The organism is Alkalibacterium subtropicum, assembly GCF_900112455.1.
Taxonomy (GTDB): Bacteria; Bacillota; Bacilli; order Lactobacillales; family Carnobacteriaceae_A; genus Alkalibacterium; species Alkalibacterium subtropicum.
Window position 1 is genome coordinate 288,358 of record NZ_FOLT01000003.1, and the last position, 57,671, is coordinate 346,028.

The following is a 57,671-nucleotide window of genomic DNA, read 5'->3' on the forward strand; positions in this document are numbered from 1 at the left end:
AGGCTTTGCGCTCTTTGGGTGACCACTCCGGATTTTCATACACTTTATGCTGGAAGTGATCCACCAGCACCCCATAAGGCAGAAAACGGAGCGCGCCACTCAAATGATCGAATTTGTATTTCTCGGTCTGATCTTTAAAGAAGAGGTCCATCCACGGATAAGTAAAGAACTCCATGCTCATTGAATGGATCTCACAGGTTTCAAACGTCGGGAATACGATTTCCGGCTGCTTGATCCAGCGTGACTGATAGACCTGGAAAGCGTGACCGGCTTCATGTGTCAGGACATCGATATCGCCTGACGTCCCATTGAAATTTGCAAAAATAAACGGCGATTTATAGTCAGGAATGTAGGTACAGTAGCCGCCACTCGCTTTTCCTTCTTTAGAAAGCAGATCAACAAGATCACGGTCAAACAGAAAATCGATGAATTCTGCGGTTTCATCACTTAATTCATGATACATCTTCCGTCCGTTTTCAATAATGTAATCCGGGTCGCCCTGTGGTGTCGGATTCCCGTCTAAGAACTGCAGGGCTTCATCATAGTGTTTCAAATCTTTGATCCCGATACGGTCCGCCTGACGCTCAGCCAGTTTTTTCGTGACAGGCACCACATAGTCCAGGACCTGCTTTCGGTAAACTTCGACCATATCGCGGTCATAGTCAAAGCGTTTCATTCGGACATAACCCAGTTCCACGAAATCTTTGTAGCCCAGTTTTTTAGCGATCTGATCTCTGACGCTGACCAGTTCATCGTAAATCGTATCCAGTTTTTCTTCGTTTTCTTCAAAGTAACTCAGCTGGGCTTGGCTCGCCTCTTTTCTGACTGTCCGGTCCGTCGACTGAAGATAGGGGCCAAACTGAGACAAGGTCAGTGTTTTTCCGTCGAATTCGATTTCTGCAGCGGCGATCAGTTTCTGGTAATCACTGCTCAGCTGGTTCTCTTTCTGAAGCAGCTCGATCACACTGGCATCAAAGGAATCCAGTTCGAACTGCATATTCTGAATAAAGGTCCGTGGGTAAGCCGCTTTCAGCTCATCCAGATACGGTGAATCCATAATAGCCTTGTAATAGCGCGTGTTTAACTCCTGATACAGCGGACCATATTCATTCCAGTAGTTGTCTTCCTGTTCATAAAAATCGTCTTTTGTGTCGATCGAATAGCGAATGGAAGCCAGTGTTGCCATGGTATCCAGTGAAGAGGTCAGTGCAGATACATTGTCGATCACGTCTTTGACTTCTTCCGCGGATCCGGCGCTTTTCAGCTGATCGATCAGATGTACGAAATCTTTTTTAAATAAATCAAAATCCGGTCGTTCATAAGTGTAGTCATTAAATTTCATGGTCTTCCCCCTATATATATAAGTTAGTAACAGTATAGCACAGGGATTATAATTTCAGTATAATTAAATGAAGAAACGCTCAGTTTCAAACCCGCTTAGCCCCATAAACTGTCCCTATAGTCAGTGAACGATACACATACGCGTGCCACATTGGCATCGCTCAAGCTGGTTTTCTTCTGAGTACGTCCAATTGAGGCCTCATTGGCACTACTCAGCCTGTTTCTCTGCTGAGTACGTCCAATGTGAGGTGCATTGGCACTACTCAGCCTGTTTTTCTGCTGAGCACGTCCAATTGAGGGCACATTGGCATTGCTCAAGCTGGTTTTCTGTCGAGTACGTCCAATTGAGGGCACATTGGCATTGCTCAAGCTGGTTTTCTGTCGAGTACGTCCAATTGAGGCCTCATTGGCATTGCTCAAGCTGGTTTTCTGTCGAGTACGTCCAATTGAGGCCTCATTGACATCGCTCAAGCTGGTTTCCTTCGTGAGCACGTCCATTGTGAGGCTCATTGGCATCACTCAAATTGTTTCCTTTGTGAGTACGTTCAATAGAGGGTGCATTGGCATTACTCAGCCTGGTTTTCTTCTGAGCACGTCCAATTGAGGGCACATTGGCATCGCTCAAGCTGGTTTCCTTCTGAGTACGTCCAATGTGAGGTGCATTAGCACTACTCAGCCTGTTTTTCTGCTGAGCATGTCCAATGTGAGGTGCATTAGCACTACTCAAACTGTTTTTCTACTGAGTAAGTCCAATTGAGGGCACATTGGCATCGCTCAAGCTGGTTTTCTTCTGAGCACGTTCAATTGAGGGCACATTGGCATTGCTCAAGCTGGTTTTCTGTCGAGTACGTCCAATTGAGGCCTCATTGACATCGCTCAAGCTGGTTTTCTTCTGAGCACGTTCAATTGAGGGCACATTGGCATCGCTCACACTGGTTTCCTGCTGATTACGTCCAATGTGAGGCTCATTGGCATCACTCAAATTGTTTCCTTCGTGAGTACGTCTAATAGAGGGTGCATTGGCATCACTCACACTGGTTTCCTTGTGAGTACGTCCCATAGAGGGTGCATTGGCATCGCTCAAACTGTTTTCTTTGTGAGCACGTCCAATAAAGAAATGATCAGACTCCTCAACGTTTATATTAGTGACTGTACCTAAAAATCACTTCATAAGATTATAATAATAACGGAGCTGTTTATGTTAAACTAGACTGGAAAGGAAGGTTTATATGGAATTCAGACATCAACCACAGCAGCTGCAGAAACAGAAGCAGTCCTATATCCCGAATCTCGTGCAGGGTGTCCACCTTCTTCAGCTGAATCGGATAGAGCTTTCCACTTATTTAAGTAATCAGATCCTGGACAATCCTTTTGTGGATATGCCAGAACAGGAAAGTCGCCTGATTCAATCGGCTTTGAACGAAACCGCATCAACCATTGACCAGACGTCAGCCAGTCAGCCTTCACTCTACGACTTTTTAAAAGAACAGATCGAATTATTTTACCGAAAAACCTACTTGCGCGAACTCATCTTCTGGTGGGTCAATCAGCTTGATCATCGCGGGTATGTGACCAAAACGATCGAGGAAGCGAGGAATGAAACAGGTGCTGATCCTATTGAGCTCCTGGATGCCCTGACCCTGCTTCAGCAGCTCGATCCCTCCGGTGTCGGGGCCCGTGATCTTAAAGAATGCCTGCTTCTTCAGACGGAACGGCTGGACTTTGCACCGTCTATAGCCTATATCGTCATTGAAGAAAATCTGGAATCCCTGACACACAAGAACTGGTCTTCACTTGCTCAAACTTATGATGTAACTGAAGCAGAAATCAAACAGGTTTATCAGTTTATCAAGAAACTGAACCCTTCGCCGGGTGAAACTTATCAGTCCTCCTATACCCCCTTTGTTCTTCCTGAACTCAGTGTCAGCGTTGACAAAGACGAGCTCATTATCCGGGAGACAAAATATCAAACACCGCTGGTCAGTTTCAATCGATCTTACTTTGAAGAATTGAGCGGTTCTGAGGATCCGCAGCTAAAATCCTACATCAAAGAGAAGAAAAAGGAATACGATATCCTTCAGGTGAGTCTTGAAAAACGTAAAGAAACGATCCTGCGCGTGGGAACCGCCATCGCCCTGCACCAGCAGGCCTATTTCAAGAATACAGGTGCACCGCTCAAGTCTCTCCAGCTGAATGACTTGGCTGCAGAACTGCGTCTGGATCAGTCTACGATCAGCCGGGCCGTGCGGGAGACCTATATCGAAACGCCATACGGGGCCAGAGAGTTAAAGACCTTCCTGTCCCGGCGCTCGAGCCAGTCTGAGCTGTCTAAAGATCAGATCATTCAGGCTCTTCAGCATCTGATCCAGTCAGAAGATAAAGCCAAGCCTTTGTCGGATCAGGCTCTTTCAGACGCGCTTAAGGCACAGGCCATTACTCTGTCCCGAAGAGGCGTGACAAAATACCGCAAGCAGCTGAACATCCCTTCGTCCAAACAGCGAAAAGAGTAAAAAAACACTTCCTGATAAACGAGGCGTCAACTGACGCCCCGCTCTCAGAAAGTGTTTTTTTGTTTTTAACGTGTATATTATCCTAAGATACCTAAAACGTAACCGATAACGCCGACTACGAAGATACCGCCGATAATTGTAATTGGGCTGACTTTCTTACGTAATAACCACACACAGAAGAGTGTCAGCAGTAAGGGTGCCACACCAGGCAGCAGCTGATCTAATGTGTTCTGTAAAGTCGTCACTTCTTCAGGCTGGATAGCCATGCCTGCTTGAATATCCGCAACAACGGTTCTCAGCATATCACCAGATAAGACACCTTCATTGGCCGCTTCTGAAATCGCCGCAAAGTCGATCATGTCTGCTTCGGCATTTTCAACTCGACTGATGACCATCGGGAAATTCATGGCTGTCCAACGCGGTACCAGGACACCCATGATGAACATACCTAAAACGGAAGCTCCCTGAGTCAGTTTCTGCATCAGGCCACCGGCCAGGTTCTGAGTGATGTTACCCCCTTGAACGTAACCGAGTTCCTGTGAATACCATAGGAAGGCCATACGGATAATGTTCCAGGCCAGGAAGAAGATGATTGGGCCTAACCAGCTTTCACTCAAGGCAAGTGAAGCAGCGAAAGCACCCAGAACAGGACGCAGTGTTCCCCAGAAGATCGGGTCGCCCACACCGGCAAGAGGTCCCATCATACCGATCTTGACCCCTTGGACCGCAGCATTGTCGATATCTTCACCGGCAGCTTTCTCTTCTTCAAGAGTCAATGTCACACCAAGGACAGGTGCAGCAAGGTATGGGTGTGTGTTAAAGAATTCCAGGTGACGTTTCAATGCCAGTGCACGGTCTTCTTTTGATGCGTATAATTTTTTAAGCGCTGGAATCATGGAATACGCCCATCCAACGTTCTGCATGCGTTCAAAGTTCCATGAAGCTTGCAGGAATTGACTTCTCCAAAAAACTTTTAAACGGTCGCTTTTTGTTAATCTTACTTTATTTTGTTCATCCATAGTTTTTCAACGCTCCTTTTTAATAATCATTTAAGATATCATCGAGTGGGTCTCCGCCATTGGAGTTTCCTCCACCGCCGCCACCTTGATTGAATTCAGGTGCAAACTGCAGGTATAACAGAGCTAAGACCACGCCGATAATACCCATCGCGATAAGGTTCAGTTCACCAACAGCTGATAACGCGAAACCTAGAGCGAAGAACACCCATAACTTAGGTGTAGCCATCATATTGATAACCATCGCATAACCAACGGCAACGATCATACCACCGGCAACGGCAAGTCCGCCAGTCAGCCAGGCAGGAATCGCATTCAATCCGTCTGTTACGAGTTCAGCTGGAACAGATAAAATGATTGCAGCCGGGATCGCAATACGCAGACCTTGGAGCATCAATGCTCCGATATGCAGCCATTCAACAGCTCTGAATGAGCCTTCTTTTGCTTTTCCGTCGGCAGCGTGTGCAATACCAACAGTCAATGTACGAACGAAGATCGTCAGTACCTGACCCGCAATAGCTAGTGGGATCGCCAAAGCGATACCTTCTGATACGCCGGCACCACGTAAAGTTACTAAAATAGCTGAAGCGACAGATGCAAGCGCGGCATCAGGTGCTACGGCAGCCCCGATATTCATCCACCCTAAGGCGATCAACTGTAATGTCCCACCTAAAAGTAAACCGTCGACCGGATTACCTGTGACAAGTCCGATCAAGGTACACGCAATAATAGGCTGATGGAACTGGAACTGGTCTAAAATCCCTTCCATCCCTGCCAGAAAGGCAACGAGTAAGACTAAAATAATTGTAATGATATTCATAATTTTATATTCCCTCCTTAAAATCTTTCTTAATCAACGTACTTCGTTTTCTTGAGCATTGGCCAGATGTCTTTACTTTGATCTGAAGGCACTTTACGTACATCAAAGGACACACCGTGGTCTCTCATTTTCTTAAATGATTCAACGTCTTTTTCATCGACGGAAAGCACATTATTGATCATGACTTTTCCTTCTGAGTGGGCCATGGATCCAACATTGACTTCCTCGATCTCTACGCCGCCTTCAATGACACGCAAGGCATCCTGCGGGTTTTCAAACAGAAGCAGCGCACTTGTTTTACCAAAACGCGGGTCTTTTGCGACTTCGATCATTTTGTCAACGGGAACGACGTTTGCTTTGATTCCTGGTGGTGAAGCTTGTGTGATCAAGCTCTTACGCAGATCGTCTTGAGCTACGTCGTCAGACACAACGATGATACGTGTTGGCTGAACATCTTTTGACCAGGCAGTTGCCACCTGACCATGTAGCAGACGTGAATCGATTCGAGCGAGACGGATATCGATTTTCCCGGTACCCACCACTGTTCCTTCAGGTAATGGCTGGTTCGGTTCTTCGCTCTTCGTTTCAACAGCTGCAGCTGCAGGCTGGAGACTTTCCGGTCTTACTTTTACACTGTCTTTTCCGGGTTCGATGATCGCTTTAGCGATATCTTGTGCTTTATCCATTCCAAAACGTCCTGTAAATGCTTCAATAAGCATTCCCAAGTTCAGCCCTGCCACGATCGCCCATTTATCTTTGTGATCCTCGAACAATGTGTTGGCCTGGTTAAATGGCGTACCTCCCCATAAATCAACGAGGAACAGCACTTCATCTGAATCAAAAGAAGCAATTGCTTCTTCCATCTTGCGTCTGATATCGTCTGGCCCTTCACTTGGCATCAACGTAACAGCTTTGACATTTTCCTGTTCTCCTACAATCATTTGTCCTGACTGCAGTATTCCTTCGGCAAACTCACCATGGCTTGCCAATATAATTCCTACCATTTATTTCCCTCCTACTACTAGCATATTCTGCTGGTTATTTTTTCTATAATACCTACAGAAAATCCCCTTTTCTCAGCACATCCATCATCTTCTGACTGCGGTCCCCGGGAACTTTTCTGATTTCCAGATCGATACCTCTATCATCTAAATACTTAAAGGCTTCGATATCTTCCTGGTCAACGGATACAAAATGTGTCACCATCTGTTTACCTTCAGTGTATTTCATACCGCCGATATTAACGCTGTCAAAATCCAAGCCGTTCTGGTATACGCGCATGACGTCTTTAGGATCGGTAAATAAGAGCATGACTTTGACACCATCCATCAATGGATGCTGCGCGATATCATTAAGTTTGGCAATGGAGACAACGTGGGACTTCACTTCAGGTGGTGCAGCCTGAGTCAGTAACACCTTCTGAAGAGGATTACGTGCGACTTCATCACTCACTACGATGATCCGACTGATCCCTGTAGATTTTGACCATGTCGTGGCGACCTGTCCGTGAATAAGCCGATCATCTATACGAATCAAACGAATATCCATCGTTCCATAACCCCTCCTGCTATAAACAACACTCCTTCCAATTATTCTCGGGAATCTTACACTAGCACCTATTTATTCCCCTCACTTATATATAAGCAAGAAGTGTGCCAACACACTAAAATGATATAAAGCGCTGTGTCGGACTTTTTAAAAAAACACAATAACCGACACACTATTTTAGTGTGTCGGTTATTGTGTTTGAGTGTGTTATTCAGTGAGCAGTGTGTCGATATCTTCCATTTTCCCTTCTTCTTTCGTAATGAAGTAAAGAAGGTAGCGATATTCAGCTAACGGAACCGTCAACTGAATGCTTTTTTCAAAGCGTCTGATTACTTTCTGGAATTCAGGATACAGCGGATGTTCCACAGTTTTCTGTTTCTCTTCCGGTTCCTGCGGCAAGTCATCTTTTTGAAGCAGACGCTCAATAAGTCCTGCTACATGAAACGCTAAATTGATATGAAAAGCGTACTGGTCCGTTGCTTCCGTCCGAAGCTCTTCGCACTGACTGACGAATGACCAGATGATCGGTACGACTTTTCTTGGATTGATAAAGGCAAAGTTTTCTTCGACGTAAGAATAAATGATTGCTTTTGCCTGACTCTCATCGGCTATCGGCTCTTCGGGTTCAGCGGATGCCAGCCCGACGAATTTGCTGAGTAGATGTTCAGGCTTCTCTTCGATGAACCGTTCAAGCGGAATGAAGGGCGCCGGTATTTTAGGATTGACGATGCCAGTCGATGCAATGATCGTATATTTTTCCTGCCATTCGCTTATTCTTGCATCCAGTTCTGCCACGGAGCATGTCATTACCTGTATCCCGGCATCGTTTGATTTTACAAGGGTTTTTTCAATGATTTCCTTCAGCTTCCGGGCTGTTCCCTCCCCACTGGCACACACGGCCAGGACGATAGGCGGTTTACGTTTTGAAGGCTGACGCTGGTCATCATGTCTAGGCAATTCTTTTGTGTAGCCACTGAACTTTGTCAGTGATTCATACAACAGTTCAATATCCGCATCTACTAATGACGCTTTTCTGACAGCTTCCAGAACGATGGCCGTCGACACCATATCGATCGAACGGATATGGATGCCTGTTTCTTTCTGCAGAGACGTTTCAAACGTGGCGAGGGAACCCATATCCACAAGCAGCAGGACACCACTGCCTTCATTTACATCCAGGACCGCTTTTTTGATGCGTTCATAAACAACGGTCGGAGACATGTCGAGCGGCATATCGATGGCCACCACCCCTGATGTATCCAGCAGTTCCTCGGCGACTCTCGCCATACTGCTCGCTGTCGAATTCCCATGTGTCGCAATGACGATACCGACCCGTCCAGAAGCCAGTTCTTCTTTAAGAGAAACCAGCAGGACTGTCAAGTAGTAGATTTCATTGTCGGGTATCTCCACCTCGAAATAATCGGCGATCTTATCTTTTAGCTGTTCTGCTACAGCGTATTCTTTCGCATAAGTCATCGCCATTTCACGTATGCGGTTGTTCATCTTTCTTTCCTGACCAGTGCTGATCTTGCTTAACAGAGAACTGATGTGCAGACTGATCGCATAGATAAAGTTCTGTTTAAATGAACCACCAAGTGCCCGTTCAACTTCCTCGGAGATCTGGTGGGCAAACTGGATCACTTCTTTGCTGACCACTTCCGCAAGTTTAGACTCTGTCTGGAAAGAGAAACCGTGATTTCGGTAGAAAGATTTTAAATGCACGTTGATGTCGGTTGAGATATACTGATTGATCGAATCCCGATCGAGCCCTTCCGCTTCCAGCAGTGCCGCTTTATCACCAATGATATCGTATATGTTATAAGGCAGCTCATAAGAATCCATCGCCATTTTATAAAACGGTTCATTCGGATTGATCGTCATTTTAGCTTCCACGTGCTTTGACAGATCGGCCTGTTCAAGCCGATTAGATGACAGACCGACTAGATGATCCTTAATGGTCTCCGGCAGATCTTTCACCGTGAGGGATATCTCATCTTTATTCAACTGATTCATGAACCCTCTGGCGCAGACCAGCTGGATGGAAGATTTCAATTGACCGACATTTCCATATCCTACGCTCGCAATCAGACCTTTGACTACGTCTTCGTTCAAAGTGATTTTACGCTGAATGCGATTGGCTTCGAGTCCTGTCAGCAATTTGACCAGATCGAGCTGTTCACTGACCGGTCTTTCTTTAAATGAAGGCAGGTGGATATTGATCGGGATGCGACGCATGAAGGTATCTAAAAAGGTGGACTTTGGATCTTCCGTCGTCGCACACACGATACGGACGCTGGCACGTCGATTCTTCCCTGTCTCACCCAATCGGCTGTATGTGCCGGTATCCATGAAGTAAAAGACCATTTCCTGTCCTTCCGGCGGTAGCCGATGCACTTCATCAAGAAAGAGCATACCGCCATCTGCCTGCTGGATCAGTCCTTCTTTAGAACTCGCTGCCCCTGTAAAGGCTCCCTGGGCGTACCCGAATAAGTAACTCATCAGAAGCTGAGGATTCGTTGCGTAGTCGGCACAGTTAAAGACGATCAGTTCTTGGTCCTTATCGATCAGTTCCTGTGACTGAGCAAAGCGGAACATCGCATGGGCAAAGAATGATTTCCCGGAACCTGTCGGACCGGTGATCAGGGTGTTCAGTCCTTTCGGCGGGTAAAGAACGGCTGCTTTGGCCTGTTCAACTGCATTCTTAATACTCCCATTTGCACCGATGATCGACTTAAAGATGTCACGAGTCTGCTTGTATGAATAATCTAATACCTCTTGAGTCACCCCGGCAGACGGCGGATTTATTTCTTTATAACTGGATACATGTCTGGTCAATGGCTTGTGGCGTGCTTTTTCGATCGGTATAAACCGGACAGGTCGGCCGTCGATTTTTTTCAGCTTGCCTTCCCGTGCAAGCTGGTTCAGGTCTTTGGAAATATTGCTGCGCATACTGCCCAGCGCATCAGCCACTTCTTTAGTGGTGATCCCCATACCTTTTTCTATATCCTGGCGCGTAAAGGACGTGCAGGCATCATTGACATAATTCAAAACGCGTTGTTTACGGTTCACGCTGATCCCCCTCAAGTGTATCGTTCTGTGAACTTCTTTGTCATTATCAGTATACACTTTTTTCGATCGAAAAACACACTAACACAGAAAAAAACACACTAGACTTTTCGCTTTCTATCGAGCAGTTCCTTGACACCTCTTCTTTTCAGACAGAAAAGCAGTTCCCCAGATAACCCTATCTGAAGAACTGCTCCTGATTTTTTTAAAAATATCTGCTGATGATTCTGCTCTCCTGAGTCCGTTAGGTTGAATACCAGCATACTGGATGATTAATGGAACTGACAGGTGAATAAAAGAAAAGCGGAGGAAACTACTCTTCTACGCTTACTTCGCCTTCAACAGTACCTTCGTCCATCATAGCAGCGTCCATCATTTCTTGAGATGAGAATGTGACGTCGCCTGTAACAGTAGAGTTAGCTAATTCGAAACCTTCAGCGTCAACATAAACATCGCCGTCTAAAGTTCCTTCCTGAATACGGAAGTTTGGTGATTCAACTGTCATCATTGGTACAGTCAAAGTAAATGTGTCAGTGACGTTACGCTCGTCATCTTGAGTATATAAAGCTAACTTACGGTATTCATCTCCTGATTCTTCTCCGCCGTCGTAGAATGTTCCAGCAACCGTCATATCTTCTTCAACAGTTACGTCAGCAGTAAGAGCAGTAAGCCAGTTACCGTCTTCACTCAATGAAGCAACGACTTGATCTGCCTGATCAGTAATTGAAGCGGCTGTTACAGCATCGCCATTTTCATCTGAAACTTCATCTGTTACTTCTTCAGTAGTGTCTTCGACAGTTTCTTCTGCATCATCACATGCACCTAAAAATCCGCCTAAAGCCACTACAGCAGCGCCTGCTGCAAATTTCTTTTTCAATAAACTCATAATTATCCCTTACCTTTCCTGATGGAAGTAAATTTGTAACACGTAGAATGAACTGAAACAGAAGGAGAGAGCACGAGCATTCGGACATTCTGATTCGTTCATTACTAAAACCTACTATATAATACATATGTGAAGGCGTCAACAATTGCGAATTATTATAAATATAAAAATCCACTCATTTTTTTCTCATTCACATACTATTTTCGATAGTCATAAGCTTGGAGTCATCATTCTCACAAGCCAGTCAAAAGCCACTGCTTTTACTCTCCCTCTTGTGTTCTGAGTATCCAGACCGACATATTAGATTGAGATTAAAAACAGACTGCAGCCAGGCTGCAGTCTGTTTCATTTTTATAGGGGGAGTTTACTTGTCTTATTCTTCGACGCGTACTTCGCCTGTTACTTCGCCTTCTTCTAGGTCAGCTGATTCCTGATATTCTTCGCTTCCAAAGATCAGGTCACCGTCGATCGTTCCTTCAGGCAGTGAGAAGCCGTTTGCGTTGACATATACGTCACCGGCAACTGTACCACCTTGGATACGGCTGTTTTCACTTTCGATCGTTACGCTTGGGATCGTCAAAGTATATCTATCAGTAATGTTACGGTCAGCATCTTGAGTGTAAAGAGCTAATTTACGGGCGATTTCACCATCATTCGTTGGACCTTCTGCTAAAGTCAATTCCTGATCGGCTTCAACATCGCCTTCAAATATAACGATCCAGCCTCCATTTGCTGAGAAAGCTTCTTCCAGATCATCTGAGCCAGCGATAACAGATTGTGTTGCACCCGTTGTTGCATCAGCTTCTTCTTCTCCGCCTTCAACTCGTACTTCACCTGTTACTTCGCCTTCTTCTAAATCAGCTGATTCCTGATATTCTTCGCTTCCGAAAATCAGGTCGCCGTCGATCGTTCCTTCAGGCATTGAGAAGCCGTTTGCGTTGACATATACGTCACCGGCAACTGTACCACCTTGGATACGGCTGTTTTCACTTTCGATCGTCACGCTTGGGACTGTCAAAGTGAATCTTTCCTGGATGTTACGGTCTTCATCTTGTGTATAAAGAGCAAGTTTGCGGGCGATTTCGCCGTCATTTGTAGGACCTTCTGCCAATGTCAGTTCCTGATCAGCTTCTACATCGCCTTCAAATATAACGATCCAGCCGCCGTCAGCAGAGAATGCTTCTTCAAGGTCATCTGCACTACCGATAACAGATTGTGTTGCGCCTGTTGTTGCATCAGATTCTTCGGTTGTATCTTCCGTATCATCAGCAACCTCTTCTGTATCATCCGTTACTTCCTCATCTGTTCCTTCGTCGGCACATGCAGCAAGTAACCCCATGCTCGCCGTAATAAGTAATAATTTGTTCCACTTCATCTTTGTTCCTCCTACCTTTTATTTGTTGTGATTAACTGCACATTTATAATAACATGTTTCTGTTTTATGTCAAAGTATTTTTGAAAAAAAAGTTCATATTTTAAATGAAAAATATAAAAAAAGCCTTGAAACAAGCTTTTAATTATTAAAATATATTGTGAAAAAAATCACTTCTCTAATTAATTTAACAATTATTACAAAAAATAAGGATTGAGCATGTGCCTTTTGAAGCTTAGGCAAATTGAAAAAACTCCTTCAATCAGATTGAAGGAGCGCCTGAAGCATTCATTATGCTGTAATTAGAGTAACACGGATGCCATTCGGATCGACTACTGTCACAAAGTTCTCTCCTGAATCTTTGATCGAGATCTCCTCAGCATTAAAATGCTCTTTCGTTTTCTCTAATTCAACTGCACTGCTGAGTGCTAAAGTGAATCGAGTAAGTCCGATATCATACTGTTCTCTCTCAGGGATATTTACGCCCAGCCAGGTATTCAGTCCTAAGTGGTGATGATAGTCTGCAGCAGCAATAAATCGGGCCTGGCTGCCGAATTCATATTTCAGCTGCATGCCTAAACCGTCAATATAGAAGGCCTGAGATTTTTTCAAATCACTTACAGATAAATGAACATGTCCGATTTTCGTTCCTTCAGGCATTTTATCGACCAATTCTTCAGTCCGGCTGGCAAGGACCCCCTCTGCATCCATCTGTTCTGTCACACCTCTGATCGTCCCGTCTTCTTCTATGTCCCAGGCAGTCTGCGGCTTGTCCCTGTAAATCTCGATGCCGTTTCCTTCAGGATCAGTCAGATATATCGCTTCACTATAACCGTGATCCGAAGCCCCTTCGACAGGGACTTCCTTTTTCAGGAGGCCGAACAGGACATTACCGAGATCTCTGCGTGTCGGAACGAGAAAGGCTGTGTGAAACAGTCCCGCTTTTCTCATCGGTGACGCCTTTGTGTCTGTTTTGATCAAATTGATCAAAACTTGCTTCCCGTTTTCCGTTCCAAGCGCAGTTTGGTTCGCTGACTGTTCGAGGATAGATAATCCAATTTTATCTTTATAGTACGTCGTCATCTTTTCAAGGTCTTCGACATTCAAGTCAACAGAATGTATACTTAAGTTTTTGTCTATAGCAAAGTTCGTCATTCAATCGTCTCCTTTTATTTATTACAAAACTAGTATATCACTTTGCTTACTTTTTGTCAGTATAAGTCTGTCTTTTCTTTTCTATACGGGTCAGTCTGATCCGGTTATAACGCTGGATCATGATAAAGGGGACATTGACGAGTAGAGCGTACACGATCATTACCCAACCGGCCCATACTGGATTCCACAAAAAGAAAAAAGGGGCCGGAACTATCAGCAGCCAGTGTGTCAGCTCCGCCCGCTTTGTTTCCTTAATAAATACCCTGATCGTATATATATCATTATTCTGCAATTCTTTTTTCTTATACCCTGCATGGAACAACGAGGCACCATCCGGTAACTTGTCTTTCCATTTATGGACCTTAACTTTATCCTTCCAGAACTTTCCATTTTTCTCAAAAGAACGCTCTTTAAACAGTTCATACAGCAAGTGACTACCCGATAAGAACCGGTCGGGTAATTTTATCAGTCCGAGCGAGATAGTTAAATGTAAAAACAGCCACACACCTAAATCCAATAAGAATAACCTCATCAGTTATGCTCCTTCACGACTTGTATTCGCGTCCTCGCCATTTTACTTTCTTTAAAAGGTAAACTTGAATAACTGCCCATAGGTAGAGCAGCAGGAAGGCACTTATGTAAATAAACGAGAACAGCATCGTCCACCAGGGGAATCGGCCAACTTTCTTCATCAGCCACCTGAACTGCACGGCATGCAAAAGATAACCGACCAGGATAATGAATACATAACTCACATCCGAACGCAAAAGTCCATCAATGAAACCCGTAAGAAGCAGATACGTACTCGTGACCCATAACATGATCGAGAGCATCACCATGGGATGAGTCACTTTAGCGCCGTAGGTAAAACTTTTGGTCCATCCCTGGATCAGCTGCTGAAGGCCTTCCGGATACATCCTGAAATGGATGCTGTTTTTCCCTCCATAAACAGTAACGGGGTAATCTTCTTTCTGGTATAGATCAGCCATTGCAAGGCCGTCCATATGTGTATATAGCGTGGCCTCATGACCACCTAATTTAAAGTACTCGTCTGCCTTAACAAAGAGGAAGGGGCCGAATGCTCCTCTTTCAGGGATCCGTTTGTTAAAAAAAGTATAGCGATTCAAACCTGCCAGTACGATGATATTGGGCACGATGGACAAGGTTTCATAAAATGACTGGATCACATGGTAGGGCTGAATGGATAAAAGGCCCGTATCTCCATTTCTTTTAAACTGCGCTAGGATATCCTTGAACGCATGCTTGTGTGCACATTGCGTGTCCGAATCCATAAATGCCAAATAGTCGCCCTTGGCGTGCTGCGCTCCCAGCCAGCATGCTGACGACTTGCCCGCCACGGAATATTCTGACTCTCTGGTCGACAGTACAACTGCATCATATTCTTCAGCTATTTCAACAGTCCTGTCTTCTGATTCATCATCTACCACGATGATTTCTTTGATGTCAAGAGACTGACCATTTAAAGAAGCGAGCAGTTTGGGCAAGGATGTTTCTTCATCTCTTGCAGGAATAATGACCGATACGGAAGCTGGAAGGCCTCCACCTTTAGCCTGCTTGATCAGCGGCAGTTTCCACAAAAAGAAAAAGCCGCTCAAAAAAGCAATAAGAAATAGAAGTAACTGTATCATTTGTGCCATCTGATATCCTTCCTCTCACTTTATTGAACGTGCTTTTTTATCTTTTACTGTCTCTATCTTCTTTTTCGATGATATCACTCACCTGCTGACCGCTGAGAGTCACCATTGGCATGCCGCCGCCCGGGTTGACTGAACCACCAGCAAAATACAAATTATTGAATAACTGACTCTTTTTGGGAAATTTGAATCCTTTATTCTTTTTGCGATCTGAAACGACACCGTAAATAGCCCCGCGATTGGAATAATAGTGCTGCTCGATATCGTGAGGGGTCCATTGATCCTCAAATACGATATGCTTTCTGAGATCCGTCAACCCCATATGTTCCAGTTTGATCAGGACACGCTCTCTCAACCGGGCATAGTCTTCCTCGGTGAACGGAACGTCTTGAATATAAGGGATATGAGGAAGTATCTTTATATTTTCATGACCGGGCAATGACTGGTCTGGATCTGTTTTGTTGCTGTTCACAAGGTAGATGGTCGGGTCTTTCGGTAAGCCGTGTTTGTCAAAGACCGTTTCATAGTTCTTTTCTGAGTCAGCTGAAAAGAAAAAGTTGTGATGTGCAAGCTGCGGATACTCTCTGTCTACACCCAGATGCAGGACGATTCCTGAGGCAGCGGGCTCAAATTTTTCCTCAAGCTTAGTGATCTTGGCTTTATCCACGTGAAGGAGCCGGTCGTAGGCAGGAATCACTTCCATATTTGAAACCACACGGTCTGCCTGTACCGTTTCGCCTGTCGCCAGCTGAATGCCATAGACATTCTTATCGGCATCCACTAAGATTTCGCTTACTTCTGTTTCTGTATGGAGCGCGACACCGATTTCTTCAGCCAGTCTCACCAGACCTTCTCCCAGCTTATGCATGCCGCCGTCCACATACCATAGCCCAAAGTCATATTGCACATATGGCAGGACGTTCAGGATCGCAGGTGCATTGTCTGCAGAAGACCCGACATATTTGATAAAGTATTTTAGCATGTCGCTTAAGTACGGATTAGAAATGCGTTTTTCGATGCCCTGAGACATAGTATGGAAATAATCAAAATCTTTCAGTGCGCTGAGGTAGCCGTGATGATCGAGTACTTCTTTCATCGTATCCAGGCCTTTACCGAAGTAGCCAGCTTCAGTCTTTTCATATAATCCTTTCGTGTAATCAAGGTAATCTTTGAATTCATCGATATCCTTTTCAGACAGTTCCTCATTCTTTTGAAGCATGGCTTCTGTTGAATTGTAAAGATCCAGAACAGTCCCGTCCATAAAAAAGGATCGCCATTCGTGATCCAGCTGCCTGATCGATACGTAATCTTCCATGAGCTTGCTGCTCTGTTCAAACAGTTTCCTGAAGATATGCGGCATAGTCAGTATGGACGGTCCCAGATCAAAGCCGAATCCCTCAGCCTCCAGACGATTCAGTTTCCCTCCGAGATGCTTGTTTTTCTCATACAAGGCCACGCGATATCCTTTTTGAGCTAAAGAAATGGCGGCGGATAAACCTCCTAACCCGCCACCGACCACTACAACATCTACTGATTTTGTCATCACTAACCACTCCACTTCATTTCGGATAACGATTTATCCTCATATTTTATTATGTTTCACTTCGTTAGTCTCGTTCACAGACTGTTTTTCACTTCATTGTAAAAGACGACTTTTTTTGCAGCAGACGTTTTGTTTCTCACTGAGAAACAGTCATAATCATTCTCTCTCACAGCATCAAGGATGCCGCCGTATACTTTTGCTGACAAGGCCACTTGAAGCTGACTGTCTTTGTCAAAATACTTCAGAGACTGTTCAAATTTTTCGTAAAGTTGTTCTGCACGATGCGCAATGGTCTCCCAAACGGCAATAAACGAGGAGTTAATGATCTGAGCGGCGAGTTCGGCTTCGCTGTAATTTTCTTCATCCATCAATTCTTTCGGCAGATATATCCGATTGCTTTTCTGATAATCTTCCCCGATATCTCTCAGTATATTAGTCAACTGCATCGCCACACCCAGAGCGATCGCATCTTCCTCCAGATCTTTGTGATTTTCGGAAGCGATAACCGGCAAAAGCATGAGTCCAACGGATCCGGCAACATAATAACTGTATTCCTCCAGATCGTCCATCGTCAGCGGCTGTTTGAAATGATAATCCATGGCTTGTCCATTAAGCTGATCATAAAAAGGCTCAATAGACATGTCATAACGTTCAAAAACATCTCTCAATGCCTGCCACACCGGATGATCCGGTTCATGTCCCTCTTCAAAACGATTCAGTTCGTTAGTCAAGAAAGTCAAGGCATCACCCTGGGCTTCCTTAGTCTCCGCTTCATCGATGCTGTCATCTGCCAGTCGACAAAAAGCATAGATCGCATACACAGCATTGGCCTTTTCTTTTGGAAGTTTGGAAAAGGCAAAATAAAAACTTTTAGAATGTTTCTTTATAATCTCCTCGCAATACGCATAGGCGACCGTTCTGTCAGAGGCTGTTCTACTTTTTTTATTCATGATTTTCCTCCTCTATTTTTTGAGGGGGTTATGAGATATTATTTCTTATTCTACATAACAGTTTTCCTTGAATCTTTATAATAGCTTACCATATAAATACTATTAATTAGAAATAATAAAGTCGTCCTTCACAGTATTTTCAAACTTTGAGCAATCGGTTGCCATCCCACTCCTCAGTGAGGCTATGCTCTTTCATTGGACGTACTCAGTGGCTGTTTGATTTCACTCCGGCCAATACACCTTTATAAGAACGGAACGACTCTGGCAGGCCCAAATACAGACCTTTTGTACCTGTGCATGAAAGAAACCATCTAAATTGCTGCACTCACTCCTGATCTGCCCAATGGAGTAAACGCAGCGGCTTAGATGAACTCTATTAAAAGAAATCAAATCAGTATCGTTGGGGCTGCAAAAATCGACGCACAATATAAAGGAAAAAGCTACTCTGGAAGGAGAGTAGCTTCTAGCTTAGTCCTTATAAAAGTGTCGCGTCAAGATAACCCAGTTTTCGTGCTTCTATAATACGTTTCTGATCTTCTTCTGAAATATCGAGTAAGGATGGATCGTCTAAAACCTTCTGATACCCGTGTTCATTGACACCTTCCATGATGACCTTTTTATCAATACCGGTTACGATCGCCAGTATCTCTGCCGGATGCTTATCTTTTGCATGTTCATCTGATACTTCTGTGAATAACATGACGCATTCTCCTTTCTCCTGCTTCCACCTATTTCCATTTTCAGTATAGCATAAATGAAAGCGCTTGAACAGAATAACCCGTCCCATCTGCTTGCATGTTTAAAACAAAAAAAGACTGGATATCCAGTCTTTTTTTGCTGACATACATAATTATTAATAAAGGATTTATATTCTTAATAGGCTGTTTTCGGTGGTCTGACGAACAGCGTCAGCAGCAGCCCTCCCACAGAAAGGATACTGGCGATCAGAAAAGCGTGCGTATCCTGATCCGTAAGTCCCAGTAAAAAGGGGCCTGCCAGAGATGCCACGCCGTACGCCTGATAAATCAGGCCGTAATTCGAACCAAAATAATATGATCCAAAGTAATCACTAGTAATTGCCGGAAAGGTTGCAAGAAAGCCTCCGAAACTGCTGACGATCAGGACCAGGACGAAGAAATACAGGAAAGCCTGATTTGTCCACAGACTTAAAATCAGCATGGATAAGGCTGTAATGATAAACAGCAGGCTGAATACCCGGAGACGTCCGAAAATATCCGATAATGCCCCCCACCCGATTCGGCCGACCGCATTGGCGACTGCCGCCACGGCAATCGAATACCCGGCGATCTGTGGAGACAGTCCAACAACTTCGCGGGCGATATCCTGTGCCAAACCAATCACTACCAGACCACTCAAACTACCGATAAAGTAAATGATCCACAAGAGATAAAAGGACCTGGTCTTCAGCATCTGTCTAGGCTGAAAATCGTTTTCGTTGACCAGAACGTGCTGGCTGCTGTCTGTTTTTTTGGGTACCTTCAGCATTTGGGCACCAGTCAGACCGACGACCGCATAAACCAGCCCTTGAACCAGAAACGTTTGAGAAACGCCGATTTCCTGGATCAAAAAACTGAGCACAAAGTTAAAAACAAAGCCGCCAAGTCCAAAGGCTCCAACGATGATCCCGGTAACCATCCCCTTTTTCTTTGGGTACCATTTCAATGATGTCGACAGAGGGCAGACATACACCATTCCGACACCGATACCGCCGAGAACACTGTACCCTAAATATAAAACGGGAAGGGTTCGGGCCAGTGAAGCAACGATCAAGCCGACACTAAAAAATATGATGCCTATCGTTCCAACTTTGCGGGGACCGATCTTGTCCTGCAGTCGCCCTGAGTAAATAGTCACTAAAGCAAAGATAAAGACGATCAGCGAGTAGGCTGTGAAGACTTCTGTCCGGGCCCAGCCGTATGTATCAACGAGAGGCTGGTTGAATAAGCTCCATGTGTAAATACCGCCTATACAGAGCTGCATCAAAACGCCTCCCAAAAGTACCTGCCACCTTTTCGTTTCTTTCGTTTCCTTTGATTCTTCTTTCATCTTCATCTCCCCTTTTTTAAAATAGATTGAAGCAGTTCTGATAAGTAAATAGAAAGTCCTCACTCATAAGAAAGTTTAAACATAATCGTTTGATATAAATAAATAAATTCTCTGAATTTATGTTTATTGCATCATAAATGATACTATAATATACTTTGATTATCAAACAATTATTTTGTATCGATTTGAAACATGTTATACTATACTGTGTTTAGAGAGGTGTGAAAAATGTGCTGATCGTCCTGCTTCAATCCCTGCAGTTTCTGCTTGTCATTATGGTCGCTTACCTGTTCAAAAAAATCAGGATTTTTAAAGCCACTGATGGTATCGTACTGCAGAAAATCATTTTAAACTTGACCTTGCCGGCAACGATCGTCGTCGGCTTTAACGCGGTAACTGTTGAGCCTATTTTATTTATAATGATATCTTTAGGTCTGGTTTCCAACCTCGGACTCGTTCTGATCGGCGGGTACGTGTGGCGAAAAAAAGATGCCCCCAACCAGTCACTGATGATGTTCAGTCAAGCCGGTTACAATATTGGAAACTTTACCATTCCTTTTGTGCAGGGCTTCTTCCCCGCCGCAATTCCTTATATCGGCAGCTTCGATATGGGTAACGCTTTAATGATTTTTGGCGGCACTCCCATGGTCGTAGATAAAATGACCCAACAGCGTCGATCTAATAATCATTTATTCAGGACCTTCCTGAACTTGTTCCGTTCTCCATCCTTTACTACTTACATAATCATGTTTTCACTGGCACTCGTCGGCATCGTGCTCCCGGAAAATGTACTTTCCATCTTCAGGCTCTTTTCCAGTGGCAATGCCTTTCTCGCCATGTTTATGGTAGGGTTATATTTGGATATACGCATCGATGCGAACGCGCTGAAGAAGGTCCTGGTTTTACTTTTCACTCGCTATGCTTTAGGTATCGGCTTAGCCCTTGTTTTCTACTTCTTCCTGCCTTTACCAGATATCGTACGCATGTCCCTTGTTCTTTTGGCTCTGGCGCCGATCGGAACAGTTGCAACGATCAATATCATCGCATATGAATCCGAACGTTCATTAGCCAGTTTCCTTGCTTCCGCAAGCATCATGGTCTCTCTTGTTCTCATGACACTGGCACTTGTATTTATTCTGTAATTTCCCGATAAGAATAAGGAGCTTTGGAAAGGTTCCTTATGGTCACATAGTTATTTTGCCAGTACGGTAGGCAAGGTGTCTAAAGATGACTTCATGCAATTAGTCAATGATGAACTGACAAAGTCCAACAGCGGGCGTTCGACTGGATGAAACCGGGGTTTCCTTACTAACGTTCCAAATAATTCCCGTTTCATGTTAATAAAACATGCGCTCTTCAGCTGGATCGAACCAGGCTTAGAGCGCATGTTTATTTTAATTATTAAACTACCGCAGAATACACGGCCCTTCCCCAGACGATTGACCTGTCAATCCAGACTGATCAAATCAAGGATCTCGTCTTTTGTCTTTAAATAATTCTTATCCATCTCTATGCGGTGAGTATCTGACCGAAACGCCGAATACGTATAATCCATCTCGATTTCCTGCAGGATTCGTCCCGGCTGCTTTGACATGACGATGACTCGCGTCCCCAAAGCCATGGCTTCATCCACATCATGTGTGATCATCAGCACCGTATTGCCGTTTTCTTTCCATACATTTCGGATCAGCCCCTGCATGTTCAAACGAGTCAGGGCATCAAGGGCGCCTAGAGGTTCGTCCATGAGGATCAGTTCCGGTTCATTGGCGAGCACTCTGGCTAAAGCGACACGCTGCTTCATCCCGCCAGAGAGCTCAAAAATGTTTTTTCCGGCATCTTGAGACAAGCCGATCTGCTCTAATATGTGTTCTGTTTTTTCCTGTATCACTTCTCGTTCCACCCCTCTGATCCTGGGACCAAAGGTTATATTTTGTTCAACCGTCAACCAGGGATAAAGCGTCGGGGACTGGAACACGACAGCTTTGTGCCAGTCCGGTCCCTCGATCGGCCGGTCCTGAAAGACCGCTTCTCCTTTTGTCGGAAACTGATAGCCGGCGATGATTTTGAGCAGCGTACTTTTTCCGCAGCCTGAGGGGCCGAGAACACAGATGAACTCCCCCTTATTCACTTTTAAATCGATATTTTCCAGTGCCGTCGTCTGCTGTGAACCTTCACCAAAAATCATGGATACATTCTTCAGATTTATAAGCTGCTGTTTTTCATCCATATGTTTACCTTCCCAGAACTCTTTCGATAAATTGTGGATCGATAAATCCATCATAAACTGACTGCTCAGGAGACGTTTGAATCGAACCCTGCTCTTCAAGAAAATCGCCTGTCTCTTTCATCACTTTAGAAAAATCTCCAGGTTTTTCAGTGGTACCCAGATAATCCTGGGTGATCTGGTCCTCAGGAGAAAGCCATAGGGAACCCTCCATCTGTTTCAAAGCATCCTCTGGATCTATTTCCAGGGATTCTGAGACGATTTCTGCCGCTTCATTAGAATCCTGACGGTAAATATCTCCCCCGGCAATGGTCGCTTCGATGAAATCAGCAACGATCTCCGGGTTCTGTTCTGAAAATGCCTGACGTGTCAGCAGTACATTCGCGGTTTTGTGTCCCATCTCTGCCACTTCAGCTGAGGATAGTATCGTTTTTCCGTCCTCCAGCAGTTTTCCGAGTGAAGGCTGCCAGGTGTAGGCGGCATCGATATCGCCTCTTTCCCAGGCGGCCACAATATCCATTGTCTGCATGTCCAGAAGCTCCACCTCATCTGAAATACCTTCCTCTTTAAGTGACTGAAGCAAACTATAGTGGGAGGTCGATGCAAACGTTGTGGCTATCTTTCGGCCTTCGAGGTCTTTGATTTCTTCGATCCCCGCTCCTTCCCTCACTGCAAGAGCTTCGATTTCTCCTAAAACTTCATGGATCCAGATCATTTCTGCTCCAATGTCTGTGGCCAGCGCGATGATGCCATTCGTATTACCCATTGAAGCAAAATCGATGCTTCCAGATGCCAGGGCCTTGTTCGCGTCCACCCCGGAGTCGAACGCGATAAAGTTCGTCTTGATCCCTTTTTCTGCAAAATGTTCCTCGTATAGGCCAGAAGATAGAGAAACCATCTCATCATTCGGTACGCGCAGATAGCCGATGTTTATTTCATCCACCTGATTCGGCTCCGCGGTGGTCCCGCTGGAGCAACCGGCTAAACTTAAAGCCCCGAGACTCGAAACAGCAAACACCAGGTTGGTTATATTTTTCATTTTCATCATTCTTATTCGTTTCCTTTCCAAAAAATAAATTTTCGTTCAAGTAAGATAAACAGTCCATCCATCAAGAGTCCCGTGATACCCATCAGAATGATCCCGACAAACATCACATCTGATTTCAGGTATCTTGATGCATCGATGACCATCCAGCCGATCCCAGATGTCGCCGCAGTCATTTCTGCCGCGACGAGCGTCGTGTAGGCAAACCCGCTCGCCGTACGTACGCCAGTGAAAATATCCGGCATGGCAGCGGGCAGGATGATTTTCATGAAAACATCTTTCTGAGATGCCCCCAGCGACTGTGCACTTAACACATAGTCACGATTAATACTGCTTACTGCAGCTACACAGGCGATGTATACAGGTGCAAAGGCAGCTAAATATAATAAAGTGATTTTCGATCCATCTTCAATGCCCATCCATAAAATCAGTAAAGCATAATAGGCCAATGGTGGAATTGGCCGGTAAAACTGAACGAGCGAATCGATGATGGCTCTGAATTTAGGAAAAAAGCCACTCAACAGGCCCAGCGGGATCGCCGTTATTATCGCTAAAAACAGTGAACCGAAAAGCCGTATGAAACTGTCACCCAGATGCTGCCACAAGCTGATCTGGTTATAGCCCTCCTGCATAATCTGGACTAACGCTCGCCACACCTGCTGCGGTGAAGGCAAGATGTGTGAGGACAGTCCTTCCGATCGTGTCGCCGCCACCCAAACCAGCAGTATCACCACCCATGTTCCTAATGTGAGAGCCCGTTCAAGGTGCGTATCCATTTTCTGTCGCTTCATTGTTCCCTCCGAAATAAAAAGTGTGGTGCCCGACATCAAAAAGAAGAAAAATTCGTGTAGAATTTTTCTTCTCAAGTGATTTGTTAAGCAAAATTGTAATCTGTAACGATTGGATCTCTATTCAGTCTTACATCATTGAAGTATTCATACTCGCTCACACCAAGGAATGAACCATCGATGTTATAGATGTTTGAATAACCCAAGTGTCCCAAAGCCCGGACCATGTTATAACTGCGCTGACTTGAACGACAGTGGACATACACCGGCTGATCTTTAGGTATTTCATCCAGACGATCACGGAATTGACTCAGCGGGATATTGACTGCGCCCTTAATGTGACTTTTAGCATATTCATTTTCTTCACGGGCATCGATGATCATCGCTTTGTTTTCTACTAATTCTCTAACTTTTGTTACAGGTACTTTTTTGAATTCTCCATTAAGAATGTTCAATCCTACCAGTACTGCATGATTGACGACATCTTTGGCTGTTGAGAAATGAGGAGAGTATGTGAGTTCCAGTTCTTTCAGCTGTTCAAGGTTTCCGTGCAGCATGATCGCTGTGGCTATGACATCTATACGCTTGTCTACATTACCCTTACCTATGGCCTGTGCACCGATGATCTGACCTGAAGGCACAGCAAAGATAAGCTTGAAGAACAAGTTTTCTGCATCCGGCATGAGACCCACTTTATCTTTTGGAATGACATAAGCAAAATCATAGTCGATGCCTGCAGCCTTCAACTGCTTTTCATTGAGACCAGTGTTAGCAGCATTTAAATCAAACATTTTGACACTTGATGAGCCTATCACACCGGTATTCAAATAGGTTCGTCCATATTCATGGTCCACTGCCGCACGTGCCTGTCGCTGAGCAGGCCCTGCCAGTGTCAGCATTTTTTTCTTGCGTGTAAAGAAACACGTGCTTTCGATCGCGTCTCCAACAGCATAGATCGAAGGATCAGACGTTTGATAATGATGATTGACCTTTATGCCCCCGGTTTGTCCCAAATCCAATCCCGCTTTGACAGCAAGTGTTGTTTCTGGACGCACACCTATAGACATGACGACAGCCTGAGCCTTGACTTCTTTCCCTGATTGGAGAACGACGTGATCCTCATTGATTTCTGTCACCGCATCTTCTAAAATCAGTTCGATGCCATTTCTCATGATTTCTCTGTTCATTATTTGGACCATGTCATAATCCATTGATGCCATTACCTGATTTTGGGCTTCGATTATCGTTACTGCATACCCGGCTTTTTTCAGGTTCTCTGCAACTTCCAGACCGATATAGCCTCCGCCGACTACGGCCACGTCTTTCACGTCATGAGCTGTCGTATAACTCATCAAACCTTCTACATCCGGTACAGTCTTCATGACAAAGACGTGCGGGTCATTGATACCTTTGATATTCTGAGGTAAAATCGCTTTTGCGCCAGGAGATAAGAAAAGGACATCGTATGACTCAGTATATGATTCACCTGTTTGATGATTCTTGACTTCAACAGTTTTGTCTTCGCGGTTGATTTCAATGACTTCATTATACACACGCGCATCGATCTTGTACTGTGAGTCGAATTTGCTCGGCTGCATCAGAATCAGATCCTGTGACTCTTCAACTTCGCCACTGATGTGAAAGGGGATACTGCAGTTTGAAAAAGATACATAAGGTCCCTTTTCAAACATAATGATTTCTGCCTGTTCATCCAATCTTCTTACGCGAGCAGCAACAGAGGCTCCTCCGGCAACGCCACCTACGATCAATACTTTTTTACTCATTTTATTTCTCCTCCTAATATTTTACTTGCATTTCATTCACAGCGGTCAAGAGCATACCTTTTTAGGGAAGGCCCACGTGTCTGCTCCTCTATTGAAGATCACCCCTGCCCGATAACAGTCGAGGTAAAAACCGGTTATATTTACTTACAAGTGAACACTGAGTGTCATTTTTTCATTCAGAACCCAAAGAGATGTCCCTCAAGAAACAGTCTGTTAGTGAAAAATTTCACTTATAAAAGCATTATTCTATTTGCATCTTACACTTTAACCTGTAAACTGATCATTGTAAAATAGTATTTAAGAATGTCTCTATAACCAGATGTTATGATATTGTGTAGAAAATCCCGCTAAAACCGTTTCCTTTACTCATTTATCCGTCATGTGTCTGCTATACTTTGTGAATAAATGAGTAAATTCTTAGTCAAGTTGTTCGCTGTTTTCTGTCATGGTATAGTTACTAGAGAAAACATTCAAACGAAAGTAGGTTCAAGAAGCGATGTTGGATTATCGTTATAAAACATTTTTAGTGGTGGCAAACGAACTCAATTACACCAAAGCCGCAAAAAAATTATCGCTTAGTCAGCCAGCAGTGAGCAAGCACATCCGATATATTGAACAGCATCTGAACACCAAACTCGTCAACTATGAGGATCGCCAGTTGACTCTGACACGTAAAGGCTTGTTTTTAAAGAAAAAAATAGAAGAATTAGAGGCTGAAATCGAAGATGTGAAATTGCACCTTTCTGATAAAGTCCCCGAGCGCCATGTTACGCTTGGGGCCAGCCGAACGATCGGAGAGTATTTTATCCCTTCTTATACAGAGCTTCTGAATATTCCTGATTTGAAAATAGATTTAGTGGTCGACAATACGACCCGGCTGCTGAATCACCTCGAAGAAGGCAAAATCAAATATGCCTTTATTTCAGGACCGGTGGACACAGAAAAATATTGTACGCGCCCCTTCTATCGCGATTCCGTCATCCTGGCATGCTCGCCTGAACATCCATTGGCCGGAAAAAAAGTTTCCATAAATGAATTGTTTACCGAAAATTTGCTCTCGCGGGAGCAGGGATCCGGTGTATGTGACAGTGTCGAACAGTTCTTTAAAAAGCATGGACTCACGTGTGACCAGTTTAGACACAACACACGTATCGGAAATATCGCTCTATTAAAAAATTATATAGCAGCGAACAAAGGCATTGGTTTTCTTTACGCCATTTCTGTTATCGAGGAACTTGATGCTCATATACTCGACACGATCACGATCGAAGATGTGTCCTTCTATCAGGATTTTTATTTAGTCTGTGACAAAACAAATGCCAATAAAGATGAGATCGATAAAATCATTCATTTGTTCACAAAAAACCTCGATGCCGACCTGTAGATGCTCAGTTCTGCCGACCCGTTTTTCACTGGCGGCTTACTTCCGTCTTTGAATCAACATGGCGTATGATCATTCAAAAAGGCTCAAAAAACGTTCAATGACTGAATCGGATTCAGTCACTGAACGTTTTTTTGATCGATTAATTTGCTGACACATCATCAGCTCGCATTTACTCACTGAATATGACACGCCATTTTTCACTATTCCTCAGGTATGATCACTGCGAGAATAATATAAAGCAGAAAATCCAGCGGTCCAAGAACAACGAACAATACCCTCACTGCCAGTGAAGAAATACCGAAGAATTCAGCGATCCCACCGCAGACACCTGCAAATATACGATCAGAAGTCGATCGTCTCAATTTTTTACCATTCATATATGAGCCTCCTTTAATCATTGATGGTTGGTACTTTCAGTTTAACCGAAACGAAAGAATTATTCTAACCAGAGCCTCTTTATTTGAACTCTTTCCTCCTCAACCACCAGGCCGTCACGGCGCCTAAAAGAACCGCAGCAATGATCACGATCCATGAGCCAAAAGGAGTTTCTCTGCCGATCATGCCGTTCGTATTGATCCCGAACAGACTGAAAATCAGCGTGGGGATGGAAATGACTAGAGCCCAGGTCTGCAGATATTCCATGATGGTGTTCAGTTTGTTGTCGATGCTGTCTGACAGGAGTCCGCTGGTCGATTCCACTAAGTCTCTGTATAGGTGGATACGATAGTGCGCTTTTTTCACGACCAGACGAATATCTTCACGGTGATTGATACTTAAATTTTTATCAACGAGAGGATGGTTCAGAAAGCGGCTCAGGCTTTCCTCATAGTCGTCCAGGCGGCTGGAGGCGATCACCACTTCCTGTTCGAGATCGGTCAGCTGCAATAAGACCTCCCGATTCGCTTTCTCTTTCGTCTGACTTTCCACTTCCACGATCCGTGTCTGAAGATCGTCAAGGACTGCCGAAAGATCGGCATACACTTCCATGATTTCTTCATAAATATAGTCGATGGCAGACTGGGATCGTTCCATTGCGGTAACCGTATCCTTATGTTTCGATGCACCTGTCCAGATCAGGGTCATGTCTGGTGCAGCATAACTGGTTATGGACCGTGACGCTGGTTCAAGTTTGGAAAATTCACTTTTATCCCATAACGGCATATGTAAAATGAATCCTTCTTCATTTAAATGGGTGTAATATGACTGCATGCTTGCTATGGCTTTTTCTTCCTTCGATTCAAAAAAGGACACCGGCAGGCCGAGTACATTGATCAGTTTATTCTTCTCTGTCTCTGACGGGCAGCTCATAATGATCCAGTTACCCCTAGGTCGATGATTTAAGTGTTGTCCTTCAGTCAGCATCCTTTCACCCTCGCTTTCTCCAATCTGTTCTCTGTTTCCAGTGTACTCTTAATATCTGAAAACGTCATCTTTTATGTGTCCAGCCCCCCACGAAAGGACTTGAGTCGAATTTTCGTGAGATATAAGGTAAACTTGATATAACTTGATATTCCTAGAAAGGAGGGACAGGCGTCAGACTGACTGATGCGAAATCATGCTATTATCCGGTGTCCTTATGACTGCTTTTGTCATCATTCATTTTTTTTCGATCCATCTGAAATTTGAAAAAATCGGCCTGCGTCGTTTCATTTCTTTTTCCGCCGGCGTAGGCATCGCCTATGTTTTTATTCATTTATGGCCTGCAGTGGCTCATACTCAGGCTATAGCGGAAGAACACATTCAGTGGCTGGAAGGTCATGTTATGCACTATGCTTTATACATGGTGGCACTCAGCGGATTAGTCCTTGTCTATGTGCTGGATAGACTCATATCAAAAGCTTATGAAGATGAAGAAATCCGGAAACCCAATGTCACAGAATCAGCTCTCTTCTGGTCCCATATCGCTTTCTTTTCACTTTACAATATGATGATCGGCTATCTACTTACTTACCGGAATGTCTTGAATACCTCTCTCCTGATTTTCTTTGTGGCCTTTGCGCTTCATTTCATTACCAACGACTGGGGGCTGCGCCATCACCATGAAGAAGCCTATGATCATTATGGCAGGCAGATCCTTTCGATCAGTATCCTCATTGGCTACCTTATCGGACACTGGAGCGACTTTCCCGAATACTTTATCGGTAGCGTAGAGGCTTTCGTTACTGGAGCGATGACGCTGAACGTCGTGAAACACGAGCTTCCCTCAGAAAGGGAAGGTAATCTGGAGGGATTCATCACCGGTGTACTGAGTGCCAGTTTCCTGTTTATTTTATTGTGATATTCAGTTAAAAAGAGGCCAGGACAAAAAAGTCCCGGCCTCTCCTTTTTTAGGGCACATTTAATAGTAGTCAGCAGAAAGATGACGTTGCTGGCTTTACCTTTGTCATCTCAAAGGTAAAGCTGCTTTGAGTGGGTAAGCAATTCGTCGGGCCTACCAACTGGCTAGTATTTATTTGTTCGAGCTAGTATACTATGTTCTAGGCTTACTATCTCAAAGATGATTTTTCTATCGAGATGGTACGGGAATATGAAAGCTTACCAACTTGATGTCAATTATTCCAATGAGTAAGTATGCGTCGAGATATGCATACCATCTCGATCTGCATTCACCCCTCGATTTAGTACGCGCTCCCCTAGGCTTACCAGCTCGAGTACCATCAGCTTGCCCAGTTAGTCTTCCAGTTATTTCCAGTACCCGTTCAGCTACACCTTCGCTCCTGAGTTGGACATATTCTTTGCCAAAGCCTCAAAACGGGGTGAGGCTGGAACAAAAGTCCCGGTTCTCAAAAGGAGAAAAAGTAAAAAGCAACACTATTTTGTATTAGTCTACAAAATAGCGTTGCTTTTTTTACTTACTAGAGTTTAAGTGAGACTTTTGTCAGAGCGTCTTTCAGATTAAAACATGTTCTTCAGTTCCGCTATATCACTGATCACATTGTCAGCCTGCGCCAGCTCTTCCTTCTGACCGAAGCCATAAGAACAGCCGATCGCATAGGTCTGATCCAGTTCGCCTACTTCAAGATCCTGATGTCTGTCTCCGACGATCGCATACTCAGACGGATATTTGTGCTTGAAGTCCGCCACGATTTCTTTCTTGGATTTTTTGAAATCATACATTTCAGTGCAGTACATATCGGTAAAGTAGTCTCTCAAGTTGAACATATCCGCATGAGACTCCATATAATCGATAGAACAGTTGCTCAAAAAAATCAGTGTGTATTTTTCTTTCAGATATGCCAGTGTTTCTAACGCATCGGGATATAAATGCGCTTCTTTCCTGCTGATCTTATCGACCATCGTTTCTCCGATCAGACGCGAAGCCTCGTTTTTATGAGCATCCACTAAATGCGGCATAAACAGCTCCCACATTTCTTTTTTACTGTAACCCAGCCAGCGCGTGATCTCCTGATCCTGGAAAACTTTTTCCGGAGCCTGTTCATTTTCAACCAGGTAAGCATAGGCACGCTTGAACGCAGGGATGTATATCCTGCTGCTGTCATGCAGCGTCCCGTCATAATCAAAGATAATGGTCTTGACGTTTTTAAATTTGGTCATTACGACAGCTTCTTCAGCAAGTTAGCCATTTCTATAGCGCCAACAGCCATATCTACTCCTTTGTTTCCTGCTTTTGTGCCGGCACGTTCTATGGCCTGTTCGATGTTCTCCGTCGTCAGGACGCCGAACATCACCGGAACACCCGTTGCATCTGAAGCAGCAGAAACGCCTTTAGCCACTTCCGAACAGACATAATCATAATGTGTTGTTGCGCCTCTGATCACTGCGCCCAAAGTGATGATCGCATCATATTTTCCTGAAGCTGCCATTTTCTTAGCTACCAGTGGGATCTCGTAAGCCCCTGGGACCCACGCCACATCAATGTCAGACTCCTCTACGCCGTGTCTCGTTAATGTCCCCAGTGAGCCTTCAAGCAGTCTGGAGCCGATAAAGTCGTTGAACCGTCCGACAACGATACCTATTTTCAAATCTGTCCCTACTAACTGTCCTTCGATCGTATTCATTGTTATCCATTCCTTCCAAAATTTATTTTTTACAAATCTAAATAATGACCCATTTTATTTTTCTTCGTGGCAAGATAGTCTCTGTCTTCATCCGTTATTTTCGTTTGGATCGGGATACGGTTTTCGATTTTCAAGCCGTATTTATCCAGTGTGGAGATTTTGATCGGGTTGTTCGTCATCAGGTTCAAGCGGCTGACACCCAGATCGTCAAAGATCTGCTTGCATTCGTAATACTCTCTCGCATCCACCGGCAATCCAAGCAGCAGATTGGCTTCGATCGTGTCATGTCCCTGATCCTGAAGGGCATACGCCTTGATTTTATTGACCAGACCGATGCCGCGCCCTTCCTGACGCATATAAACGAGGACACCACGGCCTTCTTCAGCGATCTTTTCTAAAGCTGTTTCCAGCTGTTCCCCACAGTCACATTTTTTTGAACCGAAGACGTCCCCCGTCAGGCATTCGGAATGAATACGGCATAGAACAGGTTCGCCATCAGAGACATCCCCTTTGACCAAAGCAACATGATGTTCACCTGTGAATTTGTGTTCGTAAGCATAAATGTCAAACTCACCATATTTGGTCGGCAGCTTGGCTTTTGATTCTCTGACGATAAGCTCTTCGTTGGCTTTTCTATATTCGATCAGATCAGTGATCGTGCCTATTTTCAGATCATGTTCTTCTGCAACTTTAAACAGGTCATCCCGTCTGGCCATCGATCCGTCGTCATTCATGATTTCACAGCACAAGCCAACGGGTTTCAGCCCGGACAAACGCATCAAGTCGACGGTCGCTTCCGTGTGACCATTTCTTGCCAGCACGCCGCCTTCAACAGCTTCCAGTGGGAACATATGCCCCGGGCGCTTGAAATCATTGGGTGTGGCGCCTTCTTCGACCGTTTTCATGGCAGTAAGCGAACGTTCACCTGCTGAGATACCTGTCGTTGTATCTGCATGATCGATCGAAATAGTGAAGGCTGTGGTATGTTCATCCGTGTTCAGTGAACTCATCTGCGGCAGTCCCAGTTTTTTTGTATACTCTTTGGTCATCGGCATACAGATCAGTCCGCGGGCATATTTCGCCATAAAATTCACATTTTCAGGTGTCGCAAATTCAGCGGCACACACAAAGTCGCCTTCATTTTCCCTGTCTTCATCGTCAACGATGATGACGTTTTTTCCCTGCTTCAAATCTTCCAGCAGGTCTTCGATTTTATCAAACATTTATTCGCTCCTATCCTTTATCAAAATCCGTTATTTTTTAGAAATGCTTCCGTCAATGCTGATTTTGGGACCTCTTTTTGAGAAGACAGTCCCAAGAGTTTTTCGACATATTTTCCGATCAGATCGACTTCCAGGTTCACTCTGTCGCCCACAGCATGCTTCAATAGAGTGGTTTCATCAGCCGTATGCGGAATGATGGACACTTTAAAGTCTTTATCCGACACTGCCGCTACAGTCAGGCTGATCCCGTCAATGGCTATCGAGCCCTTTTCAATAACGTAGCGCAAAAGCTCCGGGCCTGCCTTGACGGTGACCCATACCGCATTGTCATCCTTTTTGAAATCAGTAATGATGCCTGTCCCGTCGATATGACCGCTGACCATGTGTCCGCCTAACCTTGTCTGCAGATTCAGGGCCCGTTCCAGATTGATTTTACTGCCGCTATACATATCACCCAAAGAGGTCCGCTCTAGTGTTTCCGACATCACGTCGACAGTGAACTCCTTGTCCGTCATACTAGTGACCGTCAGACAGATCCCGCTGGTCATGATGCTGTCGCCGATTTTAGTATCCTCAAGGACTTTATCAGCTTTGATCGTCAGTTCGCTCGATTTCGCACCCTTTTTCACCTTTTTAAGTTCACCGATTTCTTCTACGATTCCTGTAAACATTCATTGTCCCTCCCGTAAATAACCTTCTACAAATATATCTTCACTCATTTTAGTCACCTGCATGTCTGACAGGCCATAGGCTTCTTTCATCGTTTCGACACCACGTCCCATGACTGGTGATATAGCCTCTTCACCGCCGATGATCTTCGGTGCGACGTAGATGTTGACTTTATCGATGATCCCTGCTTCTAAAGCCGCTGCATTCAAGGTGCCGCCGCCTTCAAGCAGGATACTGTCTATGCCTTTTCCTCCAAGGATCTCCAGCGCTTTTTCAAGATCCACTTTCCCATCCTGTTCAGGAACAGTCAGGACTTCCACTCCTATCTGCTCTATTTCCCGTCGCATGCTCAGCGATGCATGTTCGGTTGTAAGAATCAGCGTCTTTGCTTCATCCTGATCTTTCAAGATCTTGGAATCAAGCGGAACACGCAACTGACTGTCCAGTACGATGCGCACCGGATTCGGGTAGCCTGGCACCCGACAGGTGAGCTGTGGATCGTCTTTCAAGACCGTGCCGATGCCTACCATGATGCCTGACAGATAGCCTCTCAGGTGATGCGCATGTTCTCTGGACTCCTCAGATGAGATCCACTTCGAATCCCCTGTATGGGTGGCTATCTTGCCGTCCAAAGACATGGCATACTTCATCAGGACAAAGGGAGTCTGGGTCGTGATGAATTTATTGAACACTTCGTTCAGCTTATTGCTTTCTGCTTCCAGCACACCTTCAACGACATCGATACCCGCTTTTCTTATCCGCTCAAGACCCCTGCCGGAAACCAGCGGATTCGGATCCGTGGCCGCGACCACGACTTTTTTCAGTTTCTTATCGATGATCAGATTCGAACACGGAGGTGTTTTTCCGTAATGAGAACACGGTTCAAGGGTGACATATATCGTTGCCCCCTCTACCGATTCTGTGGCTGAACTGATCGCGTTGACCTCTGCATGGGCCTCGCCAAATTTTTCATGATACCCTTCGCCGATGATCTGACCGTTTTTAACGATCACAGCGCCGACCATGGGATTGGGCGAAGTGAAGCCCCGCCCTTTCTCAGCCAGTTCCAGTGCACGTTTCATATATTTTCTGTCCATTGATTTATCCTTTCACTGCATTAAAAAAGCCCCGAATCGCGGTAGATTCAGGGCAATGCAAATAGGTCTTTGACTTTAAAAAACTATATCCCAAAAGAGGCTTCCCCTCTAGTCTGATCCCATAAAAAATGCCCTGGAATAAAAAATTCCAGGGCATTCAAAAAGACGACGTCAGTTTATCTGAACGCTCCTTGATGGACCATTCAGACTCATAGTTTTGTCATTGATACTGTCTTCTTTCATCCAGACTATACTGTCGGCTTCGGAATCTGACCGAATCTGCCTTGCGGCTCGTGGGCTATACCACCGGTAGGGACTCGCACCCTGCCCTGAAGACTATTTAGTTGTTTGTCCCTTTAAGGATATAACGGAGTTAAGTATATGTCAATAAATATTTACTCCGAATCCGTATTTTTCACCAGCACAGCCACGCCCATACCGCCGCCGATGCAAAGAGAAGCCAGACCGTATTTCAGTCCGCGTTGTTTCATGACGTGGATCAGTGTGACCAGGATACGGTTCCCGCTGGCCCCCACCGGATGACCGAGAGCGATCGCGCCGCCGTTCAGATTGGTGCGTTCCAGCATATAGTCTTTAGAAACACCGAATTCTTCGGTTATCTCCTGTATGACGCCCAGACTTTGTGAAGCAAACGCTTCATTCAGTTCAAAGACGTCGATATCTTCAAATGAGATATCTGCTTTTTTCATAGCCTGCCTGATGGCCGGGGTCGGGCCCAGCCCCATGACAGACGGATCCACACCGCCCTGACCGACAGCTACGATTTCGACCAGCGGCTTCAAGTCATTGGCCTTCAAATATTCTTCCCCGACAACTAGTGTCGCACTGGCGCCATCGTTGATACCGGACGCATTGCCCGCCGTTACGGAACCGTCCTTTTTAAAGGCCGGCCGCAGACCGTTCAGTTTCTCTTCTGATGTTTTACGGTTCGGGTACTCATCTGTATCCACGACTACCGTCTCGCGCCGTACTTTCGTTTCAACAGGAACGATTTCGTCCTTGAACGAACCATTGTCCACGGCTTCGATTGCACGCTGCTGAGAAGTGATCGCGAATGTATCCTGCTCTTCTCTTGAAATACCATAGCGTTCAACGATGTTTTCAGCTGTGACACCCATATGATAGCCTTCAAACGCATCCGTCAAGGCATCATCCAGCATGTGATCACCGACTTTATAACCGGCCATTTTGTGTCCGGATCGCGTACTGCCCGGAATCAGGTAGGGGGCCTGACTCATCGATTCTGTCCCACCGGCAATGATGGCTTGATATTCGCCGGATTTAACGCCAAGGTAGGCATTGATGACTGTTTTCAGTCCACTCCCGCAGACCATATTCAGTGAATAAGCAGGCACTTCCACTTGGATCCCTGCTTTGATCGACGCTTGTCGCGCAACCCCCTGGCCTTGTCCTGCGGGAAGTACATTCCCCAGGACGACTTCGTCGATATCTTCATGTCTAATGCCGCTTTGTTCAAGGACACCTTTGATTGCGTAACTCCCGAGATCGGAAGCAGATACTCCTTTCAAGGCACCTAAAAAAGAACCGATCGGCGTGCGTTTTGCTCCTGCAATGTATACTCTGTTCATTTATTCCATCCTTTCGTTATGTGGGTAGATTCCATTGACCAGCATATCCATGACTTCATCCAGTATCGGATCAAGGTCTGTCTGATCATCAAAAATCGCATATCTTAAACCAATGAAGTTGGTGATCCCCATCAGCATATAGGATAAGGCTTCAGGATCATAGTCTGCTATGATCTCACCCTTTTTCTGAGCGATCAGGATCTGTTTTATATAATTTTCTGAAAATTTAGTATAATAATCGACAAATAACTTTTTATCCACGTAAAGCGCCTGCCAGATCACATTATACATCGACGGGCGTTTCCTGACTAAGCGGATGAACGTTTCGATACCCATTCGTTCTGCTTCGATACGTGTGCCAGCTGTCCTTACACTCTCAGCGATCGTTTTCCTGATAAAGTGACCGTATTCTGACAGAATAGCCTGGTACAGGCTGTGTTTATCTTCAAAATAAATATAAAATGTCCCGATGCCTACTTCAGCGGCTTTCGTAATATCTTTGATCGACGTCTTGTAGTACCCTTTCTCACTGAATAACCGTTCTGCTTCAAGAATGATCTTGTCTAGGGTCTCCTGGCCTTTTTCTGTTTTAGGTTGATTGACATACTTCATCGTACTTCTCCTTTAACAAACAATCAGATTTTTTTCATTTTATCACAAAACGGTCAAAGTCTATCTATAATACATAGGTTGTCTTCATTTCACTGACAAACCCCTTCAGTATGCTCACGAACAAACGCGGCTTTTCATACATGATCGCATGCCCGCTTTTCGGCACATAGATGAGTTCAGAGTCCTTAATGTGATCATTCAGATATTCCTGCTGATAGAACGGGGTTACGAAATCATATTGGGCACCGACAATGAGCGTCGGCATATCAAGTTCAGACAACCTGTCCTTTACATCATACCCCACTGAACTGTCCGTCAGGCGGATCATTGCTTGTATAAAGGTCTCATCGCCAAATAGAGGCAGCAGGATCTCTTTTCTCTTCTCCATCCACTCCCTGTTTTCCGTAAAGAACAAAGGGGAGTAAATGAACGGGATCGTCGTTAAGTAATAGGCTTCGGGATCGTGGGTGGCCTTGTTCCAGGCATTGCCGACTTCTTCCAGCCAATAGGAGGTTTCAGCAGAGGTGTTGAATAAAATGAGTTTTTTTACGGCTGCTGGATAACGCAGGGCATACTGAACGGCTATTTCTCCGCCATAAGAGATCCCGAATAAATTGACAGGTTTATCAGTGACCTCTGCAAGCAGTTCTCTGACCGCTTCGATCTGGAGGTCATGTCTGTAGGGACCGCTCATTTTATCGGACTGTCCCTGATCCAAAAAGTCGATCAGTATCAGCTGATTCCGTTCCGATAAAGGTCCGACGAATTCCTTCCAGCTTGCTGTAGACATCATGATGCCGTTAAATATGACTAAAGGGTCCCCTTTTCCATGCATTTCATAATACAGTTTTTTACCGCTGCTCAGCGTAAATTGCATCTAAATCCCCACCTATTATATTCAGCTCTTTGGCCTGCTGCCACAGCTCGTTTCTGAATTTAGGATGAGCAATGGCAATGAGACGTTCAACACGTTCGTTGACCGTTGTCCCTCTCAATTCTGCAACGCCATATTCCGTTACGACATGATCCACATCGTTACGCTGAAGGGAAACGACGGCTCCCGGAGTAAGGAACGGAACGATCTTGCTTCTTTCTTCGCGTTCGCCTGTCTCTTTATTCCTGATCATTGCCGTGGAATACAAAGCGATAAAGGACTTCCCGTTTTTTGCGTCCTGTGCCCCGCGGGCTGTGTCTGCCTGTCCCCCTGTCCCGCTATACTGGATCGGACCAATGGATTCTGATGCACATTGGCCGGTCAAGTCGATCTCCAGTGTCGTGTTGATCGAAACCTGATTGTCATTTTGAGCAATAATGCTCGGATGATTGACATAGTTCCCATCAAGGACCATCACCGACGGGTTGTCATCGACGAAATCATAGAGCAGCTGGTTGCCCATGATGAATGTCGTAACGATTTTTCCTTTATGGAGGGTTTTCTTTGAACCATTGATAACACCGGCTTGAGCCAGCTTCGCAATTTCAGAGGTCAGCATTTCTGTATGGATACCTAAGTTTTTCTTGTCATACAAGGCGGCGGCGACAGCGTTAGGTATCCCGCCGATCCCAAACTGCAGATTGTCTCCATCTTGAATGTAATCTGCAATATACTGTCCGATTTTCTTGTCTTTCTCATTCGACTCGACATGCGGCAGTTCAGGCACCTCATAATCGGCTTCAATAAAATAGTCGACATCAGAAACATGCACGTCCACGTCTCCAAATGTCCGCGGGAACTTTTTGTTCGTTTCCAGAATCACGATATCTGCTGCATCCATCATCCGCTTTTCATACGTGTTACCCATAGAAAGCGAAACAAACCCGTGCTTATCCACAGCTGAACACGCACCGACATAGATCGACGGCTGTTTATGTGCCAAGCGTTTGGTGGCTGCAAAATGCAGATTGTTGGGAATGAAACTGGCATTCCCGTTTCTATGCAAAGCTCTGACAGCTGGAGAATAGAACCAGCCATTGATGAAGAAAACATCTTTATACTTTTCTTCCATAAAATCGAATTTATTCATAGGCAGACAGTTCGTGACCGATACATTTTCCACCTTGTCCGCGACCAGATGGAGGGATTCCATAAAACTGCGTCCTTCTGAACAGCCTAATCCCGTAACGATCTCATCATTTGACTTTACCAGATTCACTGCTTCTTCTGGTGTGATGATATTCATTGACTCCATTATAAACACCTTCCTTACCATTTTTATACTCTTCTACAAGAAAGGACTAGGTTTCCCTAGCCCCTCTATTGTAATTCAAACTAATTAATTATTTCCTAAAATTTCTTCGATACTCTTCAGCTCTTCCACGACTACCCATTCCGTTGAGCCTTCTATGCGGGAGAGATTCATTTCCTGAGTGCCGACACGTTGTCCGTCTCCAAAGTCGATTTCTCCACCGAATGGATTGTCGATCGGCTCAGACTCCATTGCATCGATATAAGCATCCCATGTCGGTGTTTCCTCTCCTAAACGGTCCATCCCTTCAGTAAAGAAGTGGCCCGCGATCCAGCCTGTCATAGCGTAAACATTATTGTCGTATTCATCATCGATCCACTCGTTCATCATGGCTAAACTTTCTAAGGATTCTTCTGATTCCAAATCGACCCAGCCATTGCCGTATACATCGAATTGGCCATCGATGTCATTCCAGATCTGCTGTGAAATGCTGGCATCAACGTTGACATACGAGGTGATCAAATCAGCCGTACTGCCTTGAGCGACAAGTGCTTTGACGATCGTCGGGATCGTGTTCTGAATCGCTGCACCGATGACAAAATCGACGTCTTCGTTAACGATAGAGGTGACAGCTGCCGAGACATCTGTTGCTCCTGCAGGGACCTGTTCTGAAACCAGCTCAACTCCCAGATCTTCGGCTTTCTGTTCTGCACCTTTCAGCATATCGAGGCCAGCATCATCGTTTGTGTAGATGACACCGACTTTTTCGGCACCAAAGTCACCCACTGCGCGGGAAAGCATCATTTCACCCTCAGTCGTGTAGATGGGCTGGACCGGCATGGCTACACGGTCGCTGCCTTCAGCCTGTGCATTATAAAGCTGACCAATACCCGCTGCAAAATAGACGGCAGGGATCCCATAGTCTTTGATATCATCGATCGTTGCTGCAATGACTGGTGTGCCGAAGTGACCGACCAGTGCGAAGACTTCTTCATCTTCCACTAAAGTCTGAAGGGCTGCACGACCGATCGCCGGATCGAATTCATCATCAGTATGCACAAATTCGATTTCTCTGCCATGCACGCCTCCGTCATTGTTGACCATTTCAAAATATGCGCGGATACCTGCGTTAAAGGGCGATCCTACTGGTGCCAGTGCACCGGACGTTGCGGCTGAGTTTCCGACCTTGATGGAATCCTCGGTAATACCTTGTGCCGGTTCCACGCTTTCTTCTGTTTCCGTCTCATTAGACCCTGTATCTTCTCCAGCGCTCGTATCTGTCTCATCGTTTCCGTTCCCGCAGGCGGCCAATGTCAATGCGACGGCTGCTGTTCCTAAAATTCTTGCCCATTTTGCTTTCATCATGTTTTTTCCTCCTAGACTTTTGTCTGATTTTTAGTTTGTAACCGTTCCTAAGTAAGCTTCCGCCAATGAGGAGTCATTCATCAACTCATGGGCTTCACCTTCTTTGCTGATCGAGCCTACTTCCAGTACATACGCATAGTCAGCGATCTTCAGTGTCTGCGCTGCATTCTGCTCAACGATAACGACTGTCACACCATCTTTTGCGATCGTGTTCACTATTTCTAAAATCTCTTTAACTAAAAGCGGAGCCAGTCCCAGCGATGGTTCATCAAGAAGAAGAACTTTCGGATTATTCATCAATGCCCGTCCGATCGCCAACATCTGCTGTTCCCCACCGGAAAGGGTCGACGCCACCTGATTTTTTCTTTCTCTAAGGACTGGAAAATAGCGGTACACCTTTTCAAAATTTTCCTTCAGGATTTTTTTGCTTTTGATGATGTATGCTCCTATTTTTAAATTTTCTTCTACTGTTAAGTCGCCGAATATCTGCCTCCCTTCAGGTGACTGGCTGATCCCGCTCGAAGTGATGCTTTCTGGAGCCAGTTTATCCAAGCGTTCACCTTTAAATAAGATCGTTCCGTTAGATGGCTTGATCACACCAGAAAGTGTTCTGAGTGTCGTTGTTTTCCCTGCGCCGTTTGCACCCAAGAGCGCCACGACCTGGCCTTCATAAACTGTGATATTGATTGCCTTTAAAGCCCGGATCGGACCGTAGTGCACTTCCAGATCTTTGATTTCCAGTATAGGTTCTTTACTCAAGTTCTCCCTCCTCTCCCAGGTAAGCTTTCTGAACTTCCGGATTCGACTGGATCTCCTTCGGTGTACCGACTGCTATTCTTTTTCCAAATGAGATCGCACAGATATGGTCGCAGATATCCATGACGAGTCTCATATCATGTTCGACCAGCAGTATCGTGGTCTGGTAGGTTTCTCTGATCTGTTTTATACGTAGGGCCAGTTCTTTTGTTTCCGTATCATTCAGCCCCGCTGCCGGTTCATCAAGAATGATGAGCTCCGGATCGGACATGAGTGTTCGAGCAATCTCCACTTTTTTCTGAACCCCATACGGCTGACTCCCTGCAATAAGGTCTTTCAAATGAGCAATATCAAGAAAAGCCAGTATTTTTTCAGCTTTCTCCCTGGAGTCTGCTTCATCTTGCCTTATAGCTTTTCTGTTAAAAAGCTGCCCCAGCAAAGGCTGTTTCATTACATGATGCGCACCGATCAGTACATTGTCCATGATCGAGAGTTCTCTAATGAGTTCCACGTTTTGAAAGGTACGCACGATGCCTTCATCGATGATTTCATGAACATTCAGATCCATTAGATTCGTTTCTTTTCCTTTGGCATTAACAAAATGGATTCTTCCGGAGTCGGCCTTATAGAATTGTGTGATACAGTTGAAGATCGTTGTTTTTCCTGCACCATTCGGACCGATCAAACCGAAAATCTCATGGCGTTCTATCGCAAACGAGAGATCATCTACAGCTTTCAGTCCTCCAAAGGCGATGGATACATCCTCGATCTTCAGTGCCAGTTCTTTCGTCTTAGACGGTGTCATTTTCTCTCACCTCAGCTCGGGTCAAATTTTTCTTCTCAGTTTTTGTCTGGCCAAAGGCATCGCGTTTGCCTTTACGTCTGGCCAGCCAATGTGATACCTGATGTTTGATATTAGCCAGCCCATTAGGGTAATAGAGGATGAAAATGATGATCAGTATCCCTTTTACCAGGGGTGTGATGTTGGCTAATGCCGGGATGGGTTTTAAAAACAATTCACTCATGGCAAATATGATGAATGAACCGATGAATGTCCCAAAGATCGATCGGAACCCGCCAACGACGATAATGGCCAGAAAATCCAGCGACAGCATCAGATTCCAGGTCGTTGGATAAGACAGGCCTACATAGTGAACATAAAGGACACCTGAGACGGAAGCTAAAACTGTCGCGATCCCGAAAGCGATCAGGCGGTACTTGAAAATATTTACTCCCATAGCCTGAGCTGCAGCTTCGGACCCTCGCATGGCGTTTAATGCTCTTCCTAAATGGCCTTTAGTCAAATTGTGTATCAGGATGAAGATCAGCACCATAACGACTACGATCAAATAGTACGTCTGTATGCGATCCAGTCGAAACGTGCCGAAAAGTTCCGGCCGACCTGCCAGGGCGCCAGTTGCGCCCCCTGTAAAGGACGTCACGTTGATAAAGATTTCTCTGAAAATCTCAGCTACGACCAGTGTGGCGATACCCAGGTAAATCCCTTCGAACTTCAAGGACAGTATGCCGACCAATATCCCTAAAAGTGTAGGGATCACGATGGCAGCCAGTACGGCTAATTCAAAGGGCAAAGCCATCGTTTCAGTGACATAAGCTGAAATATACGCGGCCAGCCCCATGAAACCGGCAGTCCCCAGCGAGATCAGACCTGAGAAACCAAGCAGGACGTTCAACCCGAGTGCGGCGATCGTGTAGATGATGGTCGTTCCTATTACCGTTACGGTGCTGTTTCTTATTGCTCCGGCTTCCGCCAGATAAGGCAAAGTGAGTAACACCAGTCCCAGCAGGATAAATTGACTATAAGGATGTTTCATTATTTTTTTCATCATTACACCTTCTTCAATCGTTGTTTACCGAATATGCCGTAAGGTTTGAAATACATGATCAGCAGCAGGACGGCATACAGCAGCGGTTTGCCCCAGATCGTCCCACTTGGCATATACACTTGAAAAATATTCAACAAAACCGAAATGCCGTAAGCCGCTATGACCGGCCCGTGAAAGGTCGCAAACCCTCCGACGACCGTTGCCAGAAAGGCTGTGATCTGTACATCGTTCATAAATGTCAGTGAGACGGAAGAATAAGGTGCAGTCATCAGTCCACTGATCAGCGAAAGAACGATCGCGACCGCCCATGCAGCCATAGTGACTGTTTTGGTCGGCACCCCCATTATTCGTGCCGTTGTCTCATTTGATGCCGTTGTGCGGATAGCTAGACCAATTTTTGTTTTCTGGATCGTTGCGAACATGGTCAGCATGATGAAGATCCCGAACAAGATATTGAAGAGCGCGTTGTAGGAAAACGGCGTCCCCATGATCGTCAGCGTTCCGCTTGAAATAAACCGCGGCAGCGAGAGATTATCCACCCCAAAGAATATGGGTGTCAGTCCGAGAAAAACGGAAATCAGTCCTAGGGTGATGATCTGTTTTCCGACGGGCCCGGCTTTAGACGCTCGCCTTATGATCACGATATCGATCAGCACACCTAATATGACAGCACTTACTATGCCGATGGGAATAGCCGCATAAAGGCTCCATCCCTGTCTCATCACAAGTGTAGCAACCAGAAAGGTATTGAACATGCCCAGTGTAGCCTGAGCAAAGTTCGTCGTGTAGGAAGTCTTGTAGACCAAGATGATACTCAAGGCTGACAACGCGTAAAAACTTCCATATTCCAAACTTCTTAAAAAGACACCAATAAAGTTAGCCATCCGCTTTCCCCCATTTGATGATGTCAGCTGCCCATACATAGCCTATACCGGCTGCAATCGAACAGACAACCGTTCCTTCTCTGATTTTTCCCTGTTCCAGACCAGCTTTCAGGGATAGAATCTGGTCGATCTGCCCTAAATGACCGTAGTCTTCAAGATAAACCGTCTGCTCCGGAGTAAGATCCAAATCTTCCAGTATCGCTCTGTGTCCTGAACGCTTCATATGCAGAACATCCAAGTAATCGATATCCTCCCGGGTCATTTCACTTTTCTCCAGAGCATGGTCGATGCATTTCATCCAGTTGATCATGGAAACATCATTCAGACGTTCTTTCATTTTAACCGGTTCAAGTAGTTTTAATGTCCGCTTCGAGTGCTCCACATTTTCTGCTGTATACGGATTCTCGATCCCTCCGACTTCCACCCCTGCCGTCCGGGCAAGCGATCCGTCGCTGATGATATGTGACCCCAGCAGCAGGTTCTCATCGTGATTTTTTTTAAGCAGGAGGGCGCCCCCACCGGCTGACAGGTTATACATCATCGAGTTCATCGGATCAGAGTAGTCGATCAAATCGCCGTTCCTGTATCCGCCGGCAATCAAAATCGTATCGATAGCCTCATCAGCAACCAGCATATCTTTGGCCATCTTCAATGCCGTGACCGTTGTGCAGCATCTGTTCTGTACATCGATCCCCCAGGCATTTTCAGCTCCGATCCTGTCCTGGATATAAATAGCCGATGTCGTCAGCGGGTATTCTTTCCACTCTTCCCCAAAACATAAGATCACATCGATGTCCTTCGGGTCTACTCCTGTATTTTCGATCAGATCAAGCGCTGCCAAAGCACCCATTTCCTGGGTCCCTTCGCCTTCACCAGCAAGATAGATCTGATTGATACCGAGTTTTTCCCTGACAGCTTCCTCTGTCCATCTTCCTTTTGTTTCTTCAGCTATCTCTTTTGCAGACATCGTTTTCTCAGGAAGGTATAAGCCAATGCCTGCAATTCCTACATTTGTCATTTCAAATCCTCCTGTATCATTCTGTTATGTGTGTGGCTATTATTTCTGTAAGCCTATGCAGATCATCGGTGACGATAGAATGACCTGCTCCTTCGATTATGACCAGTTCAGCCTGATCTTTGAAGAACCTTTTGGTTTCATGGGCTTCTTGGACCGGAACGACCAAATCTTTCTCACCATGGATAATGACCACAGGAGCCTTGACATCATCCATACGGCCAGACCCTTCCACCACACCATTGTTTTCATGTGTCATATTGAATTGGGTAAGGGCAACATCCACATCCACCAGATTTCTCTGTTTCAATACGGCGTCGATAAACATTTCATAGTCTTCTTGATCTGGCTTCTTCAGATTATAGATCGCTGCTTCCCAGGTCTGTTTCAGCATGTCTTTATTCCCGCTACTGTAAGCCTGCAGGACAGGCAAAACCTGGACCGGGTCCTTTTCGATCTCTTCTCTCGTATAAATGCGTTCAGTCAGTACCGGTTTGTAATCCGGTCCCTTTTTGTACATCTTATAGCCCTGCAAACCGACTGAATTCAGCAGAAATACTTGTTTTATCCTGTCAGGAAGCGCTGCTGCAACCTCCAGAGCGACCCCGCCGCCCGTAGACCATCCCAGTATGTGGATCTCTTTCAGATCCAGCTGCTTGATAAATGCCTGCACGTCCCGACTGAAGTCTTCCAGTGATTCCAGCTGCCGATTATACGTGCTGTCTCCGAAGCCGACCAGATCAAGGGCGTAAACGTTGAAGTCTTTTTCCAGCTGCTCCATCAGTGGCTGGAAATGGACGGACGAACTCATGTTACCGTGAAGGAGCAATATTGTTTGGCCTTCTGTTTTCGATTCCCGATAGGCAAGTGTTTCTCCAGTTTTCACTTCTATTTTTTTCACTTCATATTCTTTCATCAGAGTCTCATCCCTCCATCCACACTGATCAGCTGTCCAGTCACATATGAAGACATGTCACTGGCTAAAAACAGGGCGACACTGGCGATCTCTTCAGGCTGGCCCAGACGGTTGAGCATGGTCATCTTTGCAAATTTTTCAAGCAGATCGTCGGGAACTGTTTTTAATATGTCAGTCATTGTATACCCTGGAGCGATCGTATTCACTCGGACATCTGCTCCTTTCATCGCAAATTCTTTGGCCCATGTTTTCCCTAAAGAGACCACAGCGCCTTTGGTGGCGGCATAGTTTGCCTGCCCGATATTGCCGTATGTACCGACGACAGAAGATATATTGATGATCGAGCCGCTTCCCTGCGCTGCCATATGCGGTCCAATGTGTCTGGTCAGATTAAAGACCCCGTTCAAGTTTACATCGATCACGGCCTGCCACTGGTCTTCCGTCATTTTACGGGTCAAGGCGTCTTTTGTGATCCCTGCATTGTTGACGAGGACATCGATTTTTCCGTATTTTTCAAGGATCGCCTCATAGACTCTTCGACACGCTTCGCTGTCTGTCACGTTCAGTTCCATGTACTCGACATTTTCTTTTTCATAAGTCATTTCTCCCATATCCAGAGCGATCACGCGTGCGCCTTCATATGAAAAAGCTTCACACATCGCCTTTCCGAGGCCTCGTGCTCCTCCTGTAACCACCGCTACCTTATCGCTTAATAAACCTGCCATTTGACTCTCTCCCTTGTGAATTTTTTTGACTATACCATGAATGAGTATTCAGGTGAATGGTCATTCACGTCTGTAAAGCAACTTTATATTTTTATGTAAGCGTTGTCAACCATTTTATGATAACGCTTACAACTTTTATTGAATTCTAATCTTCTATACGATATAAAAAAGCAGAGGGAAGCCTTTATAAAGGCTTCCCTCTGCTTTTTTACAGTAAATCACATCGCTGATTTTATATATTTTTTATTAATTATAATCGATTTCTAATAGTGAATAGTGTAACTATCAGAAAAATCACAAGACATACTAATAACAGTATTTCTGATCATTAAAACTGATTAAATATGATAGTTTGTGAAAAAAATTACTCATTAACAGGGACAACTGCCCCGTCCCAAGTCTCCAGGATGAAGTCTTGTGTTTCTTCTGAACGCAGGATTTCGACCAGTTTCGCGATACGCTCGTCGCTTTCGTCTTCTGAACGGACTGCAACAATATTTGCATAAGGTGATGATGTGTTTTCGAGAGCGATCGAATCGTCGATCGGACTGATGTCGTGATCCACTGCAAAGTTCGAGTTGATGAAGAACAAGTCCCCTTCATCTTCCGCATATAATGTTGGAAGGAGAGCTGCATCGTACTCATATTCGAACTCCAGGTTCAAGTCGTTTTCTGTGACATCATCAAATGTGGCATCCACTAAATCGACTGACTCATCCACTTCGATGAGTCCTGCATCTTGAAGGATACCCAGCACACGTCCATGGTCAGATACACTGTTGCTTGTCAGGATCGTTGCACCTTCCGGCAGTTCACTTAAATCGTCGTGGCGGTTGGAATAAGCCCCCAGCGGTTCAAGATGGATGCCCCCGGCATTGACAAAGTCATAGTCGTTTTCTTCCACTTGAGCTTCAAAATATGGCACGTGCTGGAAGTAGTTGGCATCCAGATCCCCATCAGAGAGTGCCAGGTTTGGGATCACGTAATCATTATACGTCTCGATTTCCAGGTCGATCCCTTCTTCTTCCAGTTGAGGCGCAATAAACTCCAGGATCTCTGCGTGCGGGACATTGGTTGCCCCGACCGTCAGTGTCTTTGATTCTTCAGCACTTTCCTCTTCACCGTTTCCACATGCTGCAAGCAGTAACGTACTACCTAAAATGAACAATCCTTTAATTTTTTTCATTTTCATTCTCCCCTTAATTCATTTTTTTGATTTTTTTAATCATTTATTACCGTTTATCGATCTTGCTTACCCAGGTATCTCCAATGAACTGAATCACGAATACGATGAGCAGGATGATGACCGTTGAAACGAGTGTCACGTTCGGTCGACTGCGCTGGAAACCTTCCAGATAAGCGAGGTTCCCCAGACCACCTGCACCGATCACCCCGGCCATGGCTGTATAACCGACGAGTGAAATCGCTGTGACTGTGATCCCTGCCACGATATTCGGCAGGCTTTCAGGTATATAGACTTTTTTAATAACTTCCCATTTGTTCGCCCCCATGGCTTCCGCTGCTTCGATCACGCCTTTATCCACTTCTCTCAGTCCAGATTCGACGAGACGCGCATAGAAGGGTGCTGCAGAGAGAATAAGTGCGGGCAGACCGGCACTTGGTCCCGTTATGCTGTCCAGGATCGTCTTTGTAAAAGGAATCAGCAGGACGATCAGGATGATAAAAGGTATCGAGCGGAACACGTTGACCAGAAAGGCAACGATTTTATATAAAGCGGTCGCCCATGCGGATTCACTGTTACGTGTTTCATATAAAAGCAGTCCCAGTAGAATACCCAGAAAAAAGACGGCAACGACGGAAAGGCTGGTCATATAGAGCGTCTCTAACGTTGCTTCCCATACCCGGTCCCATGAGATGGATGCAAAGTCAAAGTAGTCTGCAAAGACACTTCCTGTGACAGGTAAATTATTCGTCATGACCCAAGACCTCCACTTCTATCGGATACGTTTTAAATAACTCCAGTGCTCTCTGCCGTTTTTCTCTGCTTCCCAGAAGCTGGATGACCAGTGTTCCCATCGGTACTTCGTATGTCGACTGCATGCTGCCTTGAATGATATTGATATCTACACCGGTTTCGCGGCTGACCTGAGTGATGATCGGGACATTTACGCTGCCGCCTTGAAAGAGGAGCTGAACAATATCGCCATCGGGATACAGAGTTTGGAGTTCTTTCAGGGCTTCCTTTGTTTCTTTCGTATCCATTTCCCGGTCCTGCTTGACAAAGCGCCGGGTCACGGGGTGTTCAGGATGCCTGAATACATCCAGGACCGAGCCTGCTTCAACGATGACCCCTGAATCCATGACAGCGACGCGGTGACAGATTTTCCTGACCACTTCCATTTCATGGGTGATCAAAATGATCGTGACATCCAGTTCTCTGTTGATTCTTTCAAGCAGGTCCAGGACCTCGTCTGTCGTTTGAGGATCCAGAGCACTGGTCGCTTCGTCACTGAGGAGGACTTTCGGATCATTAGCCAGCGCCCGGGCAATGCCGACCCGCTGTTTTTCTCCCCCGCTGAGCTGAGCGGGATAAGAGTTTTCTTTTCCAGCCAGACCCACAAGCTGGATCAGCTCATTGGCTTTTCTGTTACGTTCTGTTTTACTGACCTTGGCGATTTCCAGTGGGAACATCACATTTTCCAGAACTGTCCGGCTCCAGAGAAGATTAAAATGCTGGAATATCATGCCGATCGACTGGCGTTCTTTCCGTATAGCTTTCTTATCAAGTTCAGACAGCACTTTGTCATCCAGTTCGACCGTTCCTTCAGTGGGATGCTCCAGTCCATTGATCAGCCGGAGAAGTGTACTTTTACCGGCCCCGGAATAACCGACAAATCCGAAGATCTCTCCTTTTTGGATCGCCAGGTTCACTTCTTTGAGCGCTTCAAAGCGACCCGCTTTATTTTCATATGTTTTTTTGATGCCCTTTAATGTGATCATGCTTCTCACTCCTTCGACGTACTGTTTTAAGATATAAAAAAACGCCCTTTTCGAGTCCTGTGACTCAAAAAGGGCGACTAATTGGTTTAGTTAGCGCGGTTCCACCTTCATTCGTTGTTTTATCACTAAAACAACCTCTCCCAGTACTTAAAAGGACTTACACCTTTTGCATACTGTGGCACTGTACCGGGTGCGACCGGAAATAGCTCATGGAATCCACTTACCATCTCTGCTCAAAGACCATTTTCCAAACCGATCATCATACTCCCTTTCACCAAACGGAAGCTCTCTGAGATGACGCTCTGATCTGTACTTATCTTGTCAACGCTCATTTTTTTCTCATTAATTTCGGTGTTCTTTAATGATTAGAAGTCTAACAGACCCGGCAGCACTCTGTCAACACTTTTTTTAAAGTTATGATCAAGGCAATGGAACGATCTTCGTTCTGTAAAATTGAGCCGCCGGGATCTCTACTCTTGCCTGTTCCAGGTTCTCGTGCGTCAGGCCTCCGCCACAGCGGCAGAAACCTCTAGCTGAATCCGCCAGTTCCAACTCGCTTTCCTTTCACCTCAGACGCTCGACATCCCTGGCGATCATCACTTCTTCATCGGTCGGGATCAGCAGGATTTGAACAGCTGACTGATTCGAGGATATCACGCGTTCCACCCCTCGGCAGTCATTTCGTTCGTCGCTCAACTCTGCATTCAAATATGACAGACCATCGACGATATTCTTTCTTGTCTGTATATCGTTCTCTCCTATACCTGCTGTAAAAATAATGGCATCCACACCATCCATCAAGGCAGCGTAGGCACCGATATATTTTTTTACGCGGTCTTCAAAAATCCGCAGTGCGAGAGCTGCCTGTTCATCAGAATCCTCCAGCGCATGCAAGTCCCGCATGTCACTGGAAACACTGGAAATGCCTTTGAGACCTGACTGATTGTTCAGTATCCAGATCATTTCATTTATATCTGAAATCGATTCTTTTTCCATCAGGTAAGGAAGTATGGAGACATCGATATCTCCTGAGCGGGTCCCCATCGTCAGGCCGGCAAGCGGAGTGAACCCCATTGAGGTATCGACCGACTTGCCGCCTTCGATTGCACAGACAGAAGCGCCGTTGCCCAAATGGCAGGAAATCAGCTTGAGTTTCTCAAGCGGTTTCTTCAGCAGCACAGCAGCCCTTTCTGACACATATTTGTGACTGGTACCATGATAACCGTATTTTCTGACATTGTGCTCTTTGTAATACTCCATCGGAATGCTGTACAGATAGCGTGTCTTATCCATTGTCTGATGGAATGAGGTATCAAAGACCGCCACACTGGTGATTTCAGGCAGTATGTTCTTGAAGGCCCGGATCCCCATCGCGTTGGCCGGGTTATGCAGGGGTGCAAGTTCAGCCAGTCTCTGAATCTCTTCAAGGACAGCCGGTGTAATGACCACCGAATCCGAAAACGATTCCCCCCCGGCAGCGACACGATGACCGACTCCGGTTATTTCCGAAAACTCACTGATGATCGAAAGCTGGATCAGCTGTTCCAGCAGCAGCCTGACAGCGGTTTCATGTTCGGCGATGGCAAGGGTCACCTCATACCTTTTTCCATTATAATAATCGATCGTAAAGATAGAGTCAGCCAGGCCGATTCTTTCAACGATACCGGATGCCAGCACGGTTTCTTGCGGCATGTCGTAAAGTTTCCACTTCAGACTTGAACTTCCCGCATTGATTGACATTGTTTTAGACACATTTCATCATCCTTTTATTCGAGATTAGTAAAGCGCATACATTCAGTGTAGCATAAGGATATAAACTTACCACAAAGACTTCGTTATACCTTCTATTAGTTTGACTTTGACCGCTAAAAAAAGAATGAGCCGCGTGCATTCACACGGTTCATTCTTTTTTAGATAGCTCTTCACTTTTTAGTCGAAAACTATTTTAGTACCGTGAAACTGGCTGGTACGGATCTTTTCGATAGCCTGATTCAAGTTGTCAGCGGTGATGCCTCCGCCGGCTAGGATCTCCAGGCCCCTTCCAGCTTTTTCGCTGAGTTCATTGATCCAGTGACTGTTCTCCAGTGCAGACCCGTGGGGCCCGCCTCTGGTGAGCAGACGCGTAACGCCGCGTTCGATCAGTCCGTCAAGGGTTTCCAGCTGCCTTTCTCGTGGCAGCCCGTCAAAAGCCATATGAAAGACCATCTGCCTGTCTCCTGTCCGCTTCAGCAAATCATCAAGGAATGGCCAGTCGACCTCGTTATCCTTCGTCAAAGCACCGGACACGATCCCATCTACGCTCAGATTCACGGCCTGTTCTGCTTCTTTCAGCATCTGTGCTTTTTCTGCTTCACTGTAGACAAATGAGCCGCCGCGCGGCCTGATCATGACGATCACTTCGACCCCGTGCTGTTTGGCATAGGCTACTGTCTCTCTGATCACTTCTTTTGAAGGCGTCGTCCCTCCGAGATCCAGTCGGTCACAGAGTTCGATGCGGTCGGCACCCCGTTCGACCGCTTCAGGGACCCGGGTGAAATTCTCTGCACAAAACTCTTTTCTGATCACAGATCCACTTCCTCGCTGCTGTTCCCTCTTACGCCGTAAAGATAACCAAGCACGCAGATACTTCCTGAGAACAGCAGGAATAATGGACTGTAGACCGGGTTGGCTACGATACCGCCGAGCAAAATGATCAGGGATCCCGTCACACCTAATACTGGCGCTATGGTGCCAAGAAACGGACTCGTGATGAGACCCGATTTTTTTAGTCCCATGACTTTCACGTACAGCAGGATATAAGCCACGTAACTGAAGACGATGGCTATCTCACTGATGTCGCCCCCAGCCAGGACATCGAATCTCTGGGTCAGATAATGGACAGCCAGCCAGAAGACAGTGATCAGATACGCTGTCAACGCCGCATAGGGAGACAGACCTTTTTTATCACTGATCTGTGTGATCTTATCACTGAACGGTACCATACTCTTGGATGCCAGTGTCTGAGGCAAACGAATATAACCCAGCGACACACCGTTCACCACACCTAAAATGGCGATCAGTACAAAAGCCAGCAGAATCTTTTCTCCGCTTGCACCGAAGATCGAGTTACCGACCTGACTGATGGCCTGATCACCGGCAGACAGAATATATTCTGTTCCGACAATCGCGATCATGCCAAGGAAAAAGGCTAGATAGACACTTAACACGATCAGCGGACCGATCGTCAGGGCAATCGGCATCGTTTTACGGTGGTTCTTGACTTCCTGTGTAATCGACGTCGAAACGATCCAGCCGTCAAAAGAAAAGGCAATAGGAGCGAGTGCGGCTAAAAAGCCCCAGCCGACGACACTCGATTCGACCGCCACGATATCCTGCGGCAGCGCCGGTGCTTCCTGTGTCCAGAACAAGCCGATCAGCGCCACACCGATCAGAGGGATCATTTTGACTATCGTCGTAACGTTCTGGAAGCGTCCGCCCAGTTTGTAGGACAGGTAGTTCATCAAAAAGAAAAAGCTTAAGTACCCGAATCCGAGCAGTGTCTGGCGTTCAAGTGTCATAGTCAGGTCCAGTAAAGATATCGTATAGATCCCTGATACCCAGCTGACGACCGCTGTTATGGTCGGGAAATAGACGAACATCTGAAACCATCCGAAGGCGCTGGCAAAACGGGGCGAAACAAATTCTTCATAATAGGAAATGACCCCGCCTTTTTTTGTCGAACGGCTCGCCAGCTGAGACAAGGTGATACTTCCGAAAATAACACAAAAAGCGCCGATCGCGAAAACCAGCACGCCCAGCCAGACACTCCCACCTGTGGCCTGTAATATATCATCCGATTTAAAAAATATGCCGGATCCGATACTGATCCCGACGATCATCGATACCGCTGTACTTAATCCATAATGTTCTCTTTCTTTCATCTGGATTCCCTCCTTCATTCAAATTAATTATTTGTTTTTGTTTCATCAACCCACTATAGCAAAAAAAGAGGGGAATAAAAAGCGTAATTCTCCTCTGTGACAGAATATATAAAGCACGAAAAAAAATGCGCCCTTGAAGACTGCATGAAATCAACAGTTTCAAGGGCGCATCAGCCGTTATGGGTATTTAATTCACATCCCAGGTCCTGTTCTTGTGTTTGCCTCACGCTAAGCACAGCTACTGTTTTTTCATCATAAATAAGTAATCTGACCGTTCATACTTATCCACAGCAGTGAAGCCGAATTTTTTATACAGATGTATGGCAGGTTCGTTATTTTTGAGCACATAGAGGCTCGACTTGCTGATGCGCGGATTTAAAACATTCAGTGCTTCGATTTCTTCCATTACGCGATGGCCGATGGTTTCGTTCCGTCTGGATTCTTTTACTGCAATAAAATCGATGTAGAGTTCATCTTTATCAGGTGTCCGGCTCGTCTCAAGTCCTTTCCGGGCAAAAGCAATGAACGGTCTGACCCCCAACCGATGAACAGCTGCCATAACTTTGGCGGTAAAAGACAGCGTGAGTGTCCTCTTTTGCATCCCTGTGATCCCAAAAGCAGCCACTATCTCCCCCTTGTCTTCCAGAATATAGGGCTGCATGCCAAAGACGCCTGCTTCTTCCAGCCACAGCAGCTTCATCAGAATTTTCGCTGTCCGTTTTGGCAGAGTTGTCTTTTCAGTGAATTTGTCCGCAAAGGCATTGCCCAGCAGTTCTGCAACTTCAGGCACATCACTGTCGGTCATTTTTTTACTGATCATCGAGTTCTTCCTTCTCAGATTTCTCATGGGTCTCATGTTCATCCATTTGTTCTTCTCTGAACGCCGCCCGCTCTTCCCGTGATTTCTTCATACGCTGTTTCTTGCGCATAGTCAGGTATTCTACTACCCCCTGCGGCTTGCGTGTGTCAAATGCTTCGATCGGTTCCGGTCCCCGCATCGTTTCCCGCTTGATGTACAGTAATCCTGTATCGTTGACATATGTTTTCCAGCGGACGAGACGAATACAGCCTTCGGTCAGTTCGATGGCTGTGATACTGGCCGGGTAGATCCCGCAGCCCGTATTAAAATAGGGCACACTTTTGTCTTTAGGAAATTTGAATCGATGTGTATGTCCGCAGATCAGGGGGCGCTGATGCTCAACGATCCACTTGCTGTAGTTTTTCTCGATTTTATGCCGCCTGTTGATATTTTTTGATGGACTCGCCGGATTTTTGATCCCGAACCTGTGGAAGAAGCGCCAGAAGAATTTGATCGACAGCATGGTGAAGAACCAGAACTGGTCATTTGGGGCGTCTCCCTGATGCCCATGGATGACAAAGAGCTCCTGACTGGTATAGCGGTGTTTTAGGATGATGGCCTCTTGAGGATCCAGGCCTTTCATGAAATCAAAGAACTCTTCTGTAAATTCATCATAGTTGATACCGAAATTCTTTTCGACGAACCTCGGGTTCTGAAGATAGATATCATGGTTGCCAAAGATCCGTATGTAACGGTCCTCGTCGAAAAACTTTTTGATCAATGCATAAACATCCGTGTGGGCATTTTTTATATGTTCAAAATTAGAGTACTCCAGAAACTCTTCTCCGTCACCCACTTCAACGAAAGTGTAGCCATTTTCATAATATTCATTCAAAGCATGCACAAATATATTACGGCTTTTTAAAAATTCATCGGACAGACTCCCGTCCCCTCGATGCGCATCACTCATGAATACGATGCGGGACTGATCATCAAAATAAACCTTTTTAGCTTTTTCATATGCTTCTGTCAAGCGTTGATCAGTGAACATGGTGAATCCTCCTTCGCAGCGTTATTCATACCTTAAGTATACGTTATTTTCTGTCACGAATAAAAAAGTATGCATCAGCCCGCTTATTTTGAAGGAAATTCGTGCTGATAGAGTGATAGACACGAATCGATGCTCACTTTTATTCTTCGTCCCCCCCTATTCAAGTGCATATTCGTGTTAAAAGGTAACACGAATATATCCCCATCCGATCTTCAAGGGAGAAAAAGGTATTGAAATTGATCTTGTTTTTCCCGACAGTCGTGAAACGCTGGAACGGTATGAGAAGGTATTTGATCTTGAGCGGGTCGAAGTCACGGATTTCGGTAACGGGATGCGAGCTTTGAAAAGAAAGCTGAAGGGGAATAACTAAGCAAGGAGAGCCGTCCCGCCAGCTTCCTGGCAGAGCAGCTCTCTCATCAGTTTAACAGTGACTTAAAAAAGCGGGTTTCTTCTCTGTTGGCTTCCTTGGCTTCTTCTAGATTCATATCACAATGAAAAATGTGTGTGTACTCTTCTTCCCCCTGTTCGCCGAATTTCTTGTAGGTGACCTTTACACCCCGTTTTGTCAGAGCTTCATACATCGGCAGTGCTTCTTCTCTCAGCAGATCATATTCGGCGGTCATGAGATAGGTGGGAGGAAATCGTTCTGTTACAAAGTCTTTCACTGCGAAATGCTCCTCATACTGCTTCCAGTCTATCCCTAGATAATCCTTCAGCAGAACGATCAGTTCCAAATCGGCATCAACCTTTTCCCCTTTGATCAAAGCGGCCATTTTTTTAAAAATCTCATACATCCCGCAGTTCAAAGCGATCCCCTGGATAACTGGCGTCCGGGGCAGTTCAAAATCGAACAGTTTACTGTACTCCGGATTGGTATACATCGTGCTGTATTGAAAGGCGAGCTGAGCGCCGGCAGAATCCCCGACAATAAACAGGTTAGACACGTCCATATAATAGGTGTCCGCATTTTCCGCTATCCAGTGCATAACCTGATTCAAGTCTTCAAGCGGCGTCGGATACTTTTTCTTTGGCGCCAGATGGTAGCTGGGATTAACAAAAACGAATCCCTGTTTAGCGAGAAACATACCGTAGTGTATATAATTCTTCTTTAATCCATGTACATAGCCACCTCCATGAAAATTGACGATCACCGGTAACTTTTCATGCGTCCCTTTCGGGTAGTAGATATCCAGACTGTTATATTTTTTTGATTTTCCGTACTGAATATCAGAATGGGCACGAATCGTGGGATCGACTTTCAGTCCCCAGTCCCGTTTTTTGTCGTGGATGGTAGCAGCTATCCTAAAACTCAGGGATGCTAGTGACATCCGTCTTCACCTCCTAAACAAGCGTTTATTTGTTAGCCACGACTTTCGGCAGATCCCATGGCGTGATGATACCTATCAAGTCACTTTTCTTTTGGATTTCGTCTTTTTTGGCAATCAGCAGAACATAAGCTGTCCGTCCTTCTCTGATGCGTTCTGAAAATATCTCCTCGATATCAAAGACCGATGTATCTGCGGGGACCACTTCATAAAAATCCTGTTCATCCTCCACTTCCAGAATCTGTCTGACTGTCGCTTTTTTGATTGCGCTGATATCTTTATCCATCGCTTTCGCCAGATACTTCGTAACGCCGATAGATGACAGGATCCCAATCAGCTTGTCCCCGTCAAACACCGGGAACTGGGTGTAACGGACATGATTGATGACGTCCAGCACTTTCCCCAGAGGATCGTTGACGTCGAATGTCCGGACACGTTTCAGGAACAAATCTTTAGCCTGCTTGCTGTATCTGATTTTATCCGTGACGCTCTCGATTTCTTTTATAAGAGACTCGCTGGGTTCTGCTGCAGCCTCATTTCCGTTTATAGTGTTGTGAGTAAGAAGGTTTCTCAGTTCACGGTAGAAGTCTATCTCATCCACATACTTCTCGATGACTTTGTCACGTTTTTTTGCAGCTGCCCCCATCAGTTCGCCGAAGTTCGTGTCCGGATCCCGGTTCACTTTCTTGGCGATCACATTATGTAATTCGTTGAACGCATGCATAAAGCGCTGGTAGTTGCTTCCCATTATCATCACCCTTATCTATAGATAGATTTTTTTGAAATTAATGCCTGTCAAATCAGTTCGCCCCGGTATCTTCATTATAGCATTTATAAAAGATGATCCGTAAAAATTGAGATCGAACATAAGAAAAGAGCTCCAGGGAACGCAATTGTCCTGGAGCTCTACCGTCAATTAATGATCGGTCAGTTTTTTTATCGGACGGCCCTCTGAATCGAAGGTGTACTGCATCAATTTCCCACTGTCGTTCATTGCCATCATCAGTCTGTCGCGATAAGGTTCAGCCAGTTCTTCAAATAAGAAAGCTTCATCATGCAGACCATGTTTCTGTCTGATGGATGCGACTTCATTCTTGTTTCTCAATTTGGTTTTTGATTTCGGTAAGGCTTTGTCTGTTTTTCTTTTTTCTATGCGGTAAAAATGATCATCATCGTTATATATGATTTCCAGAGCACCTGAGTTGGTTCGTTTGTATTCAGCATGTGGATAGTCTTCTTTATGAAGTTCCCACCAGGCTTTGATCCCATTCACTGCTTCTTCTTCACTTTTATAACTGCCATGTTCTTTCTTCACGCCAGTCAGTCGGTTCTGCCAATAATTAGTGTACACGGTTTGTTCCATTCACTACACTCCTTTATTTTAGCTTACCCTCAGTGTATAGCATTTAGAAGCGTTTTCAAATGAAAGACTTCAATAAATAACATTTGTTAGATACTTGTAACGAACAGTCATGACCAAGTGCCTCGTCAGGATGACGACCGCTTCCTGTTTTATTTTCGATAAAAAAACACTAAA

General features: G+C 45.4%; 57 protein-coding genes, 1 pseudogene, 1 riboswitch and 1 other annotated feature (1 of these 60 running past the window's edge). Of the genes and pseudogenes, 5 read left to right on the forward strand and 53 right to left on the reverse strand.

What is annotated here, in order from left to right; genetic code table 11:
• The 4 genes from BM049_RS04815 to BM049_RS04825 form a co-directional block, all read right to left on the reverse strand.
• Nucleotides 1-1,342: the 5' portion of a M3 family oligoendopeptidase gene (locus tag BM049_RS04815; protein WP_091529100.1), read on the reverse strand. It extends 356 nt beyond the left edge of the window; the window shows 1,342 of its 1,698 coding nt (coding positions 1-1,342); its start codon is at nucleotides 1,340-1,342; its stop codon lies beyond the left edge, outside the window.
• 95 nt (nucleotides 1,343-1,437) lie between these two features.
• Nucleotides 1,438-1,839 carry a hypothetical protein gene (locus tag BM049_RS04820; RefSeq protein WP_177188593.1) on the reverse strand — a complete coding sequence of 134 codons (402 nt, stop codon included), beginning with the start codon at nucleotides 1,837-1,839 and terminating at the stop codon, nucleotides 1,438-1,440.
• The gene (locus tag BM049_RS11720; protein WP_143079455.1) at nucleotides 1,796-2,068 is read right to left on the reverse strand and encodes a hypothetical protein; all 273 of its coding nucleotides are present in this window, start codon (nucleotides 2,066-2,068) and stop codon (nucleotides 1,796-1,798) included. Before BM049_RS11720 ends, BM049_RS04820 begins: the two co-directional genes overlap by 44 nt.
• Before the next feature lie 9 nt (nucleotides 2,069-2,077).
• Nucleotides 2,078-2,425, reverse strand: a complete 348-nt coding sequence (locus BM049_RS04825) for a hypothetical protein (RefSeq protein WP_143079456.1) — start codon at nucleotides 2,423-2,425, stop codon at nucleotides 2,078-2,080.
• Nucleotides 2,426-2,570: 145 nt separating this feature from the next.
• Between BM049_RS04825 and rpoN the strand changes: the two genes are divergently transcribed.
• A complete protein-coding gene (gene rpoN, locus BM049_RS04830; protein ID WP_091529105.1) occupies nucleotides 2,571-3,851 on the forward strand; it encodes an RNA polymerase factor sigma-54 in 1,281 nt (426 codons plus the stop codon).
• A gap of 77 nt (nucleotides 3,852-3,928) precedes the next feature.
• On the opposite strand, the gene BM049_RS04835 is transcribed toward rpoN, so the two are convergent.
• From BM049_RS04835 to BM049_RS04900, 14 genes are all read right to left on the reverse strand, one after another.
• The gene (locus BM049_RS04835) at nucleotides 3,929-4,870 is read right to left on the reverse strand and encodes a PTS system mannose/fructose/sorbose family transporter subunit IID (RefSeq protein WP_091529106.1); all 942 of its coding nucleotides are present in this window, start codon (nucleotides 4,868-4,870) and stop codon (nucleotides 3,929-3,931) included.
• Between the two features lie 19 nt (nucleotides 4,871-4,889).
• Nucleotides 4,890-5,687, reverse strand: a complete 798-nt coding sequence (locus BM049_RS04840) for a PTS mannose/fructose/sorbose transporter subunit IIC (protein WP_091529108.1) — start codon at nucleotides 5,685-5,687, stop codon at nucleotides 4,890-4,892.
• Between the two features lie 29 nt (nucleotides 5,688-5,716).
• Complete coding sequence (locus BM049_RS04845) at nucleotides 5,717-6,691, reverse strand: mannose/fructose/sorbose PTS transporter subunit IIB (RefSeq protein WP_091529109.1); 975 nt, start codon at nucleotides 6,689-6,691, stop codon at nucleotides 5,717-5,719.
• Between the two features lie 52 nt (nucleotides 6,692-6,743).
• Nucleotides 6,744-7,235 (reverse strand): PTS sugar transporter subunit IIB, encoded by a 492-nt coding sequence (locus tag BM049_RS04850; RefSeq protein WP_091529111.1) that lies wholly within the window; start codon nucleotides 7,233-7,235, stop codon nucleotides 6,744-6,746.
• A gap of 207 nt (nucleotides 7,236-7,442) precedes the next feature.
• Complete coding sequence (locus BM049_RS04855; protein ID WP_483860446.1) at nucleotides 7,443-10,304, reverse strand: sigma-54-dependent transcriptional regulator; 2,862 nt, start codon at nucleotides 10,302-10,304, stop codon at nucleotides 7,443-7,445.
• Nucleotides 10,305-10,614: 310 nt separating this feature from the next.
• A complete protein-coding gene (locus BM049_RS04860; RefSeq protein WP_091529112.1) occupies nucleotides 10,615-11,187 on the reverse strand; it encodes a hypothetical protein in 573 nt (190 codons plus the stop codon).
• 373 nt (nucleotides 11,188-11,560) lie between these two features.
• Nucleotides 11,561-12,562, reverse strand: coding sequence for a hypothetical protein (locus tag BM049_RS04865; protein WP_091529113.1), 1,002 nt, complete (start codon nucleotides 12,560-12,562; stop codon nucleotides 11,561-11,563).
• Nucleotides 12,563-12,850: 288 nt separating this feature from the next.
• The gene (locus BM049_RS04870) at nucleotides 12,851-13,714 is read right to left on the reverse strand and encodes a VOC family protein (RefSeq protein ID WP_091529115.1); all 864 of its coding nucleotides are present in this window, start codon (nucleotides 13,712-13,714) and stop codon (nucleotides 12,851-12,853) included.
• Nucleotides 13,715-13,760: 46 nt separating this feature from the next.
• Nucleotides 13,761-14,246 (reverse strand): glycosyl-4,4'-diaponeurosporenoate acyltransferase CrtO family protein, encoded by a 486-nt coding sequence (locus tag BM049_RS04875; RefSeq protein WP_091529116.1) that lies wholly within the window; start codon nucleotides 14,244-14,246, stop codon nucleotides 13,761-13,763.
• A gap of 13 nt (nucleotides 14,247-14,259) precedes the next feature.
• Nucleotides 14,260-15,372, reverse strand: a complete 1,113-nt coding sequence (locus BM049_RS04880; protein WP_091529118.1) for a glycosyltransferase family 2 protein — start codon at nucleotides 15,370-15,372, stop codon at nucleotides 14,260-14,262.
• Between the two features lie 37 nt (nucleotides 15,373-15,409).
• Nucleotides 15,410-16,912 carry a phytoene desaturase family protein gene (locus BM049_RS04885; RefSeq protein WP_091529119.1) on the reverse strand — a complete coding sequence of 501 codons (1,503 nt, stop codon included), beginning with the start codon at nucleotides 16,910-16,912 and terminating at the stop codon, nucleotides 15,410-15,412.
• A gap of 74 nt (nucleotides 16,913-16,986) precedes the next feature.
• Entirely contained in the window at nucleotides 16,987-17,862 is an 876-nt protein-coding gene (locus BM049_RS04890) for a phytoene/squalene synthase family protein (protein WP_091529121.1), read from the reverse strand.
• Between the two features lie 475 nt (nucleotides 17,863-18,337).
• Entirely contained in the window at nucleotides 18,338-18,562 is a 225-nt protein-coding gene (locus BM049_RS04895; RefSeq protein WP_091529123.1) for a hypothetical protein, read from the reverse strand.
• A gap of 173 nt (nucleotides 18,563-18,735) precedes the next feature.
• Nucleotides 18,736-19,929 (reverse strand): L-lactate MFS transporter, encoded by a 1,194-nt coding sequence (locus tag BM049_RS04900; protein WP_177188594.1) that lies wholly within the window; start codon nucleotides 19,927-19,929, stop codon nucleotides 18,736-18,738.
• 221 nt (nucleotides 19,930-20,150) lie between these two features.
• Here BM049_RS04900 and BM049_RS04905 point away from each other — a divergent pair, with 221 nt between their 5' ends.
• Nucleotides 20,151-21,071 carry an AEC family transporter gene (locus tag BM049_RS04905; RefSeq protein ID WP_245751861.1) on the forward strand — a complete coding sequence of 307 codons (921 nt, stop codon included), beginning with the start codon at nucleotides 20,151-20,153 and terminating at the stop codon, nucleotides 21,069-21,071.
• A gap of 12 nt (nucleotides 21,072-21,083) precedes the next feature.
• A pseudogene (locus BM049_RS12180) lies at nucleotides 21,084-21,221 on the forward strand (transposase); the annotation flags it as partial.
• 155 nt (nucleotides 21,222-21,376) lie between these two features.
• Here the strand turns inward: BM049_RS12180 and BM049_RS04910 are convergent.
• From BM049_RS04910 to BM049_RS04925, 4 genes are all read right to left on the reverse strand, one after another.
• Nucleotides 21,377-22,210, reverse strand: a complete 834-nt coding sequence (locus tag BM049_RS04910; RefSeq protein ID WP_245751862.1) for an ABC transporter ATP-binding protein — start codon at nucleotides 22,208-22,210, stop codon at nucleotides 21,377-21,379.
• Entirely contained in the window at nucleotides 22,161-23,201 is a 1,041-nt protein-coding gene (locus tag BM049_RS04915; protein ID WP_218147201.1) for a taurine ABC transporter substrate-binding protein, read from the reverse strand. The genes BM049_RS04910 and BM049_RS04915 overlap by 50 nt, the downstream gene beginning before the upstream one ends.
• Nucleotides 23,202-23,203: 2 nt before the next feature.
• Nucleotides 23,204-23,989: an ABC transporter permease gene (locus BM049_RS04920; RefSeq protein WP_091529129.1), complete on the reverse strand. Its 786-nt coding sequence runs from the start codon at nucleotides 23,987-23,989 to the stop codon at nucleotides 23,204-23,206.
• 83 nt (nucleotides 23,990-24,072) lie between these two features.
• A complete protein-coding gene (locus BM049_RS04925) occupies nucleotides 24,073-25,770 on the reverse strand; it encodes an FAD-dependent oxidoreductase (RefSeq protein ID WP_091529131.1) in 1,698 nt (565 codons plus the stop codon).
• A 496-nt stretch (nucleotides 25,771-26,266) separates the two neighbouring features.
• Here BM049_RS04925 and BM049_RS04930 point away from each other — a divergent pair, with 496 nt between their 5' ends.
• On the forward strand, nucleotides 26,267-27,154 hold the full coding sequence (locus BM049_RS04930; protein ID WP_091529133.1) for a LysR family transcriptional regulator: 888 nt from the start codon (nucleotides 26,267-26,269) through the stop codon (nucleotides 27,152-27,154).
• Between the two features lie 200 nt (nucleotides 27,155-27,354).
• On the opposite strand, the gene BM049_RS04935 is transcribed toward BM049_RS04930, so the two are convergent.
• Entirely contained in the window at nucleotides 27,355-27,531 is a 177-nt protein-coding gene (locus BM049_RS04935; protein ID WP_091529135.1) for a PspC domain-containing protein, read from the reverse strand.
• Between the two features lie 79 nt (nucleotides 27,532-27,610).
• Nucleotides 27,611-28,462: a CorA family divalent cation transporter gene (locus BM049_RS04940; protein WP_177188595.1), complete on the reverse strand. Its 852-nt coding sequence runs from the start codon at nucleotides 28,460-28,462 to the stop codon at nucleotides 27,611-27,613.
• Between the two features lie 268 nt (nucleotides 28,463-28,730).
• Here BM049_RS04940 and BM049_RS04945 point away from each other — a divergent pair, with 268 nt between their 5' ends.
• A complete protein-coding gene (locus tag BM049_RS04945; RefSeq protein ID WP_143079457.1) occupies nucleotides 28,731-29,432 on the forward strand; it encodes a hypothetical protein in 702 nt (233 codons plus the stop codon).
• A 617-nt stretch (nucleotides 29,433-30,049) separates the two neighbouring features.
• Here BM049_RS04945 and BM049_RS04950 read toward each other — a convergent pair.
• The 29 genes from BM049_RS04950 to BM049_RS05085 form a co-directional block, all read right to left on the reverse strand.
• Nucleotides 30,050-30,709, reverse strand: a complete 660-nt coding sequence (locus BM049_RS04950) for an HAD family hydrolase (RefSeq protein ID WP_091529140.1) — start codon at nucleotides 30,707-30,709, stop codon at nucleotides 30,050-30,052.
• Nucleotides 30,709-31,173, reverse strand: coding sequence for a 6,7-dimethyl-8-ribityllumazine synthase (gene ribH, locus BM049_RS04955; protein ID WP_091529141.1), 465 nt, complete (start codon nucleotides 31,171-31,173; stop codon nucleotides 30,709-30,711). The genes BM049_RS04950 and ribH overlap by 1 nt, the downstream gene beginning before the upstream one ends.
• A gap of 29 nt (nucleotides 31,174-31,202) precedes the next feature.
• Nucleotides 31,203-32,396 carry a bifunctional 3,4-dihydroxy-2-butanone-4-phosphate synthase/GTP cyclohydrolase II gene (locus tag BM049_RS04960; protein WP_091529143.1) on the reverse strand — a complete coding sequence of 398 codons (1,194 nt, stop codon included), beginning with the start codon at nucleotides 32,394-32,396 and terminating at the stop codon, nucleotides 31,203-31,205.
• 20 nt (nucleotides 32,397-32,416) lie between these two features.
• Nucleotides 32,417-33,067, reverse strand: a complete 651-nt coding sequence (locus tag BM049_RS04965) for a riboflavin synthase (RefSeq protein WP_091529144.1) — start codon at nucleotides 33,065-33,067, stop codon at nucleotides 32,417-32,419.
• Entirely contained in the window at nucleotides 33,068-34,162 is a 1,095-nt protein-coding gene (gene ribD, locus BM049_RS04970) for a bifunctional diaminohydroxyphosphoribosylaminopyrimidine deaminase/5-amino-6-(5-phosphoribosylamino)uracil reductase RibD (RefSeq protein WP_091529146.1), read from the reverse strand.
• A gap of 227 nt (nucleotides 34,163-34,389) precedes the next feature.
• Nucleotides 34,390-34,503, reverse strand: a riboswitch (FMN riboswitch).
• A gap of 54 nt (nucleotides 34,504-34,557) precedes the next feature.
• On the reverse strand, nucleotides 34,558-35,772 hold the full coding sequence (locus BM049_RS04975; RefSeq protein WP_091529147.1) for an acetyl-CoA C-acetyltransferase: 1,215 nt from the start codon (nucleotides 35,770-35,772) through the stop codon (nucleotides 34,558-34,560).
• Nucleotides 35,773-36,384, reverse strand: coding sequence for a TetR/AcrR family transcriptional regulator (locus BM049_RS04980; RefSeq protein ID WP_091529149.1), 612 nt, complete (start codon nucleotides 36,382-36,384; stop codon nucleotides 35,773-35,775).
• A gap of 64 nt (nucleotides 36,385-36,448) precedes the next feature.
• Complete coding sequence (locus tag BM049_RS04985) at nucleotides 36,449-37,261, reverse strand: alpha/beta fold hydrolase (protein ID WP_091529151.1); 813 nt, start codon at nucleotides 37,259-37,261, stop codon at nucleotides 36,449-36,451.
• Nucleotides 37,236-38,573 carry an acetyl-CoA hydrolase/transferase family protein gene (locus BM049_RS04990; RefSeq protein ID WP_218147202.1) on the reverse strand — a complete coding sequence of 446 codons (1,338 nt, stop codon included), beginning with the start codon at nucleotides 38,571-38,573 and terminating at the stop codon, nucleotides 37,236-37,238. Before BM049_RS04990 ends, BM049_RS04985 begins: the two co-directional genes overlap by 26 nt.
• Nucleotides 38,574-38,657: 84 nt before the next feature.
• Nucleotides 38,658-39,935 carry an ABC transporter substrate-binding protein gene (locus BM049_RS04995; protein ID WP_091529154.1) on the reverse strand — a complete coding sequence of 426 codons (1,278 nt, stop codon included), beginning with the start codon at nucleotides 39,933-39,935 and terminating at the stop codon, nucleotides 38,658-38,660.
• 30 nt (nucleotides 39,936-39,965) lie between these two features.
• Nucleotides 39,966-40,679: an ABC transporter ATP-binding protein gene (locus BM049_RS05000; RefSeq protein WP_091529213.1), complete on the reverse strand. Its 714-nt coding sequence runs from the start codon at nucleotides 40,677-40,679 to the stop codon at nucleotides 39,966-39,968.
• A 7-nt stretch (nucleotides 40,680-40,686) separates the two neighbouring features.
• A complete protein-coding gene (locus BM049_RS05005; protein ID WP_091529155.1) occupies nucleotides 40,687-41,496 on the reverse strand; it encodes an ABC transporter ATP-binding protein in 810 nt (269 codons plus the stop codon).
• Nucleotides 41,483-42,541, reverse strand: coding sequence for a branched-chain amino acid ABC transporter permease (locus BM049_RS05010; protein WP_091529157.1), 1,059 nt, complete (start codon nucleotides 42,539-42,541; stop codon nucleotides 41,483-41,485). Before BM049_RS05010 ends, BM049_RS05005 begins: the two co-directional genes overlap by 14 nt.
• A complete protein-coding gene (locus BM049_RS05015; RefSeq protein ID WP_091529158.1) occupies nucleotides 42,541-43,422 on the reverse strand; it encodes a branched-chain amino acid ABC transporter permease in 882 nt (293 codons plus the stop codon). The genes BM049_RS05010 and BM049_RS05015 overlap by 1 nt, the downstream gene beginning before the upstream one ends.
• The gene (locus BM049_RS05020; RefSeq protein ID WP_091529160.1) at nucleotides 43,415-44,440 is read right to left on the reverse strand and encodes a 3-oxoacyl-ACP synthase; all 1,026 of its coding nucleotides are present in this window, start codon (nucleotides 44,438-44,440) and stop codon (nucleotides 43,415-43,417) included. Before BM049_RS05020 ends, BM049_RS05015 begins: the two co-directional genes overlap by 8 nt.
• A 16-nt stretch (nucleotides 44,441-44,456) precedes the next feature.
• On the reverse strand, nucleotides 44,457-45,353 hold the full coding sequence (phaZ, locus tag BM049_RS05025) for an intracellular short-chain-length polyhydroxyalkanoate depolymerase (RefSeq protein WP_091529161.1): 897 nt from the start codon (nucleotides 45,351-45,353) through the stop codon (nucleotides 44,457-44,459).
• On the reverse strand, nucleotides 45,353-46,078 hold the full coding sequence (locus tag BM049_RS05030) for an SDR family oxidoreductase (protein ID WP_091529163.1): 726 nt from the start codon (nucleotides 46,076-46,078) through the stop codon (nucleotides 45,353-45,355). Before BM049_RS05030 ends, phaZ begins: the two co-directional genes overlap by 1 nt.
• Nucleotides 46,079-46,442: 364 nt before the next feature.
• Complete coding sequence (locus tag BM049_RS05035; protein WP_177188596.1) at nucleotides 46,443-47,264, reverse strand: MetQ/NlpA family ABC transporter substrate-binding protein; 822 nt, start codon at nucleotides 47,262-47,264, stop codon at nucleotides 46,443-46,445.
• Nucleotides 47,265-47,310: 46 nt separating this feature from the next.
• Nucleotides 47,311-48,015 (reverse strand): methionine ABC transporter permease, encoded by a 705-nt coding sequence (locus BM049_RS05040; RefSeq protein ID WP_091529166.1) that lies wholly within the window; start codon nucleotides 48,013-48,015, stop codon nucleotides 47,311-47,313.
• A complete protein-coding gene (locus tag BM049_RS05045; RefSeq protein ID WP_091529168.1) occupies nucleotides 48,005-49,039 on the reverse strand; it encodes a methionine ABC transporter ATP-binding protein in 1,035 nt (344 codons plus the stop codon). The genes BM049_RS05040 and BM049_RS05045 overlap by 11 nt, the downstream gene beginning before the upstream one ends.
• 66 nt (nucleotides 49,040-49,105) lie before the next feature.
• Nucleotides 49,106-49,373 (reverse strand) — a binding site (T-box leader).
• An 86-nt stretch (nucleotides 49,374-49,459) separates the two neighbouring features.
• Complete coding sequence (locus BM049_RS12085; protein ID WP_281242188.1) at nucleotides 49,460-49,591, reverse strand: hypothetical protein; 132 nt, start codon at nucleotides 49,589-49,591, stop codon at nucleotides 49,460-49,462.
• A gap of 12 nt (nucleotides 49,592-49,603) precedes the next feature.
• A complete protein-coding gene (locus BM049_RS05050; protein ID WP_091529169.1) occupies nucleotides 49,604-50,791 on the reverse strand; it encodes an acetate/propionate family kinase in 1,188 nt (395 codons plus the stop codon).
• Between the two features lie 177 nt (nucleotides 50,792-50,968).
• The gene (locus BM049_RS05055; RefSeq protein WP_177188597.1) at nucleotides 50,969-51,604 is read right to left on the reverse strand and encodes a copper homeostasis protein CutC; all 636 of its coding nucleotides are present in this window, start codon (nucleotides 51,602-51,604) and stop codon (nucleotides 50,969-50,971) included.
• Entirely contained in the window at nucleotides 51,601-52,959 is a 1,359-nt protein-coding gene (locus BM049_RS05060) for an APC family permease (protein WP_177188598.1), read from the reverse strand. The genes BM049_RS05055 and BM049_RS05060 overlap by 4 nt, the downstream gene beginning before the upstream one ends.
• Nucleotides 52,960-53,197: 238 nt before the next feature.
• Nucleotides 53,198-53,779, reverse strand: coding sequence for a GNAT family N-acetyltransferase (locus tag BM049_RS05065; RefSeq protein WP_177188599.1), 582 nt, complete (start codon nucleotides 53,777-53,779; stop codon nucleotides 53,198-53,200).
• Nucleotides 53,769-54,809 (reverse strand): metallophosphoesterase family protein, encoded by a 1,041-nt coding sequence (locus BM049_RS05070; protein ID WP_218147203.1) that lies wholly within the window; start codon nucleotides 54,807-54,809, stop codon nucleotides 53,769-53,771. Before BM049_RS05070 ends, BM049_RS05065 begins: the two co-directional genes overlap by 11 nt.
• Nucleotides 54,810-55,225: 416 nt before the next feature.
• The gene (locus tag BM049_RS05075; RefSeq protein ID WP_091529176.1) at nucleotides 55,226-56,137 is read right to left on the reverse strand and encodes an alpha/beta hydrolase; all 912 of its coding nucleotides are present in this window, start codon (nucleotides 56,135-56,137) and stop codon (nucleotides 55,226-55,228) included.
• A gap of 25 nt (nucleotides 56,138-56,162) precedes the next feature.
• On the reverse strand, nucleotides 56,163-56,882 hold the full coding sequence (locus tag BM049_RS05080; protein ID WP_177188600.1) for a CBS domain-containing protein: 720 nt from the start codon (nucleotides 56,880-56,882) through the stop codon (nucleotides 56,163-56,165).
• Nucleotides 56,883-57,050: 168 nt separating this feature from the next.
• Nucleotides 57,051-57,497 carry a hypothetical protein gene (locus tag BM049_RS05085; protein WP_091529179.1) on the reverse strand — a complete coding sequence of 149 codons (447 nt, stop codon included), beginning with the start codon at nucleotides 57,495-57,497 and terminating at the stop codon, nucleotides 57,051-57,053.
• Between the last annotated feature and the right edge of the window lie 174 nt (nucleotides 57,498-57,671).

Bases quoted from the DNA above. Each gene is read 5' to 3' on its own strand.
- BM049_RS04820 (WP_177188593.1), bottom strand. From the start codon at position 1,839: ATGGACGTGCTCACGAAGGAAACCAGCTTGAGCGATGTCAATGAGGCC.
- rpoN (WP_091529105.1), top strand. From the start codon at position 2,571: ATGGAATTCAGACATCAACCACAGCAGCTGCAGAAACAGAAGCAGTCC.
- BM049_RS04835 (WP_091529106.1), bottom strand. From the start codon at position 4,870: ATGGATGAACAAAATAAAGTAAGATTAACAAAAAGCGACCGTTTAAAA.
- BM049_RS04840 (WP_091529108.1), bottom strand. From the start codon at position 5,687: ATGAATATCATTACAATTATTTTAGTCTTACTCGTTGCCTTTCTGGCA.
- BM049_RS04845 (WP_091529109.1), bottom strand. From the start codon at position 6,691: ATGGTAGGAATTATATTGGCAAGCCATGGTGAGTTTGCCGAAGGAATA.
- BM049_RS04850 (WP_091529111.1), bottom strand. From the start codon at position 7,235: ATGGATATTCGTTTGATTCGTATAGATGATCGGCTTATTCACGGACAG.
- BM049_RS04860 (WP_091529112.1), bottom strand. From the start codon at position 11,187: ATGAGTTTATTGAAAAAGAAATTTGCAGCAGGCGCTGCTGTAGTGGCT.
- BM049_RS04865 (WP_091529113.1), bottom strand. From the start codon at position 12,562: ATGAAGTGGAACAAATTATTACTTATTACGGCGAGCATGGGGTTACTT.
- BM049_RS04870 (WP_091529115.1), bottom strand. From the start codon at position 13,714: ATGACGAACTTTGCTATAGACAAAAACTTAAGTATACATTCTGTTGAC.
- BM049_RS04875 (WP_091529116.1), bottom strand. From the start codon at position 14,246: ATGAGGTTATTCTTATTGGATTTAGGTGTGTGGCTGTTTTTACATTTA.
- BM049_RS04880 (WP_091529118.1), bottom strand. From the start codon at position 15,372: ATGGCACAAATGATACAGTTACTTCTATTTCTTATTGCTTTTTTGAGC.
- BM049_RS04885 (WP_091529119.1), bottom strand. From the start codon at position 16,912: ATGACAAAATCAGTAGATGTTGTAGTGGTCGGTGGCGGGTTAGGAGGT.
- BM049_RS04890 (WP_091529121.1), bottom strand. From the start codon at position 17,862: ATGAATAAAAAAAGTAGAACAGCCTCTGACAGAACGGTCGCCTATGCG.
- BM049_RS04895 (WP_091529123.1), bottom strand. From the start codon at position 18,562: ATGTTATTCACAGAAGTATCAGATGAACATGCAAAAGATAAGCATCCG.
- BM049_RS04900 (WP_177188594.1), bottom strand. From the start codon at position 19,929: ATGAAAGAAGAATCAAAGGAAACGAAAGAAACGAAAAGGTGGCAGGTA.
- BM049_RS04910 (WP_245751862.1), bottom strand. From the start codon at position 22,210: ATGATGGATTTATCGATCCACAATTTATCGAAAGAGTTCTGGGAAGGT.
- BM049_RS04915 (WP_218147201.1), bottom strand. From the start codon at position 23,201: ATGATGAAAATGAAAAATATAACCAACCTGGTGTTTGCTGTTTCGAGT.
- BM049_RS04920 (WP_091529129.1), bottom strand. From the start codon at position 23,989: ATGAAGCGACAGAAAATGGATACGCACCTTGAACGGGCTCTCACATTA.
- BM049_RS04925 (WP_091529131.1), bottom strand. From the start codon at position 25,770: ATGAGTAAAAAAGTATTGATCGTAGGTGGCGTTGCCGGAGGAGCCTCT.
- BM049_RS04930 (WP_091529133.1), top strand. From the start codon at position 26,267: ATGTTGGATTATCGTTATAAAACATTTTTAGTGGTGGCAAACGAACTC.
- BM049_RS04935 (WP_091529135.1), bottom strand. From the start codon at position 27,531: ATGAATGGTAAAAAATTGAGACGATCGACTTCTGATCGTATATTTGCA.
- BM049_RS04940 (WP_177188595.1), bottom strand. From the start codon at position 28,462: ATGAGCTGCCCGTCAGAGACAGAGAAGAATAAACTGATCAATGTACTC.
- BM049_RS04945 (WP_143079457.1), top strand. From the start codon at position 28,731: ATGACTGCTTTTGTCATCATTCATTTTTTTTCGATCCATCTGAAATTT.
- BM049_RS04950 (WP_091529140.1), bottom strand. From the start codon at position 30,709: ATGACCAAATTTAAAAACGTCAAGACCATTATCTTTGATTATGACGGG.
- ribH (WP_091529141.1), bottom strand. From the start codon at position 31,173: ATGAATACGATCGAAGGACAGTTAGTAGGGACAGATTTGAAAATAGGT.
- BM049_RS04960 (WP_091529143.1), bottom strand. From the start codon at position 32,396: ATGTTTGATAAAATCGAAGACCTGCTGGAAGATTTGAAGCAGGGAAAA.
- BM049_RS04965 (WP_091529144.1), bottom strand. From the start codon at position 33,067: ATGTTTACAGGAATCGTAGAAGAAATCGGTGAACTTAAAAAGGTGAAA.
- ribD (WP_091529146.1), bottom strand. From the start codon at position 34,162: ATGGACAGAAAATATATGAAACGTGCACTGGAACTGGCTGAGAAAGGG.
- BM049_RS04975 (WP_091529147.1), bottom strand. From the start codon at position 35,772: ATGAACAGAGTATACATTGCAGGAGCAAAACGCACGCCGATCGGTTCT.
- BM049_RS04980 (WP_091529149.1), bottom strand. From the start codon at position 36,384: ATGAAGTATGTCAATCAACCTAAAACAGAAAAAGGCCAGGAGACCCTA.
- BM049_RS04985 (WP_091529151.1), bottom strand. From the start codon at position 37,261: ATGCAATTTACGCTGAGCAGCGGTAAAAAACTGTATTATGAAATGCAT.
- BM049_RS04990 (WP_218147202.1), bottom strand. From the start codon at position 38,573: ATGGAGTCAATGAATATCATCACACCAGAAGAAGCAGTGAATCTGGTA.
- BM049_RS04995 (WP_091529154.1), bottom strand. From the start codon at position 39,935: ATGATGAAAGCAAAATGGGCAAGAATTTTAGGAACAGCAGCCGTCGCA.
- BM049_RS05005 (WP_091529155.1), bottom strand. From the start codon at position 41,496: ATGACACCGTCTAAGACGAAAGAACTGGCACTGAAGATCGAGGATGTA.
- BM049_RS05010 (WP_091529157.1), bottom strand. From the start codon at position 42,541: ATGATGAAAAAAATAATGAAACATCCTTATAGTCAATTTATCCTGCTG.
- BM049_RS05015 (WP_091529158.1), bottom strand. From the start codon at position 43,422: ATGGCTAACTTTATTGGTGTCTTTTTAAGAAGTTTGGAATATGGAAGT.
- BM049_RS05020 (WP_091529160.1), bottom strand. From the start codon at position 44,440: ATGACAAATGTAGGAATTGCAGGCATTGGCTTATACCTTCCTGAGAAA.
- phaZ (WP_091529161.1), bottom strand. From the start codon at position 45,353: ATGAAAGAATATGAAGTGAAAAAAATAGAAGTGAAAACTGGAGAAACA.
- BM049_RS05030 (WP_091529163.1), bottom strand. From the start codon at position 46,078: ATGGCAGGTTTATTAAGCGATAAGGTAGCGGTGGTTACAGGAGGAGCA.
- BM049_RS05035 (WP_177188596.1), bottom strand. From the start codon at position 47,264: ATGAAAAAAATTAAAGGATTGTTCATTTTAGGTAGTACGTTACTGCTT.
- BM049_RS05040 (WP_091529166.1), bottom strand. From the start codon at position 48,015: ATGACGAATAATTTACCTGTCACAGGAAGTGTCTTTGCAGACTACTTT.
- BM049_RS05045 (WP_091529168.1), bottom strand. From the start codon at position 49,039: ATGATCACATTAAAGGGCATCAAAAAAACATATGAAAATAAAGCGGGT.
- BM049_RS05060 (WP_177188598.1), bottom strand. From the start codon at position 52,959: ATGAAAGAAAGAGAACATTATGGATTAAGTACAGCGGTATCGATGATC.
- BM049_RS05065 (WP_177188599.1), bottom strand. From the start codon at position 53,779: ATGATCAGTAAAAAAATGACCGACAGTGATGTGCCTGAAGTTGCAGAA.
- BM049_RS05070 (WP_218147203.1), bottom strand. From the start codon at position 54,809: ATGTTCACTGATCAACGCTTGACAGAAGCATATGAAAAAGCTAAAAAG.
- BM049_RS05075 (WP_091529176.1), bottom strand. From the start codon at position 56,137: ATGTCACTAGCATCCCTGAGTTTTAGGATAGCTGCTACCATCCACGAC.
- BM049_RS05080 (WP_177188600.1), bottom strand. From the start codon at position 56,882: ATGGGAAGCAACTACCAGCGCTTTATGCATGCGTTCAACGAATTACAT.
- BM049_RS05085 (WP_091529179.1), bottom strand. From the start codon at position 57,497: ATGGAACAAACCGTGTACACTAATTATTGGCAGAACCGACTGACTGGC.